The organism is Streptomyces sp. NRRL S-495 (assembly GCF_000966955.1).
Lineage (GTDB): Bacteria > Actinomycetota > Actinomycetes > Streptomycetales > Streptomycetaceae > Kitasatospora > Kitasatospora purpeofusca.
Genome location: NZ_JZWY01000004.1, coordinates 1 through 56,939 on the forward strand (window position 1 = coordinate 1; position 56,939 = coordinate 56,939).

A 56,939-nucleotide genomic window follows, 5' to 3' on the forward strand; every position below is an offset into this window, starting at 1 on the left:
GCCGTGAATGGCCGGGGGCGCCGCCGTTCGTTCGTTCGGTCGGGGTCAGTCGACCGACCAGGTGTCACCGCCCGCGAGCAGCGCGGCCAGGTCGCCCTCGCCCCGGTCGGCGACGGCGGTGTCCAGCTGGTCGGCCATCAGTTCGTCGTACACCGGCCGTCGGACCTGGCGCAGCACCCCGATCGGGGTGTGGTGCAGGGTGTCCGCGTCGGCGATCCGGGAGAGCGCGAACGCCGTCGAGGGGCCGGCCGCGTGGGCGTCGTGGACCAGGACCGACGACTCGTTGTCGGCCGTGACCTCATCGACGGTCAGTTCGCCGTCGGCACCGCGGAAGACGCCCCGGGCCAGGTCCGTCCCGAACCGGATCGGCCGGCCGTGCTCCAGCCGGATCAGCGCCTCGTCCCGGGTGCCGGGCTCCTTGAGCACCTCGAAGGCGCCGTCGTTGAAGATGTTGCAGTTCTGGTAGATCTCGACCAGCGCCGTGCCCTCGTGCTCGGCCGCCGCCCGCAGCACCGACTGGAGGTGCTGGCGGTCGGAGTCGATGGTCCGGGCGACGAAGGTGGCCTCCGCGCCGATGGCCAGCGAGAGCGGGTTGAACGGCGCGTCCAGCGAACCCATCGGGGTGGACTTGGTGATCTTGCCGATCTCGCTCGTCGGCGAGTACTGCCCCTTGGTCAGGCCGTAGATACGGTTGTTGAACAGCAGGATCTTCAGATTCACATTCCGGCGCAGCGCGTGGATCAGATGGTTGCCGCCGATCGACAGCGCGTCGCCGTCGCCGGTCACCACCCAGACGCTGAGGTCCCGCCGGGAGGAGGCCAGCCCGGTGGCGATCGCCGGGGCCCGGCCGTGGATCGAGTGCACTCCATAGGTGTTCATGTAGTACGGGAAACGGGAGGAGCAGCCGATACCGGAGACGAAGACGGTGTTCTCCCGTCTGATCCCCAGCTCCGGCATGAAGGCCTGTACCGCGGCCAGGATCGCGTAGTCACCGCAGCCGGGGCACCAGCGGACCTCCTGGTCGGTCTTGAACTCCTTGGCGCTCTGCGGCGCCTCGGCCTTCGGGACCAGCTTCAAGGAGGGGAAGTTCTCGCTCATCGGTTGTCCTCCTCGTCCAGGTTGCCGATCGCCGCCCACAGCACATCCGCCAACTGCGCCGCCTTGAAGGGCAGTCCGCGCACCTGGTTGTAGGACTGCGCGTCCACCAGGTACTTGGCGCGCAGCAGCAGCGCCAGCTGGCCGAGGTTCATCTCGGGGACGATGACCTTGTCGTAACTCCGCAGCACGGTGCCGAGGTTGGCCGGGAAGGGGTTGAGGTTGCGCAGGTGCGTCTGGGCGACCTCGCCGCCGTCCGCCCGGACCCGGCGGACCGCCGCGGTGATCGGGCCGTAGGTCGAACCCCAGCCGAGCACCAGGACCCGGGCCTCGCCGGAGGGGTCGTCGACCTCCAGGTCCGGTACCTCGATGCCGTCCACCTTGGCCTGCCGGGTGCGGACCATGAAGTCGTGGTTGGCCGGGTCGTAGGAGATGTTGCCGGTGCCGTCCTGCTTCTCGATGCCGCCGATCCGGTGCTCCAGACCGGGCGTGCCGGGCACCGCCCACGGGCGGGCGAGCGTCTGCGGATCGCGCAGGTACGGCCAGAAGGCGCCGTCCTCGCGGTTCGGCCCGGTGGCGAAGTCCGGCTCGATGGCGGGCAGTTCGTCCACCTCCGGGATCCGCCAGGGCTCCGACCCGTTGGCCAGGTAGCCGTCCGAGAGCAGGAAGACCGGGATGCGGTAGGTGACCGCGATCCGGGCCGCCTCCAGCGCCGCGTCGAAGCACTCGGCCGGGGTGGCCGGGGCCACGATCGGCACCGGGGCCTCGCCGTTGCGCCCGAACATCGCCTGCAGCAGGTCGGCCTGCTCGGTCTTGGTCGGCAGACCGGTGGACGGGCCGCCGCGCTGGATGTCCACCACCAGCAGCGGGAGTTCGAGCGAGACGGCGAGCCCGATCGTCTCGCTCTTCAGGGCCACGCCCGGGCCGGAGGTGGTGGTCACGCCGAGCGCGCCGCCGAAGGCCGCGCCCAGGGCCGCGCCGATGCCGGCGATCTCGTCCTCGGCCTGGAAGGTGCGCACGCCGAAGTTCTTGTGCCGGCTCAGCTCGTGCAGGATGTCCGAGGCCGGGGTGATCGGGTAGGAGCCCAGGTAGAGCGGCAGCCCCGAACGGCGGGAGGCGGCGATCAGGCCGTAGGACAGCGCCAGATTGCCGGAGATGTTGCGGTAGCGGCCCGGCGGCAGCTTGGCCGGCGGCACCTCGTAGGAGACCGCGAAGGTCTCGGTGGTCTCGCCGAAGTTCCAGCCCGCCCGGAAGGCGCTGATGTTGGCCTCGGCGATCAGCGGCTTCTTGGCGAACTTGGTGCGCAGGAACGCCTCGGTGCCGTGGGTCGGGCGGTGGTACATCCAGGAGAGCAGGCCCAGCGCGAACATGTTCTTCGCGCGCTCGGCGTCCTTGCGGGCGAGGCCGCTCTCCTTGAGGGCCTCCAGGGTCAGCGTGGTGAGCGGCACCTTGTGCAGGTGGTAGCCCTCCAGCGAACCGTCCCCCAGCGGGTCCGCGCCGTAGCCGACCTTGGCGAGCGCGCGCTTGGTGAACTCGTCGGTGTTGACGATGATCGACGCGCCGCGCGGCAGGTCGGGCAGGTTGGCCTTGAGGGCCGCGGGGTTCATCGCCACCAGGACGTTGGGCGCGTCCCCCGGGGTCAGGATGTCGTGGTCGGCGAAGTGGAGTTGGAAGGACGAGACACCCGGCAGCGTTCCGGCGGGAGCGCGGATCTCGGCCGGGAAGTTGGGCAGGGTGGAGAGGTCGTTGCCGAAGGACGCCGTCTCCGAGGTGAAGCGGTCACCGGTGAGCTGCATGCCGTCGCCGGAGTCACCGGCGAATCTGATGATCACCCGGTCCAGCCTGCGGATCGGCTTGGCGCCACGGTGCTGCGGACCGACCGGCATGGCAGGGCCGGAGCGGCCCCCGCCCGGCCCGGACCCGCCCTCGTCGCCGTCCGAGCCGTCCACTGCTTCTGACTGATCGACCTGACTGGTCACTGCCGCGGACCTCCTCGTGGGCACCAGCCGCGGGCGTGAGCCGTGTGCCCCGTCCGCCTGGTGCACCTCTCGCATCCTATGCGGGTAAGGATTGCCTTGGACGGAACTCCCCGATGCGGCGGAAAATCACCGCCGCACCCATAAACAACGCCGTGGACGACCGGAACCGTACCCGGACGGGGAAGGTTGGTTCGAATACGAATGCAGACTGCGGGCGGCCCGCCGGCGAGCCGGTCAGGAATTCAGATAAGTGAGCACGGCGAGGACCCGGCGGTGGTCACCGCGGCTCTGCTCCAGGCCAAGCTTGAGGAAGATGTTGCTGACGTGCTTCTCCACCGCGCCCTCCGAGACCACCAGCTGCTTGGCCACCGCGGTGTTGGTCCGGCCCTCCGCCATCAGCCCCAGCACCTCGCGCTCGCGCGGGGTCAGCCCGGCCAGCACATCGCCCTTGCGGCTGCGGCTGAGCAGCTGCTGGACGACCTCCGGGTCCAGTGCGGTGCCGCCCTCGGCGACCCGGACCACCGCGTCCACGAACTCGCGCACCTCGGCGACCCGGTCCTTCAGCAGGTAACCGACGCCCCGGGTGGATCCGGCCAGCAGTTCGGAGGCGTAGCGCTCCTCGACGAACTGCGAAAGCACCAGCACACCGAGCTGCGGATAGCGGCCACGGAGTGTGACACAGGCCCGCAGGCCCTCGTCGGTGTGGGTGGGGGGCATCCGCACGTCCGAGACCACCACGTCGGGCAGCGCGTCCTCGGCGGCCAGCTCGTGGATGGTCCTGATCAGCGCGTCACCGTCCGGGACTCCGGCCACGACCTCCAGGCCCCGGTCGGTGAGCAGCCGGGTCAGACCCTCCCGCAGCAGTACGGAGTCCTCGGCGATGACAACGCGAAGCATGGCGGCCTTCCGGATGGGCGGAGCTGCGGACACGGTGCTGACGGGTGTCAGTCTCCCCCATCCGGGTGGCCGCCGGGACGCCGGACCGCGATTCGCACCGCCCGCCCGCAGGCGTCACATGGTGCGGATGGCCACCGAGTCGCAGAGCGCCTGGAGCGCCTCCTTGGCCGGCCCGTCCGGGAGCGGGTCCAGCATCGCGCGGGCCTCCTCGGCGTGGCGCAGGGTCTCCCGGCGGGCGTGCTCCAGCGCCGGGTGGCGGCGCAGCAGCCGCAGGGCCTCGGAGTGCAGCTCGTCGTCGGCGAGGTCCTGGCGGAGCAGCTCGCGCAGCCGGGTGTCGGAGGGGTCGGACGGGTCGGCCGGCATCTGCCGCAGCAGCAGGGTCGGCAGGGTCTCGATGCCCTCGCGCAGGTCGGTGCCGGGGGTCTTGCCGGACTCGTGCCCGTCGCTGGCGATGTCGAGCACGTCGTCGGCCAGCTGGAACGCGATGCCGATCCGCTCGCCGAAGGAGCTGAGGATGTCGATCACCCACGGCTCGGCGCCGGCGGCCAGTGCTCCTATCCGGCAGGAGACGGCGATCAGCGAACCGGTCTTGCCGGCCAGCACGCCCAGGTAGTGGTCGAGCGGGTCGTCGTCCGGGCCGGGGCCGGCGGTCTCCAGGATCTGGCCGGTGACCAGCCGCTCGAACGCGTCGGCCTGCAGCCGGACGGCCTCCGGGCCGAGGTCGGCCAGCACCTGGGAGGCACGGGAGAAGAGGAAGTCGCCGGTCAGGATGGCGACCGAGTTGTCCCAGCGCGAGTTGGCGCTGGGGGCGCCGCGTCTCACCGGGGCCTCGTCCATGACGTCGTCGTGGTAGAGCGTGGCGAGGTGGGTGAGCTCGACCACGACGGCGGCCGGGATCACGCCGGTCGCACCGGCGTCGCCGAACTGGGCGGACAGCAGTACCAGCAGCGGACGGAAGCGCTTCCCGCCCGCGGCCATCAGATGGCTGGCGGTGACGGTGATGAAGGGGACGTCGCTCTTGACGGCCTCGGCGAGCGCGATCTCCACCGCGTCCATCCCGGCCTGGACGTCACGGGTCAGATCGCGGTCCTGCACGCTGAGCCCAAAGGGTCCCACGACGGTCACGAAGACCACTCCTCTGTCCCTGGTCGATCTAGCGGCCCGGTCCCTGAGTGCCGCCGCTGGCCATACAGGCAGGGTATCCGGTCACGAGTGGATCACTGCACGGGCGTGCGGCTCTGTCATGCGCGGGGCGTCCCCGCTGGCCAGCGGGGATACCCGAACGAAGCGTCCGGGCCGCGCGCGGGGCGCGACCCGGACGGTCGTCGGAGCGGTCGGACCGGGCCGCCGCCGGGGCGTTCGGCCGGGCCGTCGGCGGACGGTCAGCCGACGAAGAACACTGCCTTCGAGGCGAGATCGAGGAAGTACTGCGGCAGCAGTCCGAGCCCGATCGTGACCAGCACGCCGATACCGATCGCGGTCGCCGTGAAGGCGCTCGGGACGGCGACGGTCGGGCCGCCCGGCTGCGGGTCGGAGAAGAACATCAGCACGATGACCCTGACGTAGAAGAACGCCGCCACCGCCGAGCTGAGCACACCCACGATCACCAGCGGAGTGGCACCGCCCGCCGCCGCGGCCTGGAAGACCGCGAACTTGCCGGTGAACCCCGAGGTCAGCGGGATGCCAGCGAAGGCCAGCAGGAAGAGCGCGAACACCGCCGCGACCAGCGGGGAGCGCCGGCCGAGGCCGGCCCAGCTGGACAGGTGGGTGGCCTCGCCCTTGGAGTCGCGCACCAGGGTGACCACGGCGAAGGCGCCGAGGGTCACGAAGGAGTACGCCAGCAGGTAGAACAGCACCGAGCCGACGCCCTGCCGGTTGCTGGCGATCACACCGGTCAGGATGAACCCGGCGTGCGCGATCGAGGAGTAGGCGAGCAGCCGCTTCACGTCCTGCTGGGTGACGGCCAGGACCGCGCCGACCACCATGGTGAGGATCGCCACGCCCCAGAGCACCGGCCGCCAGTCCAGCCGCAGCGCCGGGAAGGCCACGTAGAACAGCCGCAGCACCGCGCCGAACGCGGCCACCTTGGTCGCCGCCGCCATGAAGCCGGTGACCGGGGTCGGCGCGCCCTGGTAGACGTCCGGGGTCCAGGAGTGGAACGGCACCGCGCCGACCTTGAAGAGCAGACCGACCGTCAGCATCGCCAGGCCCACCAGCAGCAGGGCGTCGTTCTGGGTCGAGGAGACCAGCGCCGGAGTGAGCAGCGCGTTCCCGGAGATGACCTCGGCGATCTCGCCGAGCCGCACCGTGCCCGCGTAGCCGTACAGCAGCGCGGTGCCGAACAGGAAGAAGGCCGAGGCGAAGGCACCGAGCAGGAAGTACTTGACCGCCGCCTCCTGGGAGAGCAGCCGGCGGCGCCGGGCCAGCGCGCAGAGCAGGTAGAGCGGGAGCGAGAAGACCTCCAGCGCCACGAACATGGTCAGCAGGTCGTTGGCGGCGGGGAACAGCAGCATGCCGCCGACCGCGAACATGGTGAGCGGGAAGACCTCACTGGTGGTGAAGCCGGCCCGGATCGCGCTGCGCTCGTGCTCGCCACCGGGGGTGGCGGCCGCCTGGGCGGCGAAGGCGTCGGCCGGCTCGCCGCCGGCCTTCGGCTCCAGCCGGCGCTCGGCGTAGGTCAGCACCGCGACCGCCGCGACCAGCAGGATCACACCCTGGAGGAACAGCGTCGGGCCGTCCAGGGCGACCGCGCCCATCGCGACCGCCTCGACCTTGGTGGTGCCGTAGCCCTGCGCGGCGAGCACCAGGACGGCGACGAAGGCGCCGGCCAGGCCGACCAGGGCGGTCACCACCTGGGCCCAGTGCCGCAGCCGCCGGGGCAGGAAGGCCTCCAGCAGGATGCCGACCACAGCGGCGCCGAACACCACCAGCATCGGGGACAGCTGGCCGTACTCGATGTGCGGCGCGGGGATGCTCTGGGTGCTGCCGCCGGCGGCGGCGAGCCATCCGGTGCTGCTCACTTGTGCTCACCTCCTGAGCGGGCGGTCCCGTCCTGGGCGGTCCCGTGGTCGGCGGACACCGGGTGCGCCGGTGCCGGGTCGGTCTGGTGCACCTGGGAGAGGGTGGCGTTCACCGACGGGTTGACGAGGTCGGTGAGCGGCTTCGGGTAGACACCGAGCAGCACGGTCAGCGCCACCAGCGGGGCGACCACGGCGAGTTCGCGGACCTTGAGGTCCGGCATGCCGCGCACCTCCTCCTTGACCGGGCCGGTCATGGTGCGCTGGTAGAGCAGCAGGGCGTACAGCGCGGCGAGCACGATGCCGAAGGTGGCGACGATGCCGACCGCGGGGTACCGGCTGAAGGTGCCGACCAGGACCAGGAACTCGCTGACGAACGGCGCCAGACCGGGCAGCGAGAGCGTCGCCAACCCGCCGATCAGGAAGGTCCCGGCGAGCACCGGGGCGACCTTCTGCACGCCGCCGTAGTCGGCGATCAGCCGGGAGCCGCGACGGGAGATCAGGAAGCCGGCCACCAGCATCCACGCGGCGGTGGAGATGCCGTGGTTGACCATGTAGAGGGTGGCACCGCTCTGGCCCTGGCTGGTCATCGCGAAGATGCCCATGATGATGAAGCCGAAGTGCGAGATCGAGGCGTAGGCGACCAGCCGCTTGATGTCCTTCTGGCCGATGGCCAGCAGCGCGCCGTAGACGATCCCGACCAGGGAGAGGACCAGGATCGCCGGGGCGAAGGTCTTCGAGGCGTCCGGGAACAGCCCGAGGCAGAAGCGGAGCATCGCGAAGGTGCCGACCTTGTCCACCACGGCGGTGATCAGCACGGCGGTGCCCGCGGTGGCCTCGCCCATCGCGTTCGGCAGCCAGGTGTGCAGCGGCCAGAGCGGTGCCTTGACCGCGAAGGCGAAGAAGAAGCCGAGGAACAGCGCCTTCTCCGCGGTGCCGCCGAGCTGCAGCCGGCCGTCGGCGACGGCCGCGGTGAGCGTCTGCAGGTCGAAGGTGCCGAGGCCCTGCTCCTGCGCGATCACGTACAGGCCGATCACGGCGGCCAGCATGACCAGACCGCCGAGCAGGTTGTAGAGCAGGAACTTGACCGCCGCGTAGGAGCGCTGGCGGGCCGACTCGGGGCCGCCCGCCCGGTCGCCGAAGCCGCCGATGAGGAAGTACATCGGGATCAGCATGGCTTCGAAGAAGACGTAGAAGAGGAAGACGTCGGTGGCGTAGAAGGAGACGATCACCATCGCCTCCACCGCCAGCACCAGGGCGAAGAACGCCTGGGTGCGCCGCCTGTTCTCGAACGACCCCTCCGGGGGCGCGGCGGCCGGGTCCGCGTCGTGCCAGGAGGCGAGCAGCACGACCGGGACCAGGACGGCGGTGAGCAGGGCGAGGACGGCGCCGATGCCGTCCACCCCGAGCGAGAAGGTGATGCCGAAGGAACGGATCCAGCTGTAGGACTCGGTGAGCTGGTAGCGGGCGCCGTCCGGGTCGAACCGCGCGGCCACCGCGCCGGCCAGGGCCAGGGTGGCGGCGGAGAAGACCATCGCCACGATCTTGGTGGTCCGCCGCCGCGCCTCGGTGGACCCGGCGGGCAGGGCGGCGGTGACCACCGCACCGACCGCCGGGACGGCGCAGGTGGCGGTGAGGAGGACGCTCATGCCTCGGCCTCCCCACGATGTGTGTAATCCGGGTGCATCAGACGGACCTCATCAGGAGAGTCGTGGCGACCAGCACCAGCGTGCCGCCGAACATGGAGAGCGCGTACGTGCGGACGTAGCCGTTCTGGATCCGCCGCAGCCGGCTGGAGACGCCGCCGATGGTGGCCGCCAGGCCGTTGACGAAACCGTCCAGGCCGCGGCTGTCGAAGTAGACCAGCGCCGCGGCCAGCGCCGAACCGGGGCGGACCAGGACGGCGTGGTTGAAGTCGTCCTGGAGGAGGTCCCGGCGGGCGGCCCGGGTGAGCGGGGAGCCGTACGGCGGCACCACCGGGACGGCGGAGCGGCCGTACATGAGGTACGAGAGCGCGACGCCGACCAGCATGCAGGCGGTGGTGAGCAGGGTGACCACCAGCGGGGTGAGCGGGGAGTTGCCCTCCTCGTACCCGGTGACCGGCTCCAGCCAGGTGAGGAACGACTCGTGGAAGGCGAACAGCCCGCCGGCGAAGACCGATCCGAAGGCCAGCACGATCATCGGGACGGTCATGGTCTTCGGCGACTCGTGCGGGTGCGGGTCGTGGCCCTCGGCGTCCGGCTGCCAGCGCTTCTCGCCGAAGAAGGTCAGGATCATCACCCGGGTCATGTAGAACGCGGTGACGGCGGCGCCGATCAGGGTGCACAGGCCGAGGATCCAGCCCTCGGTGCCGCCCTTGGCGAAGGCCGCCTCGATGATCTTGTCCTTGGAGAAGAAGCCGGACAGGCCGGGGAAGCCGATGATGGCCAGGTAGCCGAGGCCGAAGGTGACGAAGGTGACCGGCATGTACTTCCGCAGGCCGCCGTAGTGACGCATGTTCACCTCGTCGTTCATGCCGTGCATGACCGACCCGGCACCGAGGAAGAGCCCGGCCTTGAAGAAGCCGTGGGTCACCAGGTGCATGATGGCGAAGGCGTAGCCGATCGGGCCGAGCCCGGCCGCGAGGATCATGTAGCCGATCTGCGACATGGTCGAGCCGGCCAGCGCCTTCTTGATGTCGTCCTTGGCGCAACCGACGATCGCACCGAAGAGCAGGGTGACCGCGCCGACCACCACCACGGCGGTCTGGGCGTCCGGCGCCAGGTTGAAGATCGCCCCGGAGCGGGTGATCAGGTAGACGCCGGCGGTGACCATGGTGGCCGCGTGGATCAGCGCGGAGACCGGGGTCGGGCCCTCCATCGCGTCCCCGAGCCAGGACTGCAGAGGCACCTGCGCGGACTTGCCGCAGGCGGCGAGCAGCAGCATCAGGCCGATCGCGGTCAGCTTGCCCTCGCTCGCGCTGCCGGCGGCGCCGAACACCGGCTCGAAGGCGAAGGAGCCGAACTCGACGAACATCAGCATGATCGCGATGGACAGGCCCATGTCGCCGACGCGGTTGACGATGAACGCCTTCTTGGCGGCGGTGGCGGCGCTCGGCTTGTGCTGCCAGAAGCCGATCAGCAGGTAGGAGGCGAGACCCACGCCCTCCCAGCCGAAGTACAGCAGCAGGTAGTTGTCGGCCACCACCAGCAGCAGCATGGCCGCCAGGAAGAGGTTCAGATAGGCGAAGAAGCGGCGCCGGCGCTCGTCGTGCGCCATGTAGCCCACCGAGTAGAGGTGGATCAGGGTGCCGACGCCGGTGATCAGCAGGACGAAGGTCATCGAGAGCTGGTCGAGCCGGAAGGAGATGTCGGCCTGGAAGCCGTTCACCGGGATCCAGCTGAACAGGTGCTTGGTCAGGGCACGGTCCTCCGCGTCCCGGCCCAGCATGTCCGAGAACAGCGCGAGGCCGAAGCCGAAGGAGAGCGCGGCGAGCGCGGTGGCCAGCCAGTGGCCGAGGCGGTCGAAGGCCCGGCCGCCGAGCAGCAGCAGGACGGCGCCGGCCAGCGGGGCCGCGACCAGCAGGGGAATGAGAGAGTTCACCGAGGTCCTCCGCCTACAGCTTCATCAGGTTGCTGTCGTCGACCGAAGCGGAATGCCTGGTCCGGAAGATCGAGACGATGATCGCGAGGCCGACCACGACCTCGGCCGCAGCCACCACCATGGTGAAGAACGCGATGATCTGGCCGTCGAGGTTCCCGTGCATCCGGGAGAAGGTGACCAGCGCCAGGTTGGAGGCGTTCAGCATCAGCTCGACACACATGAACAGGACGATCGCGTTCCGCCGGATCAGCACGCCGGAGGCGCCGATGGTGAACAACAGGGCGGAGAGATAGAGGTAGTTGACCGGATTCACTCCGCCCCCTCCTCGTCGTGGTCGGACGCCGGGCGGTTCGCCGGCGCCGGGTGGTTGGCGGCCACCGGCTCCAGGGCCTTGCGCGGACCGGTCACCGGCGGGCGCTCGGACGGCGGGCGGCCCAGCCAGTCGGCGGTGGTGGACTCCAGCTCGGCCATCCGGGCCAGCATCTCCTGGCTGACGTCCCGGATCTGGCCGCGCTCGCGCAGGGTCGCCATTACCGAGTCCTCGGCGATCGAGCCGTCCGGCAGCAGCGCCGGGATGTCCACCGCGTTGTGCCGGGCGTAGATGCCGGGCGCGGGCAGCGGCGGGACCTGGATGTTGTCGGCGACCCGCTGGGCGGCCAGCTCGCGCTGGGTCTTCGGGGCCTTCACGTGCTCGCGGTGGGTCAGCACCATGGCCCCGATCGCGGCCGTGATCAGCAGCGCCCCGGTGACCTCGAAGGCCCACACGTACTTGGTGAAGATCAGTCGGGCCAGGCCCTGGACATTGCCCTCGGCATTGGCCTCGCCGAGACCGGCGAAGGTGTCCAGCTTGGCGTTGGCGATCCCGGCGACCATCAGCACGCCGAAGCCGAGGCCGCAGAGCGCGGCGGCGAACCGCTGGCCCTTCAGCTGCTCCTTCAGCGAGTCCGCGCTGGTCACGCCGACCAGCATCACCACGAACAGGAAGAGCATCATGATCGCGCCGGTGTAGACCACGATCTGCACCACACCCAGGAACACCGCGCCCTGGGCCATGTAACAGACCGCCAGGGCGAGCATGGTGGCGGCCAGGCAGAGTGCGCTGTGCACCGCCTTGCGCATCAGCAGCGTCCCGAGCGCGCCGCCGACGGCGATCACCGCGAGCACCCAGAACTGGACGGCCTCACCGGTGGAGGTCGCGCCCGTCACGGCCGCGAGGTTCAGCGAGGTGGCGGCGCTCACGACTGGGCCTCCTTCTCCCGGTCGGTGGGCTCCTGACGGACCGTGCCCGGCGCCGCCGCGGTGATCTCGCCCCGGTAGTAGGCGCCCTCGTCGGCGCCGGGGAAGATCGAGTGCGGGCTGTCGACCATGCCCTCGGAGAGGCCGACCAGCAGCTGCTCCTTGGTGAAGATGAGGTCCTGGCGGGAGGAGTCCGCGAGCTCGTACTCGTTGGTCATGGTGAGCGCGCGGGTCGGGCAGGCCTCGATGCAGAGCCCGCACAGGATGCAGCGGGCGTAGTTGATCTGGTACACCGCCCCGTACCGCTCACCGGGCGAGTAGCGCTCGTCCTCGCGGTTGTCCGCGCCCTCGACGTAGATCGCGTCGGCCGGGCAGGCCCAGGCGCACAGCTCGCAGCCGATGCACTTCTCCAGGCCGTCCGGGTGCCGGTTCAGCTGGTGGCGGCCGTGGAAGCGCGGGGCGGTGGGCTTCTTCTGCTCCGGGTACTGCTCGGTGAGCCGCTTCTTGAACATGGCCTTGAAGGTCACGCCGAAGCCGGCGGCCGGTCCGAGGATGGACGGCTTGTCGGCCCGCTCGGGTCGGTCGTTCCGGGCGTTCTGGTCGGACGACATCTCGGTTCAGCTCCCTTCGGAATGGTCGGCCCCGTTGAGGGCGTCCTGCAGTTGCTTCGGGGCGCGGCTGCGCCGGCGCGGGACCGGCGGGAGCTGCTGGCCGGGCAGCGGGGGCACCGGGTAGCCGCCGGCCATCGGGTCGAACTCCCCGTGCGGCGCCTCGGGTCCGGGCTCCGGCTTGCGCTTCAGGACGTCCCGCAGCAGGCCGAGCAGCAGCAGCGCGCCGACCGGGGCGCCGACGTACAGCACCACCTCGCCGAAGCCGTAGCCCTCGTTGCGCAGGGCCCGGACGCTGGCCACCATCACCAGCCAGGCCAGCGAGACCGGGATGAGCACCTTCCAGCCGAGCTTCATGAACTGGTCGTAGCGGAACCGGGGCAGGGTGCCGCGCAGCCAGATGAAGAAGAACAGCAGCAGCTGGATCTTGAGGGTGATCCAGAGCAGCGGCCACCAGCCGTGGTTGGCGCCCTCCCAGAACGTGGAGACCGGCCACGGGGCCCGCCACCCGCCCAGGAACAGGGTGGAGGCGACCGCCGAGACGGTGACCATGTTGACGTACTCGGCCAGCATGAACATCGCGAACTTCAGCGAGGAGTACTCGGTGTTGAAGCCGCCGACCAGCTCGCCCTCGGCCTCCGGGAGGTCGAACGGCGCGCGGTTGGTCTCACCGACCATCGCGACGATGTAGACGATGAACGACACCGGCAGCAGTACCGCGAACCAGGTCGGCTGCTGCGAGGAGACGATCTCCGAGGTGGACATCGAGCCGGAGTAGATGAAGACCGCCGCGAAGGACAGGCCCATCGCGATCTCGTAGCTGATCATCTGGGCCGAGGAGCGGATCCCGCCGAGCAGCGGGTAGGTCGAGCCGGAGGACCAGCCCGCCAGCACGATGCCGTAGATGCCGACCGAGGCGGTGGCCAGGATGTAGAGCAGCGCCACCGGGAAGTCGGTCAGCTGCATCGGCGTCCGGGTGCCGAAGATCGAGATCTCGTCGCCGGCCGGGCCGAAGGGGATCACCGCGAAGGCCATGAACGCCGGGATGGCGCAGACGATCGGGGCCAGGATGTAGACCACCTTGTCGGCGCCCGTGACCACCAGGTCTTCCTTGAGCGCCAGCTTCACGCCGTCGGCGAGCGACTGCAGCAGGCCCCACGGGCCGTGCCGGTTGGGCCCGATGCGCAGCTGCATCCAGGCCACCACCTTGCGCTCCCAGACGATCGCCACGAGGACCGTGCCGACCAGGAAGCCGAAGCAGAACACCGCCTTCAGCAGGACCAGCCACCACGGATCCCGGCCGAAGAAGCCGAGCGTCTCGTTCGCGGCGAGCTCGGCCAGAGCGGCCGGGCCGTGTCCGGCGAGCGGGTGCGGGTTCGGGGTCACTTCTCCTCCTCCTCGGGCCCGGCCGTACCGGCCGGCGCGGTGGCCTCGGCGGCGGCGATGGTGACCAGGTGGCCGATGGTGGTGCCGAGCGTCCGGTAGGCGCCGCCCGGAGTGGAGTTGAGCGGGATCCAGACCGTGCGGTCCGGCATCTCCTTGGAGATCTCCAGCGGCAGGGTGAGCGAGCCGGCCGGGCCGGTCAGCCGCAGCGCGGGCGCGGTCGCGGCGCCGATCTCCGCCGCGGTGGTCGGCGAGACCCGGGCGACCGCAGGGTGCCGGGTGCCGGCCAGGTGCGGGTCGCCCTGCTGGAGCGAGCCCCGGTCGAGCAGCAGCCGCCAGCCGGCCAGGACCGCCTGGCCGGTGGCCGGGCGGGGCAGCAGGCCGGGGTGGGCGGCCGGCGCGGCCGGACGGTCGCCCGTCCAGGGCAGGAACCGGTCCAGCTCCTGCCGGGCGGCGCGGACGTCGGGCAGGCCGAGCCGGTGGCCCAGGGCGTCCGCGAGCATGTTCAGCACCCGCAGGTCCGGGTGCAGGTGGCGGCCCATCTGCTGGTCCGGCTTGAGCGCGGCCTCGAACATCCGCACCCGGCCCTCCCAGTCCAGGAAGGTGCCGGCCTTCTCGGCGACCGCGGCCACCGGCAGCACCACGTCGGCGTGGGCCGTGACGGCGGACGGGCGCAGCTCCAGCGACACCACGAACGGGACTGCGGCCAGCGCCTGCTCGGCCCGCGCCGGGTCGGCGAGGTCCTCCGGGTCGAGGCCGCCGACCAGCAGCGCGCCGAGTTCGCCGCCGAAGGCCGCGTCGAAGATCTCCTCGGTGTCCCGACCGGGCCGGCCCGGGATCTCGGGAACGCCCCAGACGGCGGCGGTCTCGGCCCGGGCGGCCGGGGCGGCGACCGGACGGCCGCCGGGCAGCAGGCCGGGCAGCGCGCCGGCCTCGACCGCGCCGCGTTCGCCGGCCCGGCGGGGGATCCAGGCCAGCCGGGCGCCGGTGGCGTGCGACAGCCGCAGTGCGGCGGTGAGCGCGCCGGGGGCGGCGGCCGCCCGCTCGCCGACCAGGATCACCGCACCGGGGGTGCGGAGCAGCTCGGCGGCGCGGCCGGCGTCGTCGTTGAGCGGCTCGTCGGCGGCGAGCGCGGCCAGCCACTCGGCCTCGGTTCCGGGGGCGGCCGGCAGCAGCGAACCGTGCAGCTTGGCCAGGCCCCGGGAGGCGTGCGGGGCGATCGAGAAGACCGTGAGGCCGTGGCTCCGGTTGGCCTTGCGCAGCCGCAGGAAGACGATCGGCGACTCCTCCTCGGGCTCCAGGGCCAGCAGCAGGACCGCCGGGGCGGCCTCCAGCTCCTCGTAGCCGAAGGGGCTGCCGCCGATGTCGACGCCCTGGCCGGCCACGGCGGCGGCCAGGAAGTCCGCCTCCTCGCCGCTGTGCGGGCGGGCCCTGAAGTCCACGTCGTTGGTGCCGAGCACCACCCGGGCGAACTTGGCGTACGCGTAGGCGTCCTCGACCGTGACCCGGCCGCCGGTGAGCACTCCGGCGCGGGTCCCGCGCAGCCCCTCGGCGGCCCGGGCCAGCGCCTCCGGCCAGGAGGCGGCGACGAGTTCGCCGTCCAGCCGGACCAGCGGGGTGGTGATCCGGTCCCGCTGCTGGGCGTAGCGGAAGGCGAACCGGCCCTTGTCGCAGTTCCACTCCTCGTTGACCGCCGGGTCCTCGCCGGCCAGCCGGCGCAGCACCTTGCCGCGGCGGTGGTCGGTGCGCTGGGCGCAGCCGGAGGAGCAGTGCTCGCAGACGCTCGGCGAGGAGGTCAGGTCGAACGGGCGGGAGCGGAAACGGTAGGCCGCCGAGGTGAGGGCGCCGACCGGGCAGATCTGGATGGTGTTGCCGGAGAAGTACGACTCGAAGTCGTCGCCCTCGCCGGTGCCGACCTGCTGGAGGGCTCCGCGCTCGACCAGGTCGATGAACGGGTCCCCGGCGATCTGCTGGGAGAACCGGGTGCAGCGGGCGCAGAGCACGCAGCGCTCGCGGTCCAGCAGCACCTGGCTGCTGATCGGCACCGGCTTCTCGTAGGTGCGCTTCATCCCCTCGAAGCGGGAGTCCGTGTCACCGGTGGACATCGCCTGGTTCTGCAGCGGGCACTCGCCGCCCTTGTCGCAGACCGGGCAGTCCAGCGGGTGGTTGATCAGCAGCAGCTCCATCACGCCGCGCTGGGCCTTCTCCGCGACCGGCGAGCTGAGTTGGGTGCGCACCACCATGCCCTCGGCGACCGGGATGGTGCAGGAGGCGACCGGCTTGCGCTGGCCCTCGATCTCGACGATGCACTGCCGGCAGGCGCCGGCCGGGTCGAGCAGCGGGTGGTCGCAGAAGCGCGGGATCTGGGTGCCGATCTGCTCGGCGGCCCTGATCACCAGGGTCCCCTTGGGGACCTGCACTTCGACGCCGTCGATGGTGAGCGTGACCAGCTCGACCGCGGCCTTGTCGCCCATGGAGGTGGATGGCTCTGTGATCGTCACGCGTGCACCTCCCTTTCGGTGGCGGACTGGTGGCCGGGGCGGGGGCCGTCGGCCCAGACGGTGGAGGCGGCCGGGTCGAACGGGCAGCGGCGCTCGGCGAGGTGCTGCTCGTACTCGGCCCGGAAGTACTGGAGCGAGGAGACGATCGGGCTGGCCGCGCCGTCGCCCAGGGCGCAGAAGGACTTGCCGTTGATGTTGTCGGCGATGTCGAGGAGCTTCTCCAGGTCGCCCTCGACGCCCTGGCCGGCCTCGATCCGCTTGAGCAGCTGGACCAGCCAGTAGGTGCCCTCGCGGCAGGGGGTGCACTTGCCGCAGGACTCGTGGGCGTAGAACTCGGTCCAGCGGGTGACCGCGCGGACCACGCAGGTCGTCTCGTCGAAGATCTGCAGGGCCTTGGTGCCGAGCATCGAGCCGGCCGCGCCGACGCCCTCGTAGTCCAGCGGGACATCGAGGTGCTCGGCGGTGAACATCGGGGTGGAGGAGCCGCCCGGGGTCCAGAACTTGAGCTGGTGGCCGGCCCGGACGCCTCCGCTGATGTCGAGCAGCTGGCGCAGGGTGATGCCGAGCGGGGCCTCGTACTGGCCGGGGTTGGTGACGTGGCCGGAGAGCGAGTAGAGCGTGAAGCCGGGGGACTTCTCGGTGCCCAGGCTCTTGAACCACTCCTTGCCGCGGGCCAGGATCGGCGGCACCGAGGCGATCGACTCGACGTTGTTCACCACGGTCGGGCAGGCGTAGAGGCCGGCGATGGCCGGGAACGGCGGGCGCAGCCTGGGCTGGCCCCGGCGTCCCTCCAGCGAGTCCAGCAGCGCCGTCTCCTCGCCGCAGATGTAGGCGCCGGCGCCGGCGTGCACGGTGATGTCCAGGTGGAGTCCGGAGCCGAGGATGTTCCGGCCGAGCAGCCCGGCCTCGTAGGCCTCGGCGACGGCGGCCTGGAGCCGGCGCAGCACCGGGACGACCTCGCCGCGCAGATAGATGAAGGCGTGGTCGCAGCGGATCGCGTAGGACGCGATGATCATGCCCTCGATCAGCGAGTGCGGGTTGGCGAACAGCAGCGGGATGTCCTTGCAGGTGCCCGGCTCGGACTCGTCCGCGTTGACCACCAGGTAGTGCGGCTTGCCGTCGTTCTGCGGGATGAACTGCCATTTCAGGCCGGTGGGGAAGCCTGCGCCGCCGCGGCCGCGCAGACCGGAGTCCTTGACCAGGGCGATCACGTCGTCCGGGGGCATCGCGAGGGCGGCCTTGAGGCCCTCGTAGCCGGCGTGGCGGCGGTAGGTGGCGAGCGTCCAGGGGCGGTTGTCGTCCCAGAACGCCGACAGCACGGGGGTGAGCAGCTTCTCGGCCGGCTCGGCGGAGGTCATCACGCTTCGGTCCCTTCCTGGCCGGTGCCCTCGGCGGACCCGCCCTCGTGGCGTGCGCCCTCGTGGCGGGGGGAGACGACGCGGGTGCCGCCGGTGCCGGGCAGGGCCTCGCCGCGGGCCAGCCGCAGACCGGCCAGCGAGGCGGCGCCGCCCGCGCCCGACTCGTCGACGGCGCCGGGGCGCTCGTCGGGGAAGCCGGCCAGGATCCGGGCGGACTCCTTGAAGGAGCAGAGCCGGGCGCCACGGGTGGGGACGGCCTCGCGGCCCGCGCGCAGGTCGTCGACCAGCAGCTTGGCGCTCTCCGGCGTCTGGTTGTCGAAGAACTCCCAGTTGACCATCACCACCGGCGCGTAGTCGCAGGCGGCGTTGCACTCGATGTGCTCGATCGAGATCCGGCCGTCCTCGGTGGTCTCGTTGTTCGCGATCCCGAGGTGCTCCTGGAGCTCGGCGAAGATCTGGTCGCCGCCGAGCACCGCGCACAGGGTGTTGGTGCAGACCCCGACGTGGTACTCGCCCGCGGGCCGGCGCCGGTACATGGTGTAGAACGTGGCGACGGCGGTGACCTCGGCGGTGGTGAGGTCCAGTTGCTCGGCGCAGAACCGGATGCCGGTCGCGCTGACGAAGCCCTCCTCGGCCTGCACCAGGTGCAGCAGCGGCAGCAGCGCGGACCGGGCCACCGGGTAGCGGCCGATCAGCTCCGCGGCGTCGGCGGCCAGCCGGGCGTGCACCTCCTCGGGGTACGGCCTGGCCGGCAGCGCCGGCATCCCCAGTTGGACGTCTGTCACCGGTCCACGCCTCCCATCACCGGGTCGATCCCGGCCACCGAGACGATGACGTCGGCCACCTGGCCGCCCTCGCACATCGCCGCCATCGTCTGCAGATTCGTGAACGACGGGTCCCGGAAGTGGACCCGGTACGGGCGGGTCCCGCCGTCACTGACCACGTGCACGCCCAGCTCGCCCTTGGGCGACTCGACCGCCGCGTAGGCCTGGCCGACCGGGACCCGGAAGCCCTCGGTGACCAGCTTGAAGTGGTGGATCAGGGCCTCCATCGAGGTGCCCATGATCTTCCGGATGTGGTCGAGGGAGTTGCCCATGCCGTCCGGGCCGACCGCGAGTTGGGCCGGCCAGGCGATCTTCTTGTCCGCCACCATGACCGGACCGGGGCGCAGCCGGTCCAGGCACTGCTCGACGATCCGCAGGGACTGCTTCATCTCCTCCAGCCGGATCAGGAAGCGGCCGTAGGAGTCGGCGCCGTCCGCGACCGCGACCTCGAAGTCGTAGTTCTCGTAGCCGCAGTACGGGTCGGTCTTGCGCAGGTCGTGCGGCAGGCCGGTGGCGCGCAGGATGGGACCGGTGGCGCCGAGGGCGAGGCAGCCGGGCAGGTCGAGGAAGCCGACGTCGACCAGGCGGGCCTTGAACACCGGGTTGCCGGTGGCGAGTTTGTCGTACTCGTGCATCCGGGAGCGGATGGTCTTCACGGCCTCGCGGATCTGGTCGACCGCGCCGGGCGGGAGGTCCTGGGCGAGGCCTCCCGGGCGGACGTAGGCGTGGTTCATCCGCAGACCGGTGACCAGCTCGAAGACGTCCAGGATCAGCTCGCGGTCGCGGAAGCCGTAGATCATCAGGGTGGTGGAGCCGATCTCCATGCCACCGGTGGCCAGGCAGACCAGGTGGGAGGAGATCCGGTTGAGCTCCATCATCAGCACCCGGATGACGTCGGCCCGCTCCGGGATGTCGTCGGTGATGCCGAGCAGCTTCTCGACCGCCAGGCAGTAGGCGGTCTCGTTGAACAGCGGGGTCAGGTAGTCCATGCGGGTCACGAAGGTGGTGCCCTGGACCCAGCTGCGGAACTCCATGTTCTTCTCGATGCCGGTGTGGAGGTAGCCGATGCCGCAGCGGGCCTCCGTCACCGTCTCGCCGTCGATCTCCAGGATCAGCCGCAACACCCCGTGGGTGGAGGGGTGCTGGGGGCCCATGTTGACGATGATGCGCTCGTCGTCGGCCCGGGCGACGGCGTCGACCACCTCGCCCCAGTCGCCGCCGGTGACCGTGAAGACCCGGCCCTCGGTGGTTTCCCGGGCGCCCGCCTCGGCCGTGCCGCCCTGGTTCGTCTCCTCGTAGTGCTGGGTGTTCATCAGCTGTACGACCTCCGCTGGTCGGGCGCCGGGATCTGGGCGCCCTTGTACTCGACGGGGATGCCGCCGAGCGGGTAGTCCTTGCGCTGCGGGTGTCCCAGCCAGTCGTCCGGCATCATGATCCGGGTGAGGGCCGGGTGCCCCTCGAAGACCAGGCCGAAGAAGTCGTAGGCCTCGCGCTCGTGCCAGTCGTTGGTGGGATAGACGCTCACCACGGACGGGATGCGCGGATCCGCGTCCGGCGCGGTGACCTCCAGCCGGATCAACCGGCCGTGGGTGATCGAGCGCAGGTGGTAGACCGCGTGCAGTTCGCGGCCCTTGTCACCCGGGTAGTGCACGCCGCTCACACCGAGGCAGAGCTCGAACCGCAGCGCCGGGTCGTCGCGCAGGGTGCGCGCGGTGCGGAGGAGGTGCTCGCGGGCGATCCGGAAGGTGAGCTCGGCGCGGTCGACGACGGTCTTCTCGATCACCTCGGCCGGGTCGAGGCCCTGCTCCTCCAGGGCGCCCTCCAACTCGTCGGCGACCTCGTCGAACCAGCCGCCGTACGGGCGCTCGCTGGCGCCCGGCAGGACGACCGGGGCGACCAGGCCGCCGAAGCCGGAGGTGTCGCCGCTGCCCTGGGCACCGAACATGCCCTGCCGGCGGTCGACCACCTCGACCGGGATCTCGCGGCGCGGCTGCTCGCGGCGGGTCTCGGGTACCTGGTCGTTCATCGCAGCAGCCCCCGCATCTCGCTCACCGGGGTGGCCTGCAGCGCGAGCGCCTCGCCCAGCTCCTCGGCACGGCGCTTGTTCACGCCGAGCGGCTCGTGCTGGATCTTGTCGTGCAGCTTCAGGATCGCGTCCATCAGCATCTCCGGACGCGGCGGACAGCCGGGCAGGTAGATGTCCACCGGGACGATGTGGTCGACGCCCTGCACGATCGCGTAGTTGTTGAACATCCCGCCCGAGGAGGCGCAGACGCCCATCGAGATGACCCACTTGGGGTTGGCCATCTGGTCGTAGACCTGGCGCAGCACCGGGGCCATCTTCTGGCTCACCCGGCCCGCCACGATCATCAGATCGGCCTGCCGGGGCGAGCCCCGGAACACCTCCATGCCGAAGCGCGCCAGGTCGTAGCGACCCGCGCCGGTGGTCATCATCTCGATCGCGCAGCAGGCCAGCCCGAAGGTGGCCGGGAAGAGCGATGCCTTACGTACCCAGCCGGCCGCTGTCTCCACGGTCGTGAGCAGAAAGCCGCTCGGCAGCTTCTCCTCGATTCCCATCAGATCCCTCTCAATGCCCTCAAGTCCTGTGGTTCGCCCACCCGTTCGGGCCTGTCCGCTCGTTCGGGCCGGTCCGCTCGCCCGGGCTTGTCCGCCCGTTCACAAGGTCCGACGGACGCCCGGTGCCCGGCCCCTCCCCCGACTCAGTCCCACTCCAGGCCGCCGCGACGCCAGACGTAGGCGTACGCGACGAAGACAGTGGCGATGAACAGGAGCATCTCGACCAGTCCGAAGATCCCCAGGGCGTCGAAACTCACCGCCCACGGATAGAGAAAGACGATCTCGATGTCGAAGACGATGAAGAGCATCGCCGTCAGGTAGTACTTGATCGGGAACCGACCGCCGCCCACGGGCTGCGGGGTCGGCTCGATGCCGCACTCGTACGCCTCCAACTTGGCCCGGTTGTAACGCTTGGGCCCGGTCAGTGAGGCCATCACGACGGAGCCGACCGCGAACGCCGCCGCGATGGCACCGAGTACGAGGATCGGCGCGTAGGCATTCATAGCCCCCGCTCCCTCCGTCCAGTCGTCCTTGACTGCAGATCGGAACCGTCGGGTCACAGTGTGGTGAACCCGGCGTTCCAGTTCCCGGGATCCACCCCATGTGAGGCAGTTCACAAAGCCTGGAACGAGCGCATCCTATGCCCGTCGGCTTGTGATCTGCGACACGCAGTTCAAGACGATCTTTGTGATCTCCGCCACCTTGTGAATCGTGATGAAGGTGAGCATGACGAGAGTTGTCAACGCAAAGAAGTCAAATGGTCACAAGCAGTCGCATTTATCTGCGAAGCGGCTGGTCAGGGCCGTAGTCCTATATCAACTTCGTCTAGCGGAAGGCAAATTTCCGGGCGTCATGTTGACGTGTTATAGCGGCTCACCCTCAGGGGTGGCGGCCCCGCGAACGCCCGCTTGACCCTTCGTTCACAAGCGCGCCGAGCGCAGGCCGGAGCGTCTCCCGGCGGTGGACCGGGGCGCCTCTCGGCGGTGGGTTGGGGGTGCCTCTCGGTGGTGGACCGGGACGCCTCTCGGCGGTGGGTTGGGGTGCCCGTCCCGGCCGTGGGTCGGGTCACCTGCCGGGTGTGGACCGGGGGTACGGCCCGACCGTGGGCCGGGGTCCGTCCCGGCGGTACCCCGACGGGACGGAGTGGATCAGGCTCCGCTCTCCCAGGCCCAGGCGGCGATGCCGACCCGATTGCGCGCGCCGAGCTTTCGCTGGACCGAGGCCAGGTGGTTCTTCACCGTGCCGGCGCTGATGAACAGTTGCTCCGCGATCTCCCCGTTGGTGGCCCCGTCCGCAACGAGCCTCGCGATCTCCTTCTCCCGCGCGGTGAGCTCCTCGACCGGGCCGACCCGCTCGCTCTCCGCGATCCGTCCGCCCAGGGGGCGCCGCTCCCCATGGCCTGCGGCACCGCCGGTGCTGCCGCTTCCGATGCCTCCTCCGATGCCGCTCCCGCTGCTGCCCCCGGAGAGTTGGCGGAGCAGGCGGACGGTGATCTGCGGGCTGATCAAGGCGTCCCCCGCCACCGCGGACCGGACCGCCTCCGCGAGCAGCGCGGGCCCCGAGCGCTTGAGCAGGAAGCCTGCCGCCCCGGCGCGGAGCGCCTCGTGCACGTATTCGTCCAGATCGAAGGTGGTCACCACGACCACCCGGAACTCCCCGCCCAGCCGCCGGGTCAGCTCCAGACCGTCCAACCTGGGCATCCGGATATCGGCGAGGATCACGTCCGGACGCAGCCGCTCGGCCAGGGCGACCGCGACCTCACCGTCCGCGGCCTCGTCGACCACCTCGATGTCGGGCTGTGCGTCGAGGATGATCCGGTACGCGCTGCGGATCGCCTCGTCGTCGTCGGCAAGGAGCACCCGGATGCTCATCGGCCGACCCTCCTTCCGTTCCCCGGCAGGGCGTCTGTCCCGCGTCTGCCGTTCTTGTCCCACCTGTCAGTTCCGCCATTGCGGCCGTGCTGCTCCCGCCCCCGAGGCGGTGCGGGCCTCCCCCGGCCCGGGGCCGCTAGCCGACCTTCAAGGGCATGGTGACCGCCACCTGCCAACCGTTGCCCTCGCGGCCGGCGCTCAACGTGCCGCCCAAGGCCTCCACCCGGGCGGCCAGACCTGCCAATCCGCTGCCGCCCCCGCCCCGCCTCGACCCGGACGACGGCGAAGCCCCACCGCCGTCGTCCCGGACCCGTACCGTCAACCGCCGCGCCTCGCTCCGCACCCGGACGTCGACCACCCGGGCTGCGGGAGCATGCCGACGCACATTCGTCAGGGCCTCGACCACGATCCGGTACGCGGTGGCCGCCACCTCCCGGGGAACCGCCGGCTCCTCGGCCGGAACGTCCAGTCGCACCACCACATCACCCGAGTCCGTGAACCGCTCGGTGAGCTCGGCCAGTTCGGCCAGGCCGGGCTGCGGGGCACGCTCCGGGCCGTCCCCGTCCCCCTCCTCGCTGCGCAGCAGGTGGACCGTCCGGTCGAGCGAGGCCAGGGCCTGCAACCCGGCCTGCTCTATCCGCTCGAAGAGAGCCGCGGCCCGCACCGGGTCGATGGCCGCCAGCACCGTGCCCGCCTGCGCCTGGGCGACCATGCCGCTGACGTCATGGGCGACGAAGTCGTGCAGGTCGTGGGCGAGTTCGAGTCGCTGGGCGCGCCTCGCCGCAGCCACCGAGCGCCGCCGGCCCTCGTCCAGCCCGCGCAGGTAGAGCCCGATCAGGACGGGCGGCAGCGTGAGGACCGAACCGAAGCCGAAGAGCGTCAGCGCGCCCACCGCGCCGGACGCGTCCTGGAACCGGGACGGCCAGAGCGCGACCGCGCCGCCGATCGTCCAGACCGCGACGGCTCCGCGCCGCCCGCCCTCGGCCCGCAGCGTCAGGACCACCAGCGCCAGCAGGGAGGCGAGTTCGAGCATGCCGACCAGGCCCGTCCAGCGCTCCGACTCGGCCCAGCGGCCGGCGGCCCAGGCGCCGGACGTGGCCCCGATCGACACCACGGCGACCGCGAAGCACACTGCCGCGATCCCGAACCGGGAACGCAGGAACCACCCGCAGAGAACCGCCGCCGGGGCGGCCAATGCCAGCATCTGACTCATCATCGCCTCCTTTCTGCGAGCAGCCTACGGATCGTCGGAGATCTCCGCCTGTGCCGATCGGCACATTTCCGCACCCGATTCGAGCAGCCAAAACAGCCCGATCGGCACTGATGGCAGCCCCGGTCCGACGGCCAGTCTTGATCCCGTCGGACCGGCCACGAGGGCCGGCCGGGAAGGAGTCGGTCACCATGTCCACCACCGCACCCACCGCACCCGTCGCAGGCATCGGAGTCGGCCCCGGCACGAGCACCCCGGGCACGACCGCCGCCACACCCCGGGCCACCCGCAAGCGCGCCGTCCGTCCGGACGGCACCCCCCGCTGGGCCGAGCTGGCCGCCAGGGCCACCGTCTGGACCACCGTGCCGTCCGGGCTCTGGCGGCTCGCCCTCGGCGTCGGCATCCCGGTCGGCTTCAGCGGGGAGCTGGCCGAGGTGTTCGAGAACAACACCCCCGGCTGGGGCACCGCGTACCTCGTCATGCTGAGCGGACTGGCCGAGTTCCTGGCCTTTCTCACCGTGGGGCTGGTCCGGCCCTGGGGCGAGGTGGTCCCGTCCTGGATCCCGCTGATCGGCGGCCGCGCCGTCCGACCGCTCGCCGCGATCGTCCCCGCCGCGATCGGCTCGGCCGTGCTGACCTACATCGGGGCGAGCTCACTGTTCGGCGGCTGGGCCGACCAGTTGAGCGATCCCGAGGCTCCTCAGGGGCTCGCCGCCGTGGTCATGACCCTCTGCTACCTGCCCATGCTCGCCTGGGGGCCGCTGGTCGCCGCGGTCACCTTCGCCTACGCCCGCCGCACCCTGGGGCGGCGCCGATGACCAGGCCGACGACGGCCGGGAGCGGGACCGCCCGCACAGGAGGCCCGGCCCACGGTCACGCCGGGACGGACACCCGCTCCACCGGCTCGACCTCCCGGCGCGGCACCGAGGCGGCCCGGCGGCCCCACTCGGTGCCGACCAGGACGAGGGCGCCGCCCAGCAGGGCGAGCGGTCCGAGGTGGTTGCCGGCCAGGGTGATGCCGAACACCGCGGCCCACAGCGGTTCGGTACCCAGCAACAGGCTGACCCGGGAGGGCGAGGTGGTGCGGACGGCCCACATCTGCACGAAGAACGCGAACAGCGTGCAGAGCAGCGTCAGATGGAGCAGCCAGCCCCACTGGGCCGGCCCGTAGGTGGCCGCGACCGTCCAGGGCAGCGGGCCGACGAACGGTGCGACAGCGGCGAACACCAGCGTCGCGGTCGCCAGTTGGACCCAGGTCACGGCCAGCGTGTCGGTCTCCCGGATCGCCCGGACGCGGGCGGTGGCCAGCACATTGACCGTCCGCACAACGGCGGCGCCCAGCACCAGCAGGTCCCCGGCCGAAGGGGCCCGCAACCCACCCCCACCGGTCAGCAGGGCGATGCCCACCACCGCCAGACCGGCTGCCGCGAGGAAGGGTCGCGGCAGCGGCGTCCGGGCGAGCGCACTCTCCGCGAGCGGGGTGAACACGATCGTGAGACTGATGATCAGGCCCGCGTTGGTCGCCGAGGTGTGCACCGCGCCGAAGGTCTCCAGGAGGAAGATCGCACCGAGCACCAGCCCGAGGGCGGCTCCACCCAGCCACTCGGCGCGCCGCAGTCGCCGCAGCGCCCGCCAGGCGAACAGCCCGAGCACGGGCAGGACCAGACCGAACCGCAGGACCAGCATCGCCACCACCGTGTCCGGATCGGCCACCCGCTGCACGGCCAGGAAGCTCGACCCCCACACCACCGCCACCAGCAGTACCGGCAGATCACGCAGAAGGACGGAGGACGATGCGCGCATGGGCGGGACCCTCTCAGGACGAACGGAAGCGGCACACGAGAGTCGCGCACGTCGTCGGACGGATCCCGGGGTTGAGCAGGCGCCCGTCATCCTCGCGCACCGTGCCGTTCCCGATCAACGGTTTTCGACCCGCGCCTGCCACGTCGCTCCTACCGCTCCCTGCCTGTCCAACCCCGCCCACCGAACCCTTCCCACCGACCCCTACCGGATCTCCACCCCGGCATGGATGATGTCGCCATGACAATGAAGTTGTCCCCCACGGACCGGAAGGCCAGCCAAGTGACCCGGAAGCACTGGGCGTTGATCGCCGCAGCCACCGTTCTGCCGATCGTGGTGAGCACCGGCACCGCCGTCGCGGACACCCCGTCGACCGGGGTCGGGACCGGCGCGGCCGGCACCACCTGCACCTACAGCCCGGCGGTTCCCGCCGACAACTTCAAGGGCATCCCGGTCTTCGACGCCCGGAAGGCCGCCAAGCCCTACAGCGCGACCCTGAAGACCTCCCAGGGGTCGATCACCTTCCAGGCCCTCACCGACAAGGCCCCCTGCACGACCTTCTCGTTCCGCTTCCTCGCCGAGCGTGACTACTTCGACCGCAGCCACTGCCACCGGCTGACCACCCAGCGGATCTTCGTCCTGCAGTGCGGCGACCCGACCGGTACCGGCAGCGGCGGCCCCGGCTACTCCTTCCCGGACGAGAACCTGGAGGGCGCGACCTACCCCGCCGGCACGGTCGCGATGGCCAACGCTGGCCCCAACACCAATGGCAGCCAGTTCTTCTTCGTCTGGAAGGACACCAAGCTCTCCCCAGCCTACACGCCCTTCGGCCGGATCACCGCAGGCCTGGACGTCCTGCAGAAGATCGCCGCCGGCGGCGAGGACGACCAGAACAACCCCGGCGACGGCTTCCCCACCCTGCCCGTGAACATCCGCAATGTGAAGATCTCCACCCGCTGAGCCACCTTCGGGGCCTGCCGGGCTCCCGTACGGTGGTCAGCACGACCGCGAGCCGTACGGGAGCCGTGCCGATGGACAGCAGGATCTGGGAAAGCGTCGACCACATGGTCGCCTGGCTCGACGAGGAGAGCCCGCTCCCCCCGCAGGAGGAGCGGCTGGCCCGGATCCTCAAGCTCTCCGAGGAGGTGGGCGAGGTCAGCGCGGCCGTGATCGGTGCGACCGGTCAGAATCCGCGCAAGGGCGTGACCCACACCTGGGAGGACGTCCAGCACGAGCTCTGCGACGTGGTCTTCACCGCGCTGGTCGCCCTCCGCACGCTCACCCCCGACGCCGCCCAGGTCTTCGCCGACCGCCTCGCGTACGTCGAGAACCGCTCCGCGGCCAGCCGCCGCGAGCCGTAGGCCCCCCGGACGACCTGGTCGGCCCGGGCCGCCCGGCCCACCGGGCTGCCCGGCGCCACGCCGGTCAGGCGTTGGGCGCGGCCTTGGCCAGGCCGTTGATGACGCGGTCCATCGCGTCGCCGCCCTGCGGGTCGGTGAGGTTGGCGAGGAGCTTGAGGACGAACTTCATCAGGATCGGGTGGGTCAGCCCTCGCTGGGTCGCGAGCTGCATGACCTTCGGGTTGCCGATGAGCTTCACGAAGGCGCGGCCCAGCGTGTAGTAGCCGCCGTAGACGTCCTTGAGGATGCGCGGGTAGGCCTGGAGCGCGCGCTCCCGGCCGGACTCGGTCACCCGGGCGTGGGCCTGGACGATCACCCCGGCGGCGATCTGACCGGATTCCATCGCGTAGGCGATGCCCTCGCCGTTGAACGGGTTGACCATGCCGCCCGCATCGCCGACCAGCAGCAGGCCGCGGGTGTAGTGCGGCTGCCGGTTGAAGGCCATCGGCAGCGCGGCGCCCCGGATCGGGTCGGTCATGTTCTCGGGGGTGTAGCCCCACTCCTCCGGCATGCTCGCGCACCAGGCCTTGAGGACCTCGCGCCAGTCGAGCTCACCGAAGGCGGGCGAGGAGTTGAGGATGCCGAGACCGACGTTGGAGGTGCCGTCGCCCATGCCGAAGACCCAGCCGTAGCCGGGCAGCAGCTTGCGCTCCCCGGCCCGGGTGTCCCACAGCTCCAGCCAGGACTCCAGGTAGTCGTCGTCGTGGCGCGGCGAGGTGAAGTAGGTGCGGTAGGCGACGCCCATCGGGCGGTCCTCGCGGCGGTGCAGGCCCATGGCGAGCGAGAGCCGGGTGGAGTTGCCGTCGGCCGCCACGACCAGCGGGGCGCGGAAGGTCACCGGCCGCTTCTCGTCGCCGAGCTTGGCGGTGACGCCGACGATCCGGCCGGTCCGCTCGTCCAGCACCGGGCCGCTGACGTTGCAGCGCTCGTAGAGCCGAGCCCCGGCCTTCACCGCCTGACGAGCGAGCAGCTCGTCGAAGTCGGCCCGCTTGCGGACCAGACCGTAGTCCGGGAAGGCCGAGAGCTCGGGCCAGTCCAGCTCCAGCCGGATCCCGCCACCGATGATCCGCAGTCCCTTGTTGTGCAGCCAGCCGTTCTCGGTCGACACATCGATGCCCATGTCCACCAGCTGCTTGGTGGCCCGCGGGGTCAGGCCGTCGCCGCAGACCTTCTCCCGGGGGAAGCTGGTCTTCTCCAGCAGCAGCACGTCCAGACCGGCCTGCGCGAGGTAGTACGCGGTGGTGGACCCGGCCGGGCCCGCGCCGACCACGATGACGTCCGCGGTGCTCTCCACAACGCCTGCGCTCAGGTCAACGACGGTCTCGGACACGGTGGGCACACTCCTGCTGGGGGTCGACCGGCCGGCGGGGGCCGGCGCGGCTGGGCTTGGACGAGTCTATGAGCTGCGGACGGCGCTTCGGCCGGTCCCGGCGGAGGCGCCGACGGGCCCGACCGACCGGCGACCGGACCAACCGAACCGGCCGGACCTACCGGCAGCCGGCGACCGGCGACCGGCGACCGGCGACCGATCAGACCTTGTGGGCCCGGTGCAGGGCGACGATCCCACCGGTCAGGTTGCGCCAGGCCACCTTGGACCAGCCGGCCTCCTGGAGCCGGGCGGCCAGCGCGGGCTGGTCGGGCCACTCCCGGATGGACTCGGCGAGGTAGACGTAGGCGTCCGGGTTGCTGCTCACCGCGGTGGCGACCGGGGGCAGCGCGCGCATCAGGTACTCGGTGTAGACGGTCCGGAACGGCGTCCAGGTCGGCGTGGAGAACTCGCAGATGACCAGCTTGCCGCCGGGCTTGGTGACCCGGTACATCTCGCTCAGCGCGGCCTCGGTGTCGTGGACGTTGCGCAGCGCGAAGGAGATCGTCACCGAGTCGAAGGTGTTGTCGGCGAACGGCAGCCGGGTGGCGTCCCCGGCGGTCAGCGCCAGCTCGGGGTGGCGGCGCTTGCCCTCGGCGAGCATGCCGACCGAGAAGTCGCACGGGACGACCTTGGCCCCGGCCTCCGCGAAGGGGAGCGAGGAGGTGCCGGTGCCGGCCCCGAGGTCGAGCACGACGTCCCCCGGCCCGGCGTCCACCGCCTCGGCCACCGCGCGGCGCCAGGCACGGGCCTGGCCGAGCGAGAGCACGTCGTTGGTGCGGTCGTACTTGGCCGCGACGTCGTCGAACATGGCGGCGACTTCGTGCGGCTGCTTGTCCAGGGAGGCTCGGGTCACGCCCCCATTGTTCACCCTGGCTCCGGCGATCCGGGCAAGGGGGCGCCTTCCGGACAGTCCGGGAACGACACCGGCCCGCCGTTGCCCCGTTCTCGAAGCACTCGGAGGGCGCACAGAAACGCCCTCACGCCCCCCAGGCGCTAGCCACGCCGGGCACTGGCAACGCCAGGACTCGACTGCTCCGGGACCGGATCACCCACGCCCCCTCAGTGCAGCGCGCGTCGTCCGCCCGAGCGGCGCCGACGGCGCGAGCGCTTGCCCTGGGTTATCGCGGGCATCCCGTCGGCCAGCGCACCGGTCGCCAGGGCGACCGTGGTGGCGAACCGGTTCTGCCCGCTCCGCACGGCCACCGCCCGCCGGTGCCGCCGGATCCGCAGCATGCAGACCGCGAACAGCAGCACCGCCACCGGAACACTGAACCGGGCCAGGCCGACGCCGACCGGCTGCGGATAGGTGTCACCGCAGATCCGTACCGCGCCCGGGTCGTCGGCCGCGTGCTCCAGGCAGACCCCGTCGCCGACCTTGGCGCCGTCGGCCAGCGGCAGCGCGGTGGCGGTGTGGTGCTGGCCCCCGGCCTGGTAGCTGACGGTGCTGTAGGAGCCGCCGCCGCCCGGCAGCTGGGTCACCAGGCCCTCGACCCGCACCGGGTGGGCTCCGATCCGGTCGGCCTGCTCGGCCTGACGCCACCCCAGCAGGCACATCCCGACGGCCAGCACGGCGCTGAGCACGGCGGTGATGTACCAGCCACGGCCCAACCGCGGGGACTGCTGCGGGGGGACGGTCGCGGATCGCATGGTTCCTGTCCTGCCGTGCGTTCGGGGCCTGGGACGGGGCCCCGCCGCCCGCGGGAACGGGCGAAGTGTGGTGAGGGTACGGACTGAGCTGAGCCGGATGCTATCCGCTGGCGGGCCTTCAGGTCACGGCGAAGGGGGAATCAGGCCGCCAGGACGGAGCCGAAGTTCGACGGCACACGAAGCAAGTCCCGCGTGTCGTACGGGAGTACGGCTCGGCAGGAGAAAATCGCACGCCTACCGACGAGTAGGTGACACGCGCCGCGAGAAGCGCCCGGCAGCGAACCGGGGCGGGAACGAGGACGTGTACGGAGTGGGCAGCGCTCAGCGCCGCCGGAACACCAACCGCCCCCCGAGCACCGCCGCGCGGCACCCTCCGGCCCGCGGACCGTCCGCGCCGGGGGCGAACACCGCGAAGTCCGCCCGGCCGCCCACCGTCAACCGACCGTGCACGGCCTCGACGAACGGCAGCCCCACCAGCGGATCCAGCGACCACACCGCCCCCGGAAGGCCCGCCGGCCCAGGAGAGCCCGCGCCCGCCGCCCCGGGAGAACCCGCCCCCGGCAGTGCGACCAGCCCCGAACGGGCGACCGCCATCCGTACCGAGGCACGTTCGAACGGCCCGGCCACCGCCGTCACCCCGAACCCGAGCATGCGCTGCAGCCCGCGCCGCGCGCTCGCCCCGCACCGCGCCTCGTCCGCCTCCCCCACCAGGCCGTCCGGCACCGGCGCGTCCCCGAGTTCCTCACGCGGGTCGGGGTGGTACGCCCGTTCCAGCAGCCGGTGCCCGTCCGGGTGCCGCAACCCGGGGGTGAGCAGCGCGTCACCCCAGTCCCGGACCCGGGCCGTCGGCTGCGCCGCCGCCAGCTCCGCGTACGGGCCGACCGCCTCGATCAGCCCGTCACGCACCAGCACCGCCCCGTCGAGGTGGGACGGGGCGGTGGGATCGGCCGGGTCGGGCAGCACGAGAGCGGCCCGGTGCAGGGTCAGCACGGCGGTGCGGGAGCCTCAGCAGCAGTCAGGGGTCAACGGTCGGCGGTCAGCAGCCAGCGTTCAGGAACCAGCAGCCAGCGGTCAGCGGTTGTCGAGGATCTTCAGCTCGGGGTGCGCCGTGCCGCCCTCGATCGCGGTGGAGGCGATGTGCGAGGCGACCCGCGGGTCGACCGGGTCGTTGGCCGGGTCGTCCAGCACGCGCAGGTGCTCGTAGGTGGTCGAGCGCTGCGCGGGGACGCGGTCGGCGGCCCGGATCAGGTGGATCAGCTCGGTGAGGTTGGAGCGGTGCTTGGCGCCGGCCGCCGAGACCACGTTCTCCTCCAGCATGACCGAGCCGAGGTCGTCCGCGCCGTAGTGCAGCGACAGCTGGCCGGCCTCCTTGCCGGTGGTCAGCCAGGAGCCCTGGATGTGGGCGATGTTGTCGAGGAACAGGCGGGCGATGGCGATCATCCGCAGGTACTCGAAGACGGTCGCCTGGGTCGAACCCTGGAGCTTGTTGTTCTGCGGCTGGTAGGTGTACGGGATGAAGGCGCGGAAGCCGCCGGTGCGGTCCTGCACGTCACGGATCATCCGCAGGTGCTCGATCCGCTCGGCGTTGGTCTCGCCGGTGCCCATCAGCATGGTGGAGGTGGACTCGACGCCCAGCTTGTGGGCGGCCTCCATGATCTCCAGCCAGCGCTCGCCCGACTCCTTGAGCGGCGCGATCGCCTTGCGCGGGCGCTCGGGCAGTAGTTCGGCCCCGGCGCCGGCGAAGGAGTCCAGGCCCGCCTTGTGGATCCGGGTGATGGCCTCCTCGATCGAGACGCCCGAGATCCGCGCCATGTGGTCGACCTCGGAGGCGCCCAGCGAGTGGATCACCAGCTGCGGGAAGTCCGCCTTGATCGCCGAGAAGGCGCGCTCGTAGTACTCGACGCCGTAGTCCGGGTGGTGGCCGCCCTGGAACATGATCTGGGTGCCGCCCAGCTCGACGGTCTCCGCGCAGCGGCGCAGGATCTCGTCGAGGTCGCGGGACCAGCCCTTGTCGCTCTTCGGCGGCACGTAGAAGGCGCAGAACTTGCACGCCGTCACGCAGACGTTGGTGTAGTTGATGTTGCGCTCGATGATGTACGTCGCGATGTGCTCGGTACCGGCGTAGCGGCGGCGGCGCACGGCGTCGGCCGCCGAGCCGAGCGCGTGCAGGGGGGCCGAGCGGTAGAGCTCCAGGGCCTCCTCCGGGCTGATGCGGCCACCGCCGGCGGCCCGGTCGAGGACGGCCTGCAGATCGGTGCTGGGCGCATCGAGGGTGGTCGCTGCGAGCTCGGACACCTTGCGGCCTTCTCTCTCTCGGGTACATCCGGTACTTCCGGTACCACCGGTACTTCGCACACTCCGGGCCGTTCGGCTGTGCCGACCGCTCCGAGGTACTACGACGTGCGGCGACTCCGTGCCGCAGCACCGCGTCGCATCCGGATCAGCCTACGCCAGGGCCCTCGGAGCCCTGCGTCAGCCCGCCCGCCGCAGCGTCCCGGACGGGTTCCCGGCGTTGGGGTCTGCGGAGCCGAAGCGGACGGTGCCGTCCTTCTGCAGAGTGAGCGTCTCGGAGTAGGCACCGCCGGTGCACGCCCCGGGCAGCGAGGAGCGGACGAGGCGGGAGCTGAAGACCAGTTTCTCCGGCTCGGCCGAGGTGAGCGTCCAGGCGCCCTCGCAGGTGATCGAGAGCAGGCCGGTCAGCTCGTTGCGGCTGGTGGTGGCCTCCTGCCCGATCGCGGCCCGGCCGATGACCAGGGTGGTGGTGCCGGCGGGAACCCCCTTCTGGGTGACCATGTCCCCGCGCCAGGTACCGAGGAAGACCTCAGGCACGACGTTCGGCCCCGACGGCGCGGCCGTCGCCGACGAACCGGCCGAACCGGTCGGCGAGGCCGACGAGGCCGGCGAGGTCGGCGCGGTCGCCGAGGCCGGCGAGGTCGACGAGGGCGGCGCCTGGGTGGCCCCGGTCGCGCTCCCGCCGGACGCCGTCGCCGTCGGTGCCGTCGGCCCCGGCTCCTCCGGTCCCCACGCCTGATACGCGCCGTACCCGCCTCCCGCGAGCACCAGCAGCACCGCGGCGGCCACCAGCGCCGCCACGCCCCGCCGCCGCTGCGGCGTACCGTCCGCGACCCCCGGCCGAGGCGGCACCGACGACACCCCCGACACCGACGGCACCCCCGACACGGACGACACCCCTGACACCGACCGCGACCCCGTCCCCGAAGCCCCCTCGGTCCCGACCGGCACCCCGCCGCCACCCGTCACAAAGGTCGGCGTCCGCTCCGCCGCCACCCCGCCCCCGGCCGCAGCCCCGGCCCCGGCCCCGCCGACGGACGCGTCCTCCTCCCCCTCCAGGTCCAGCAGTTGCACCGCACTGCGCCCGACCGCGGCCGCCAGGGCCGGCGGGAGCCAGCCCCCGCCCTGCCCCAGCCGACCGACCGCCGAGCCGTCGGGGTCCAGCAGTTCCCGCAGCCGCCGCGGCGTCGGCCGGACCGCCGGGTCCTTGGCCAGGCAGGCGAGCACGATCGAGCGCAGCGGCCCGGGGGCCAGCCCGGTGAGGTCCGGCTCCTCGTGCACCACGCGGTAGAGCAGGACGGCCGCGCTCACCCCCTCGCCGAACGGGTGCACCCCGGTGGCCGCGTACGCGAGCACCGCGCCGAGCGAGAAGACGTCGCCGGGCGGCCCGACCGGGCGGCCGTTCGCCTGTTCCGGCGACATGAAGCCGGGCGATCCGACCACGAACCCGGACTGGGTCAGCCCGGTGGCCGCGTCGAGGGCGCGGGCGATGCCGAAGTCGATCAGCCTCGGGCCGTCCAGGGTGAGCAGCACATTGGACGGCTTGACGTCCCGGTGCACCAGGCCGAGCCCGTGCACGTGCTCCAGTGCCTGGGCCAGGACGGCGCCCAGTGTGCGGACGGCGGGGTCGGTCAGCGGCCCGTACTCCCGGACGGCGCCGCCCAGCGCGGGGCCGGCGACGTAGCCGGTGGCCACCCAGGGGTGGGCTCCCTCGGTGTCGGCGTCCAGGACGGGAGCCGTCCAGGTCCCGCCGACCCGGCGGGCGGCGGCCACCTCCTGCCGGAACCGGGCCCGGAACTCGGCGTCCTCGGCGAGTTCGCCGCGGACCACCTTGACCGCCACCGTGCGGCCGCCCGCCGTCCGGCCGAGGTAGACCCGGCCCATGCCGCCCGCACCGAGCCGTCGCAGCAGCCGGTACGCACCCACCTGCCGCGGGTCGTCCGATCCCAGTGCCTGCATCCCCCGCCGCTCCCGTCACCCGCCCGGCCCGCCGCCGGGGCCCGCTCGCGTGCAGACGCTATCGGGCGGCGGGCGGACGCCGTGCCACAACCCGCGTCCTCCCGGGGCGTCAGGCCGTCCCGGGAGGACGCGGGGACGTGCTCAGACCACCAGCGGGGCCGGCTCCAGCAGCGCCGGCTCCAACGCCTCCAGCGGCTCCACCGGCGCGGGCTCCAGCAGCCGGACGGCCACATCGGGTGCGAACCCGCTGTCGTGCGCGACCCGCCGGGCGAACTCGGCCACCCCGGCCAACTGCCGCTCGCCGAGCGAGAAGTCCAGCGCCTCGCTGAAGTACCGCTCCAGCACGTCCGCGTCGAAGGTCTCCCAGCGGGCCGCGTGTGTCGCCACCTCGCGGGCCTCGACCAGCGAGAGGTCCCGGGACTCCAGGAAGGCGCGGTGGACGGCCGCGGTCAGTTCGGGCCGGCGCTCGGCGAAGTCGCGGCGGGCGGCCCAGACGGCGAAGACGAACGGCAGCCCGGTCCACTCCTTCCACATCGCGCCCAGGTCGTGCACGGTCAGGCCGCGTTCGGCCGCCTGCCCCAGGTAGGCGCGCAGCGCCGGGTCGCCGATCAGCACGGCCGCGTCGGCCTCGGCGAGCATCGCCTCCAGGTCGGGCGGGCAGCTGTAGTACTCCGGCCGCACCCCCTCCCGCTCCTCCAGCAGCAGGCGGGCGAGCCGGACAGAGGTCCGGCTGGTGGAGCCGAGGGCGACCTTCCGGCCGTCCAGCTCGGCGAGCGGCACCTTGCTGACGATCACGCAGGACATCACCGGGCCGTCGCTGCCCACGGCGATGTCGGGGAGCACGAGCAGTTCGTCCGCGTGGCGCAGGTACTCCACACAGGTGATCGGACCGATGTCCAGCGAACCGGCGACCAGCTGGTCGCTGAGCTTCTCCGGCGTGTCCTTGGTGAGATCCAGGTCGAGCAGATTGCCGGTCCTGGCCAGCCCCCAGTAAAGGGGCACGCAGTTCAGGAACTGAATGTGCCCCACTCGGGGCCGGACCGGGGTGCTCTCCCGGGTCTCCCGCGTTTCCTCGTCCGGTACTGCCACCGCGCCGCTCCCTTGCTGTTCGTGCGCCTCCCCGCAGGGTATGCCTGCTGCTCGGGAAGCCCCGCACCAGCCTTCCGTGACGCACCGTGCCGATCACCGCAACCGCCTTACGACACGCGGCGTCCAGCACGCAAGTCACCCCTGGTCGTCACAGCAGCCGCATGCTAGCGTTGCCCTCAGTTGCAGTTTGATTCCCCTTGCAGTACTTGAAGCCTGCGGAGCATGTAACCGCAGGCTTTTTGTAGTTTTTCAGCAATATCGAAAACTCCGGACCCGTCCGGAGGCAGGGCGATCAGCGCAGCGGACCGGGCGCCACACGGTGTGGTCCCCGACACGTCCCTCGCAAGGAGAACGGCATGGCTCAGGGAACCGTCAAGTGGTTCAACGCTGAGAAGGGCTTCGGCTTCATCGCCCAGGATGGCGGCGGCCCCGACGTCTTCGTCCACTACTCCGCCATCAACGCGAGCGGTTTCCGCTCGCTGGAGGAGAACCAGGCGGTCAGCTTCGACGTCACCCAGGGTCCGAAGGGCCCGCAGGCGGAGAACGTCACCCTTGTCTGAATCATCCTCGATGAGGATCTGATCGCTCGGGACCCGTCGGGTCCGCCGACGGCCGCAAGGCCGTCACGGTGAGCACAAGAGCAGCAGTACCCAAGGGGGCCCGCCTTTCGGCGGGCCCCCTGCCTTTTCCGGCGTCCCCGCGCGCCCGCGCCGCCGCACCCCTGCGTTCGGGCAACCCCCGCGGGTCCCCGGGGTGCGCGCACGACGACGGCCCCCTCTCCCGTTCGCCGGGAGAGGGGGCCGCGTCCGTTCGGGGCGGGCGTCAGGCCGTCGCGGGAGCCTGACCGCCGGCCTGGGCCGGAACGGTGACCGGGGCCGAGGCCGGGGCCTCGTCGTAGAGGTCGGCGGCCGGGTTGTTGTAGGCGACCAGGTCGAGCGTCTTCTCCCGGGCCGCGACCACGACCGGCACCAGGGCCTGGCCGGCGACGTTGGTCGCGGTGCGGACCATGTCGAGGATCGGGTCGATGGCCAGCAGCAGACCGACGCCCTCCAGCGGCAGACCCAGGGTGGAGAGGGTCAGCGTCAGCATCACGATCGCACCGGTCAGACCGGCGGTGGCGGCCGAGCCGATCACCGAGACGAAGGCGATCAGCAGGTAGTCCTTGATGCCGAGGTCGATGCCGTACACCTGGGCGACGAAGATCGCGGCCAGCGAGGGGTAGATCGCGGCGCAGCCGTCCATCTTGGTGGTGGCGCCGAACGGGACGGCGAAGGAGGCGTACTCGCCCGGGACGCCGAGCCGCTCGGTGACCCGGCGGGTGACCGGCAGGGTGCCGACCGAGGAGCGGGAGACGAAGGCCAGCTGGATGGCGGGCCAGGCGCCCTTGAAGAAGTTGACCGGGTTGAGGCCGGCGGCGAACTTCAGCAGCAGCGAGTAGACGCCGAACAGCACCAGCGCGCAACCGACGTAGACGTCGACGGTCAGCGTCGCGAACGGCTCCAGCAGGTCCCAGCCGTACTTGGCGACGGACTTGCCGATCAGGCCGAGGGTGCCGAGCGGCGAGAGCCGGATGACCCACCAGAGGGCGGTCTGGATCAGCTCGAGCACCGACTCGCTGAGCTTGAGCACCGGCTCGGCCTTGGCGCCGAGCTTGATGATCGCCGCGCCGGCCACGATCGCCAGGAAGACGATCTGCAGGACCTCGACCTCGGTGAACGCGGTGACGATGTTGGTCGGGAAGATCCCGGTGAGGAAGTCGATCCAGCTGCCGGTGGACTTCGGCGCCTTGAGGCCCTCGGTCTTGAGGTTGGTGCCCTCGCCCGGGTTGGTGAGCAGGCCGAGGCCGAGGCCGATGGCCACCGCGATCAGCGAGGTGATCGCGAACCAGAGCAGGGTGCGAACGGCCAGCCGGGCGGCGTTGGTGACGTTCCGCAGGTTGGCGACGCTGACCAGGATCGCGGTGAAGACCAGCGGCGGGACGGCGAGCTTCAGCAGCTGGACGAAGATCCGGCCGATGGTCTCCAGGGTGGTGGCCAGCCAGGAGATGTCGGCCGCGCGGGCCAGGTAACCGAGGGCGACGCCGAGCACGAGGCCGGCGACGATCTGGGCCCAGAAGGGCGTCTTGCGGATTCTGGCGAGCACGGACGGCGACGAGGTCGCCTCGGGCGCTGTGGACATGACGGTGCGGCTCCGGGGGAGGCGTGACTGACGGTGTGGCGGTGGGGGGCGGGAAAGGCGGCACGGCGCGGGAGCCGGACGGGAAGGGAACCGGCCCCGATCAGGGGCGTGCCGCCTGAATACAGCTCATGGCGCGACAACGGCGCGGGCTGTCCACAGCACCGGACAGACGCCCGCGGGCGGCACCGGGCTGCGAGCCCAGGCCGTGCGCCGAACGTGCGTCTGAGGTGGTCATGGGCGACACGTTAGCAGTAAAGGTTTGAGATGTTCAAAGTAGTTGTTTGAGTTCCGGACGCGAAGGATCCCGGCGCGACACCCGGGTGCCTCGACGGGCTCCGGGCAGTGCTCCGCGCGGGCCCGATTGACCGCTCAGCAGTTATACGTATAACTTGGAGAGCATCCCCGCCTGCCCCCTGCCCAGACCGGAGAATCCCGCCCATGGGCTACCTCGCCCTGCTCCGCGCCCCGCACGTCGGCCGCCTGCTCTTCGGCACCCTGCTCGGCCGCCTCCCGGCCGGCATGACCGCCCTGGTGATCGCCCTCGCGCTGCGCGACGCCGGTGCGCCGTACAGCCGGATCGGGCTGGCCACCGCCGCGTACGCGATCGCGGCGGCCATCGGCGGGCCGGTGCTCGGCCGGATCGTGGACCGCACCGGCCAGCCGCGCGTCCTGCTCGTCTCCGCGGTGATCGCCGGCGGCGGGTATGCCCTGCTGGCGCTGGCACCGGCGTCCGCGGTCTCCGCCACCGTCGGCGCCGCGATCGCCGGACTGGCGATGCCCCCGCTCGAACCCTGCCTGCGCTCGCTCTGGCCGGACGTCGTCGAGGAGGAGCAGCTCGACACCGCGTACGCCTTCGACTCCGCCTCCCAGCAGATCCTCTATGTCGCGGGCCCGCTCGCGGTGGCCGGCATCGCGGGCACCGCCGGCCCGGTCACGGCGCTCTGGGTGGCGGCCGGACTCGGCCTGGCCGGGGCCCTCGTGGTCGCCACCACCGCGCCGGCCCGCGCCTGGCAGGCGCCGCCGCGCGCGCACTCGGCGGGCCTGCTCGGACCGCTCCGCTCCCCCGGCCTGGTCCTGCTGCTGATCGGCCTGGCCGGCGCCGGCTGGGCGGTCGGCGCGCAGAACGTGCTGTTCATCGCCTATGCCGAGGCCCAGCACGGGAAGGGCCTGCCCGGCGGCGCCGGGAGCCTGCTGGCCCTCGCGGCGCTCGGCGGCCTGCTCGGCGCGCTCGCCTACGGCGCGGTGCGGTGGCGCAGCTCGACGGCCACCCGGACCTGGTTGATGGCACTCGGCATGGCCGTCAGCTACCTGCCGCTGGTGCTGGTCCCGGGTCCGGCCGCGATGGCCGCCCTCGCCTTCGTCTCCGGGATCGCGCTGGCTCCGCTGCTGGCGGCGGCCTTCGTGCTGGTCGCCGAGCTGGCCCCGCAGGGCACCGTGACGGAGGCCTTCGCCTGGCTGGTCACGCTCTTCGCGACCGGGAACTCGCTGGGCTACGCGGTCTCCGGCCACCTCGCGGAGGGGTCGCTGCGTTCGGTGGCGCTCTGCGCGGCCGGCGGGATCGGCCTGGGCGGGCTGCTGCTGTTCGGCGCCCGCCGCTGGTTCCGCCCGGTCGGCGGGACCTCGGCCGGGGCGCACCCGCTGCCCGCCGCCGAGCCGGTGCCGGTGGGCTGACGCCCGCCGCATCCCCATGGACGTGGCTGCGCCTGTCGGGCCGGTGGTCTGGCTGACGGGCGCAGCCACTTCGTTGTACCCGCCCCGGTCCGCGCCGGTTCCGCGCGCCCGTCCGCCCCGCACGCGCGCCCCTGCGCCCGGGCGACGGGAACGAAGGAGCCGACGAACGGGAGCCGGCGAACGGGAGCCGGCGAACGGGAGCCGGAGACCGACGGGGTCAGTGCTCCTCGGAGACCGGGGCGGTGGAGGAGCGCAGCACCAGCGAGGTGGCGAGCGGCGGCACGGGTGCGACCGCCTCGCCCCGGAGCAGTCCGGCGAGCGCCGCCACCCCGGCCCGGCCCAGCTCCTCGCCGGGCAGGTCGACCGTGGTGAGCGGCGGGGTGAGCAGCGCGGCCACCGGGACGTTGTCGATCCCGACCACCGAGAGGTCGGCGGGCACCCGCAGGCCCCGCTCGGCCGCGGCCTGGTAGACGCCGGCGGCGACCACGTCGTCGTCGCAGATCACCGCGTGCGGCCGGTCCGGCAGTTCCAGCAGCCGGTGGGCGACCTCGCGTGCGGCGGCCTGGCCCTCGTTCAGGCTGACACCGAGTTCGACCGCGTCCAGGCCCAGCGCCAGGACCGTCTCCTCGAAGGCCGCCTGGCGGACCCGGAAGGTGTACGCGGCGTGGGTGGAGCGGAGCCTGGCGATCCGGCGGTGGCCGAGGGCGGCGAGGTGGGCGACGGCGGCGCGCATCCCGCCGCCCACGTCCAGTTCGACGGTCGGACGGGCCCGGTCGGTGCCGGGGTCGGCGTCCAGGAAGACAACGGGGGTGTCGGCGGGCAGTTCGCCGAGCTGGCTGTCGTCCGGGGAGCAGATCAGCAGGCCGTCGAAGCGGCTGGTGGTGGCGGCCTCGGCGAGGGTGGCACTCCCCCAGCCCGAGCTGACCACGACGGCCAGGCCGTGCTTGCCCGCCTCCTCGTGGACGCCCTCCAGCACCCGGCCGAAGAACGGGCCGAGGATGTTCGGCACGGCCAGCAGGATCATGCCGCTGCGGCCGAGCCGGAGTTGACGGCCGGCGGCCTGCGGTCGGTAGCCGAGGCCCCGGGCGGCCTCACGGACCCGCTCGCGGGTGGCGTCGGAGACCCGGCGGCCCGCCTCGGAGCCGGAGAACACCAGCGAGACGGTGGCCTGCGAGACCCCGGCCAGGCGGGCGACGTCGCGGCCGGTCGGGCGGCGGACCGGGGCCGGCCAGGTCCCGGCGGCCGGTTCGGGGCGCCCCGGCGGCACGGCGTCCCCCGGCTCCGTGCCCTCGGGTACAGCGTCCTCCGGTGCGGCGTCCTCCGGCACGACGCCCCCAGGCTCCGCGCCCTCCGGCGCGGCGTTCTCCGGTGCGGCGTTCTCCGGCACGGTGGCGCGGGTCAGTTCTGCGGGGCCGAGGCGGCGGGACCGGCGGGCGCCTTGGTGGCCGCGGCACGCAGCGCGTCGTCCACCGCGTCCTCCTCGGCGTTCTGTGCGGCGATCCGGGAGGCCGTCCGGGTGCGGATGCCGTCCACCCGGCCGGAGATCTCGACCGACATCTCGTCACGCTGCCGGCTGAGCAGCACATAGCTGAGCGGCGCCGAGACGATGGCGGCCAGCAGGAAGAGGAAGATCACCCCGGCCTCGCCGGAGACCGGGATCACCTGGAAGTGGCCGAGGATCAGCACGACCAGCAGGCAGCCCAGGAAGACGGAGACCCGCATCGAGGTGTAGCGGAGTGTGGCGTGCGACTTCTTGCTCACATTGCTGCTCACCGGGGACACATCCTTCACTGCGCTGGGACCGGCCGGTCTCCCAGTGAAGCATGCCCGACGGGCCCGGCGGGGAACGGGTCCCGCCCCGGACCGCCCCGGCGCGGGCATGATCAGCGCAGGTCGCGCCACATGATGACATCGTCCCGGTCGTCACCGGGGGCGACCCGGATGGCGCTGGGCACCCGGCCGACCTCGACGTAGCCGCTGCGGAGGTAGAAGGACTCCAGGCCGAGCCCGCCCCGCACCTGGAGCTTCAGCCCGTCCAGCCCCCATTCCCGGGCGATCCGCTCGGCCTCGGCCAGCAGCGCCGCACCGTACCCCCGGCCCTGCAGCTCGGGGTGGACCATGACCTTGGAGACCAGCCGCCAGTGGTCCATCGGCCCGAACCGCATCGACTCCAGGAGCAGCAGCCCGGCCAGCCGCCCGGTCCCGGCCTCCCGGGCGATCAGCAGCCGGTCCGGTCCGGCCGGGGCGATCCCGGCGAACTGCGCCGCCCCGGCGGCCCCGACCTCCTCCTCGGTCACCCGGTGGACGAAACCGACGGCCCCGCCGGCATTGCTGGCGGCCGTCCACAGGCCGGTGACCTCGGCGCGCAGCTCGGGGCCGAATCCGGGGTCCAGGGTGAAACTCAGCGTCATGGCCACGGAGCCTAGCCATGCCTTACGACAATCAGCTCAGGGCCGGGACCGCGCGGTCCGTCCTGCGCCCCGGCGTCCGCAGGGCCAGGCAGAGCAGCACCGCGACGGCGCAGAGCCCGCCCGCCACGTACCAGGCGAGGTCGTAGTCGCCGAGCGCGTCCCGGGCGATCCCGGCCAGACCGGCCACCACTGCGGCGCCGATCTGGTGACAGGCCAGCACCCAGCCGAAGACGATCGGCGCGTCCTCCCCGAAGTACTGCCGGCAGAGGGCGACGGTCGGCGGGACGGTGGCCACCCAGTCGAGGCCGTAGAAGATCACGAACGCCAGGATCGGCGGTTCCAGCGAGCCGGCGAACAGCTGCGGCAGCAGGAGCAGCGAGAGCCCGCGCAGCGCGTAGTAGACGACCAACAGCCGTCCGGCGTCGAAGCGGTCGGTGAACCAGCCGCTGGCGACGGTGCCGATCACGTCGAACACGCCGATCAGCGCGAGCAGGCTCGCCGCGGTGGTGACCGGCAGGCCGTGGTCGTGGGCGGCCGGGATGAAGTGGGTGCCGACCAGCCCGGCGGTGGTCGCGCCGCAGATCGCGAAGGACGCGGCCAGCAGCCAGAACGCCCGGGTGCGGGCGGCGTCCCTGAGCACCCGCAGCGAACGGGCCAGGGCCCGCCCCTCGGCCGCCGGGGCGGGCGGGGGCTCGGTCGCACCGTACGGGAGCAGGCCGAGGTCGGCGGGCCGCTCGCGCATCAGCAGCAGCACCGGGACGGCCACCGCGCTGGCCGCCAGCGAGACCACCACGACCGCCGAGCGCCAGCCGTGCTGCTCGACCAGCCAGGCGCCGAGCGGGAGGAAGACCAGGTTGCCCGCCGCCCCGGCGGCCGTCAGCACCCCGGTCACCAGGCCCTGCCGGGCCCGGAACCAGCGGCCGGTGATGGTGGTGGCGAACGCCCCGGCCATCGAGCCGCTGCCGAGGCCGACCAACACGCCCCAGCACAGCACCAGTTGCCAGGGCTCGCGCATCAGCATGGTGAGGCCGGAGCCGACCGAGATGGTCAGCAGCGCGCAGACCACCACCAACCGGACGCCGAACCGGTCCATCAGCGCGGCGGCGAACGGCGCCGTCAGGCCGTAGAGGGTGAGGTTCACCGAGGTGGCGCTGGATATCGTGCCCATCGACCAGCCGAACTCGGTGTGCAGCGCGTCCATCATCAGACTGGGCGTGGAGCGGAATCCGGCCGAGCCGAGCAGCACCAGCAGGGCGACTCCGGCCACCACCCAGGCGTAGTGCACCCGGGGCGCGCGAGCCGGGCCGACCTTACTCGCCGATCCGGCGAGGTCGGCAGATCCAGCGAGGCCGGCAGGTCCGGCGAGGTCGGCGGGGCCGACAGCTCCGGCCGGAGCCGCCGTGCCGGTGGGGGCGTTCGCTTCGTTCACGCGGCCGAGTCTCCCGAAGGGGCCGTGGCGCGACGAGAGGCGGGGCTGCCAGCTTTCGTCGGAATCGGGCCAACCGGGGAGCGGGAACCGGCCGACCGGGGTCCGTGCTCCGACGAACAAAACCGGTGGCCGAAAAGGATCGCCCATGGCGGGCGGATCGGATGACGGCGGGCCGCACGCACCCCGAGCACGGCACGGCCGGCCGCCATCCAACCTCGGTGCACGGGCCCTGAACCCGTGCGACGCCCTCCGCACTCGCCGAGGAACGGTCGCCCGACCGGCCCTGCCTGCGGCCCCCCTGCTGACGTGATCCCCCTGGACAGCAGCACCGCGGCGGCGTTCGGGTGTCCCTCGGCGTCCCCTCGCGACGGAGAGCTGCACCCAAGCGTGATCAGTCGGATACGTCACGTCAATGGGTTGTCGGAAATTCGGAATGGTTGCGTCAGCTTTCGGCCCGGCGATCACCGGCGTCCGACGGCCCGCCGGTGCACCCGCCCGTGCACCCGCCCACGACCCGCGCCCTACTGCGCGAGGGCCGCCCAGTCGACGGTGGCCAGCGGGTCCAGCGGCCGGGCGTCCGGGCTGATCTCGCACCAGACCCGCTTGCCCGAACCGTCCGGGTACCAGCCCCAGCGGTCGCAGAGCAGCTCGACCAGCTCCAGCCCGCGCCCGTTGGTGGCGTCGACGTCCGCGCCCGCGTGCCGGGGCGCGGGGGCGACCTGGCTGGCGTCCGCGACCTCGACCCGGAGCGGACCGACCGTCGCCGCCTCGCGCACCTCACCGCCCCCGGCCGGGGCGGCACTTGAGGACGGGGAGCCACTCGCACAGGCGCCCGACGAGCCGCCCACCGACCCGCTCGCCGAGCTGCCCGGGGAGCCGTCCGGTGGCGCGCCGGGGAAGTCGCCCAGCGGGAAGCAGAGCCGCAGCACGGCCGGACACCCGGTGTGCACCACGGCATTGGTGACCAGCTCGGAGACCACCAGCACCACCGTCTCGGCGATCGGCGCGTCCGGGTCCACCCCGTGGTTGAGCAGCCGGGAGCGGACCCATCGGCGGGCCCGGCCGACCTCGGCGGGGTCCGCCTGCACCGCCAGCTGTACCTGAAGAACCTGCACCGCTCCACCACCCGCACTCGCAGTTCGGCACCGTCTCGACCGGGCCCTGGTCGCCCGGCCGGCCCGGGTACGCACCGGGCCGCCGTCCGCCGGGTCACCGCACGTCACGCCCGGTGCGGTGCGCCCGCACCGGCTCGCCCTTCGCCCATCGACCACGGCGCGAATACGCCTCAGGATGAGTCGGCCGGCGGACCGCAGCAAGCGCTTCGGGCATATTCCAGCGATCGGGGGACGGGGCAGGGCATACTGTCCCGCTCACTCTGGCGAGCCTCGGACCGGCGATCGCCCGGCCGCTCCGACCGGCCCCGGACGCAGAGGCGAACCTACCGCCGTCCGCCCCTCGCGCCGCGCCCGCCACTCGCGAACCACCCGTGCGACATATGTCCAACCAGCTTCGAACAGCACCGCAGCGGGATCGGCGGCAGATCCCACGATCCGACCATCCGAAGCACCGGACTCCGTTCTTCCCCGAATCGCTCCGCCGCCCGAACACCCCGGGATACCGTGGACGCGTCAGCGGTCGGTCCGGCAGGAGGGGTGGTGACCGGTGGCCACCACCGACGACGCCCCGCGCCGGGACGAGCAGTTGCAACGGCGCCTGGCCCGCGGCGAGGAGACCGCCCTCGGCGAGCTGTACGACCAACTCGCCCCTATGGTGCACGGATTGGCGGGCCGGATACTGGCCGACCAGACCGCCGCGGCCCAACTCACCCGGGAGATCTTCGCCCACGTCTGGGAGCACCCCGAGGCCTTCGACCCGTCCCGCGGCTCGCTCCGCTCCTGGCTCGGCGCGCTGACCCACCGTCGCGCGGTGGACCGGCTGCGCGCCCGCCGGGCCGAGGCGGCGGGCTACGCCGGGCCCGCCGAGGAGGACGAGATCCGTACGGTGGCCACCGCCGCCCGGGTCCAGTACGTGGTCTCCGCCCTGCCGCAACCGCTGCGTGAGACGATCGCGGAGTCCTACTACGACGGCCGCACCTACCAGGAGACGGCCCGTCGGCTCGGGATCAGCGAGCAGGCCGCCAAACAGCGGATGCGGCTGGGGCTGGCACTGCTGGCCACCGAACTGGAGCAGGAGCGCGAGCAGCACCGGCCCTCCGCCCCGGCGGTCGGCGATCCGCGTGGCGGGCTCCCGACCTCGGGCGCCGGCAGCACGGACGGGCCGAGGGCCGAGGAGGACGGGCAACGGACGGAGGGCGGAGGGACGTGACGACCACCGACGAGCGGCACGAGGCGCTGCGCTCGCTGCTCGGCGCTTGGGCCCTCGGCGCCGTCCCCTCCGCCGAGGCCGCCGAACTCGAACTCCACCTGGCCGGCTGCCCGCAGTGCGCTGAGGAGGCCGGACGGCTCCGCGAGGCGGCCGGCTGGCTCTCCGTCGAGGAGCCGCTGGACCAGCCCGGCGCGCTGCGCCAGCAGGTGCTCGACTGGTGCCTGACCCGCCGTCCGGCGGACCTGCCGGTGCCCACCTGGGGCATGCCGTACACCGCCGAGACCGCCAAGCTCGACGCCCTGTTGCGCGACCTCGGCCCCGAGGAGTGGCAGGAGGTGGCCGAACTCCCCTGGCACGGCGGCACCGAGTACCTGCGCCCGGCCGAGGTCCTGTGCCATCTCGCCGCCGTGGACGGCTACCTGGCCGTCGCGCTCGGCCTGCCCGACCCGGTACCGGGCGGCCCGGTCCCCGGCGGCGGGCCGACTGCCGCGCGCCGGGTCCCGCCGCAGGAGGCCGTCACCGGCGTGGTGCCCCGGGTGCCGCCGCAGGCGGGGCCGCCCTGGGCCCGGATCACCGAACGCACCGCCCGGCTCACCGCCGAGCAGGCCGGCCAGCCGCCCCAGCGGATCCGCGCCCGGTGGCGCCGGCACTGCCACGAACTGGTCCGCTCGGCCGCACTCGCCCCGCAGGGCAACACCCCGGTGGACTTCGGCTTCGCGACCGTCCCACTGCGGGACGCCTTCGTCGACCGCGCCTTCGAGTGCTACGTGCACGGCGAGGACATCGCCCGGGCGGTCGCCTACCCGTACGACCCGCCGACCCCGCAGCACCTGCGGCAGATGATCGACCTGGCGGTGCGGATGCTGCCGCTGGCCCTGGCCGGGCAGCGGGCGGCGCGCCCCGAACCGGCCGGCGCGGCGCTCGGCGGCGCCGACGGGCGGCCGGACGGCTCCGGGACCGGTGCCGTTGCCGGACGCCGGACCGGCCGTCGGATCCGGCTGGTGATCGACGGTCCGGCGGCCGGCGAGTGGCTGATACCGCTGGACGGCCCGGACGCGGGCCCGCCCGGCGGCGAGCCGGTGGCCGCGATGGTGCTGGACGGGCTGGAGTTCTGCCAGCTGGCCGCCGCACACCGCGACCCGGACCGGGTGCCGGTCGGCGAGCACGGCGACCGGGCCGCGATCCGCGAGGTGCTGCGCGCGACGCCCCTGCTGTCCCGGCCTTAACAGCCTTAGCAGCCTTAACAGCCTTGGCAGCCTTGGCGGCAGAGCCGGCAGGCTCAGGCGAAGACGACCGTCCGGCTGCCGTTCAGCAGCACCCGGTGCTCGCTGTGCCACTTCACCGCGCGCGCCAGCGCCTGGCACTCGACGTCCCGCCCGAGCGCGACCAGCTGGTCCGGGGTGACGTCGTGGGTCACCCGGGCCACCTCCTGCTCGATGATCGGGCCCTCGTCGAGGTCGGCGGTGACGTAGTGCGCGGTGGCACCGATCAGCTTCACGCCCCGGGTGTGCGCCTGGTGGTACGGCTTGGCGCCCTTGAAGCTCGGCAGGAAGGAGTGGTGGATGTTGATCACCTTGCCGGACAGCGCGGTGCAGAGGTTGTCCGACAGCACCTGCATGTAGCGGGCCAGCACGACCAGATCGACGTCCTCCTTGGCGACCAGGTCCAGCAGTTGCTGCTCGGCCTCGGCCTTGTTCTCCCTGGTCACCGGGATGTGGTGGAACGGGATGCCGTAGCCCTCGGTGAGGTCGCGGAAGTCGGTGTGGTTGGAGACCACCGCGGCGATCTCCACCGGCAGCGCGCCGATCCGGGTGCGGAACAGCAGATCGTTCAGGCAGTGGCCGAACTTGCTGACCATCAGGACGATCCGCAGCTTCTGCTCGCTCGGGTGGATCTGCCAGTCCATCCCGAACGAGGCGCCGATGGCGGCGAAGCTGGCCCGCAGCTTGTCGACGGTCACCGGCTCGGCCGCGGAGAAGTGCACCCGCATGAAGAACAGCCCGCTGTCCCCGTCACCGAACTGCTGGCTGTCGATGATGTTGCACCCGGTCATGAAGAGGTAGCTGGAGACCGCGTGGACGATGCCCTGCTTGTCGGGGCAGGACAGCGTGAGGACGTACTGGGCGCTGGCCGGCTGCTGTTCCACGGTGGGGGTATCCCGTCCTGAGCTCGTGCTGGTGTGAATGCTCCAGCGTGTCACACTCCGGGACGCCCCCAGCCGGGCTGCCCGCACTCCGGGACGGGCCGGCCCGCGCCCGGGCACCGGCCCCGGGCCGACCGGTCGCCCACCGGTCGACGGGCCGGTCAGACCTGGGTCAGGATCCGCAGGATGTCCAGCGAGCGCGGCGGCGCGTCCGGGTCCTCGCCGTCGTTGGCCGCCAGCAGGACGTGCGCCTCCCGGGCCGCCCGGACCGCCTCCGGCCAGTCGTGGTGCCCCAGGTAGACGGCGGCCGGCGCGTCCGCACCGACCTCGTGCAGGATCTGCACGACCCGCAGCACCGCGAGGTCCACCAGCGTGGCCTCGGCGGAGTCCCGGAAGATCGTGCCGATGTACTTCTCGGCGGACCAGCGGTCCAGCCAGGTGTCCTCGACCAGCCGGTAGACGGCGTCGGTCACATCGCCGTACCCGTCACGGCCGGCCAGCCAGGCCTCCCGCTGGAACCCGGGGTCGGAGAGCATGTGCAGGGCCGAGCGGAGTCGGGCCCGCCAGCGCCACCAGGGCAGGTCGTTGAGCGGCATGCCGCCCATCGTGCTGGAGCGGTGGCCCGGACGAGAAGGGTTTCGGGCAGACCGATACGAAGATTCTGTGCTGGCGGACATGGAGATGGATCGTACGTTCCCCCACCGTTCGTACTCCACTCCCGATCTACACGCGTTCACGCCCGGAGTTCCTCCTCCGTTGGTCGTTTGTTGGCTTTACGGCCCTCTCGGCTTGCGGCACCAGGGATTGGCTGGAACAGGTGCGCTGCAGAGAGCGCCCCGGGAGGGAAAGACCCATGACCAGCCGAAGGGGCTCGTCCCAGGCCATGAACCCGATCGAAGGACGGCGCAACCGGCGCCCGATCGCTGCCGTCGCGACCGCCGCGGCGCTGCTTCCCACCCTCTTCTCGGCCTCCGCGTGCGGCGGACCGGCCGACGCCGCCACCGGTAGTGGCGACCTCACCGTCATGACCTGGGCACCGTCCGGCACCGGCTCGGCCGACCGTCCCGGTATGACAGCCCTGGCCGAGGCCATCGGCAAGGACCTCAACGTCAAGGGCGGCCTCGGCGGCCGCCGGCTCAATGTGATCACCTGCAACGAGCACAACACCGCCGACGGCGCCCGGGCCTGCGCCCAGCAGGCCGTGGACGCCAAGGCGGTCGCGGTGCTGGGCTCCTACAGCCAGTTCGGCGACGACTTCATGCCCGTCCTGGAGCGCGCCGGCATCCCGCTGATCGGCGGCTACGGCCTGTCCCAGCCGGAGTTCAGCAGCCCGCTGTCCTACCCGGTGGGCGGCGGCATGCCCGCCCTGATCGGCGGCAGCGGCCGCCAGCTGGTGGAGGCCGGCTGCAAGGCCGTCTCGCTGATCCGCCCGGACACCCCGGCCGGCGACAACCTGCTCGGCTACCTCGGCAACGCGCTCAAGCCGGCCGGGATCAAGCTGCTGGACGTCAAGGCGCCGGAGAAGTCCAACGACTACAGCCCGGTGGTCCGCAAGGCGATCGGCACCGACCAGGCCGGCAACTGCGTCACCAGCGCGCTGGGCGCCGAGCCGACCGGCAACCTGCTCGACGCCTTCCGCCGGACCGGTGCGAAGAACACCAGGATCGCCTCGGTGATCGGCAGCGTGCAGCAGTCGGTGGTCGACTCCACCGGCGGCGACAGCGGCCCGCTCTCCGGTGCCTTCGTGACCGGCTGGTACCCGCCGGAGTCGGCCAAGATCTGGGACGGCCTGCGCTCGGTGATCCGCGCCGACTCCGATCGGCACATCGACGCCGCCGACCCGGGGGTGCAGACCACCTGGGTCGCCTACGAGGTGTTCAAGCAGATCTCCGAGCGCCTGACCGCGGCCGGGCAGTCGGTCACCAGCAAGGCCGTGACCACCCTGCTGGACGGCGGCGAGCCGATCGACGTCGGGCTCACCCCGCCGTTGAACTGGGCCACCACCAACATGCTGCCGAGCACCGAGTCGCCGCGGCTGGTGAACACCTGGGTCACCTTCCAGGTGGTCAAGGGCGGCCAGATGATCCTGCAGCGGCCCGGCTTCGTCGATGTGCGCTGGGTGCTCACCGGCGGCAAGCCGCCCGCCTGAGCCGATGCACCCTCCGGGAACGCGTCCCGGGAACGGCGGAGGGCCCGACCACTGCGGTCGGGCCCTCCGCCGTTGTTCCCCGCCGGGCCTCGGCGGGGCGCGGACTCAGAGGTCGCCGTCGGTGCGGGTGGGCAGGGCGGTCTGGCCCGCGACGGTGTTCCAGAGCCCGGACGCCTGCTTCTTGGCGGTGGTCGCGGTGCCGCTCGCGGCGACGGCGTTCTTGTAGTGCTGGTTGTCGTTCTTCTTGGGGTCGCAGCCGCTCTGCGCGTCGCCGGCCCAGGCCGCGTACTCGTCGTCGGCGGTCGCCGAGGCCGCCCACGCCGCGTTCAGCTGCTCGACCAGCTGCGGACCGCCAGCCAGCTTGTCCGTCTTCAGCCCGGAGAGCTTGCTCTGCAGCTCCCGCCGCTGGCCGGCCGCGGCGGTCAGCGCCTGCTGCGACTCCGGGAGCTTCTCGCACTTCTGCACCGAGGCGACCGCGCCGATCACCGCCTGCCGGCTGTCGTTGGCGGTGCCGAGCAGGTCGGAGAGCGCCTGGGCCTGCGCCTTGACCTCCGGATTGACGGAGGCGGTGGTCGGGCCCGGGCCCTGCTGCGCGGTGGTGGCGGTGGTGGTGCCGCCGGTGGTCGCCGGGGCGGCCTGGGGCTTCGATCCGGGCTTGTCGTCGCCGCCGCTCATCAGCACCGCGACCAGGGCGGCCGCGGCGATGCCGCCGACCACCACGCCGCCGATCACCAGCTTGTTGGAGGAGCGGCCGCCGCCGCGCCCGGCCGGGGCCGCGCCGGACCGGTCCGGGTAGTCCGCCGCGGGCCCGTCGGCGTATCCCGGCCGGGCCGGGGGATAGCCGCCGGCACCCTGCGGGTCGGCCCCCGGGTACGGCGGCAGGTACTGGGTGGCCTGGGCGTGGTCGGCCGGGTGGCCGGGATGCGCCGCGCCGCCCCAGCCGGGCGCCGACATCCCCTGCTGCTGGACCGGCATGGCCTGGGTGGGCAGCGCGCTGTCGCCGAAGTACTCCGGCTGCCCGGACGCCTGGCCCGGGTAGGGACCAGGCTGCGGGCCCGGGTACGGCGCGGCCGGCTGCTGGCCGTGCGGCGGCCCGGGCTGCTGGACCGGTTGTTGCCCCGGTTGTTGCCCCGGTTGCTGCCCCGGCTGCGGGGCCGGTTGCTGCCCCGGCTCCGGACGGAACAGGTCGTCCAGATTGAAGTCACCGGAGTTGGGGTACGAGCGGCGCTGGCTCAACGCGATTCCTCACCTGTGCACGACCGCGCGCTGACGGCGGACCACATCTCGTCGGTTCTTGGGAGCATCACAGTTCCTTGGACGTCGCGCCCACGCTACCGGTTCACCGAACCGGCCGACCACGTGGGCGGTCCGCCCCTCACCGTCCCCGCACGCTCCGCAACACCGCGCCACCGCACCGCTCAGGCGGCCTCCGCCTCCGCCCTGGCCTGGAACTCGCGGACCACCCGCTGCTCCCGGTACGGCTCCAGCCGGCGGCGGAACTCGTCCAGGTACTCCACGCCCCGGTTGGAACGCAGACCGCTCAGCAGCCGGACCGCCTGCGCGCCCGTCTCGCAGGCCCGTTCCACGTCCCGCTGCTGGAGCTGAGCCGTCGCCAGCAGCACGAGGTCCACCGCGCGGCGCCGCACCCGGGTCGGCGGGTGCAGGTCGAGCGCCCGGCGGGCGTAGTGCTCGGCCTGGCCCGCCTGTTCGAGGTCCCGGTGGCAGTGGGCCAGTTCGTCGGCGAGGTAGGCGTCGTCGAAGTGGACGATCCAGTCCGGGTCGTCCTCCGGGCGGCGCTTCTCCATCATCTCCAGCGCCTTGGCGGCCACCGCCTCGCACGCCCGGGCGTCGCCGAGCAGGGCGTGGCCGCGCGCCTCGGCCGCGTAGAACATCGCCATCGCGGTCGGGGTGGCGACCGTCCTGGCGCCCTCCTGGGCGGCCCGGGCGAGCTGGGCGATCTCCCTCGGGTTGCCCAGGGTCGCCGCCAGGTGGCTCATCGAGGCCGCCAGCACGTACCCGCCGTAGCCCCGGTCGTCGGCGGCCTGGGCCAGGCGCAGCGCCTGGATGTAGTACCGCTGGGCGAGGCCGGGCTGTCCGGTGTCCACCGCCATGTAGCCCGCCAGCTCGGTCAACCGCGCGACGGCCGCGAAGAGCTGGCGGCCCGTCTCCTCCCGGTAGGAGCCGCCGAGCAGGCCGGAGACCACGCTGTTGAGGTAGTGCACCACGACCGGGCGGACGTGGCCGCTGCCGAAGCGGTGGTCCAGGTCGACCAGCATCGCGGTGGTCGCCTTGATCGCCGCGACATCGGTCGGGCCGACCCGGGTGCCGCCGCTGCGGGCCACCACCGGGTCCGGCGGGGTGATCAGCCAGTCCCGACTGGGCTCGACCAGGGCGGAGGCCGCCACTGTCGCCCCGGTCAGGAAGTCCCGGCGTCCGACGTCGCTGCGCCAGAGCTCGCAGACCTGCTCGAGTGCGGCGCCCAGCGTCGGCGCGAACTGCAGCCCGATGCCGGAGCTGAGGTTCTTGCCGTCCGCCATGCCGATCTCCTCGACCGACACACTGCGCCCCAGTTTGCGTCCGAGTGCCTCGGCGATCACCGCCGGTGCCTGTCCGCGCGGTTGCTGGCCGCGGAGCCAGCGCGCGACGGAGGTCTTGTCGTAGCGCAGGTCAAGACCGTGCTCGGCACCGCAGAGGTTGACTCTCCGTGCCAGACCGGCGTTGGAGCAGCTGGCCTCCTGGATCAGCTGCTGCAGGCGCTCGTTGGGCTGTCGTGCGACAAGTGGTCTCGCGGCCATGGGCTTCGCCTCCCCACACCCTCCGGTCCCGGCCGGCGGGCGACGCTTTCTGCTGATCTCTGTTGCCGAGTTGCCGACTGTCCGACCGTTCAAGGAAACTGACACCAGGTTAGCGATCAGCAACGCCAGCGGGATACCCACGGTGACGATCCCCACCCCCCACCCCACCTCCCCCCGGCGCGCTCCCGCACGGTCCGCCTCACCGGTTCGGGTGAATTGCCACCGCGTGGCGGAACGGCCCGCACCCGACCGTAACCCGCCTCACGCACGGTAGTTGAGCAGCCCGTGGAAGACACCCCCGACTCCCCCGACCAGGGCTCCGACGCAGGACTGCCCCCGCTGCTCGTCGAAGCCGTCAGCTACGCCGAGACCCGTCACTGGGAGGTCGCCCCGGGCGCCTGGCTGATCGACGGCGACGGCCCCGCCCGCTGCTCGTGCGGCGAGCCGCGCTGTGCGCTGCCCGGTGCCCACCCGATCGACTCGGACTGGGCGCGCAAGGCGAGCGCGGGGCCGGGTGCGGTACGGCGCTGGTGGACGGAGCGCCCGGAGGCGTCGATCCTGCTGCCGACCGGCAGGTCCTTCGACGTCCTGGACGTGCCGGAGACGGCGGGCTGCCTGGCGCTGGCCCGGATGGAGCGGATGGGCCTGCAGCTCGGCCCGGTGGCGGTGGTCCCGGCCGCGCAGGGCCGGGCGGGGCGGCGGCTGCACTTCCTGGTGCTGCCCGGGGTGGCGGCCAAGCTGCCGGAGATGCTCCGCAAGCTCGGCTGGCCGCCGGCCCGGCTGGACCTGGTGGCCCGGGGCGAGGGCGACTGGACGGTAGCCCCGCCGTCCCGGGTCGGCCCGACCGGTTTCGCCCAGTGGGCCCGCTCACCCTCCGCACTCAACCGCTGGCTGCCGGACGCCGCCGAGCTGATCAATCCGCTGGCCTACGCCTGCGGGCGCGAGGCGCCGTCGGCCGCGGCGCAGCCGGCCCAGCCCGCGGCGGTGCGCTGACCGCACCCCGGTCGGCCGAACGGCCGACCCGCTGAACGGCCGAACGGCCGCGCCGACGAACGGCCGACCCTTCCGAGGACTGCCGCCCTACGCCGATCGGGTGAGGGGTGTGCGCCGCGCGAGACCCCGCGCGCGAGTGACGGGCCTTGTCTCCCACCGGAGGCCGGGCCCGTCATACGCATGTGCGGATAAGGGTTCGGTGTACCCGCTGGTCAACGGCGAAAGCCCCTCGTACGAGTGACAACGCTCAAGGATTGCCATGATCGGCCGAGTGGCAGGAATTCCCATGTGAGGGGCCGCCGGAAGGGGTGCTCGGTCGGGGAAGCCGGGCGAGGCGGACGGGAGGGACGGAGGGGAACCGGAGGGGACAGGAGGGGACGGGAGGGAAGGGCGGGGCCGCGTCACCGGCCGGGTTCGGGGAGGCCGGTGGCGCGGGAACGGGAGGGAACGGGGAGGACGGAAGGGCCCGGTGCACGGGGAGCACCGGGCCCTTCCGGCCGTTCTCTCGCGGAGCGCGAGCCGTCCTCGGGCCCGGGCGTCCTCAGGCCTGAGCGACGAAGACGTGCGCGGCGATGTCCTTGCCCAGCTCGGCCGCACTGTCGCCGGAGCCCACCATGACCCCGCCGACCCCGGCGGTCACCCGCACCGTGGAGCCGGGACGGACCCCGGCCCGGCGCAGCGTGCGCATCAGCTCGCCGTCGGTCTGGATCGGCTCGCCGATCCGGCGGACCACCACGTCGGCACCGTCCTCGCCCGGCAGCACGGTGTCCAGCGGGACGAGCCCGGCGTCGAAGCCCTCGCCCTCGGCCTTGGCGTCGCCCAGCTCGTCCAGCCCCGGGATCGGGTTGCCGTACGGGGACTGGGTCGGGTGGCCGAGCATCGCGAGCACCTTGCGCTCGACGGTCTCGCTCATCACGTGCTCCCAGCGGCAGGCCTCCTCGTGCACCTGCTCCCACTCCAGCCCGATCACGTCGACCAGCAGGCACTCGGCGATGCGGTGCTTGCGCATCACCCGCACCGCGAGCCGGCGGCCCTCCTCGGTCAGCTCCAGGTGGCGGTCGCCCGCGACCCGGAGCAGCCCGTCGCGCTCCATCCGGCCGACCGTCTGGCTGACCGTGGGACCGCTCTGCTCCAGGCGCTCGGCGATCCGGGCGCGCATCGGGGTGATGCCCTCCTCCTCCAGCTCCAGGATGGTGCGAAGGTACATCTCAGTGGTGTCGATCAGCCCAGACATCGCCGCTGGCTCCGTTCCTCGGGATCCTCACCGCCAATTCTGACGTACCGCGACGACAACCGGGCCCGCCCCAAGCCCCGGGGGCGGCATTTCGTGCCTGTTGACAGCGGCACCGGTGAGGCAGCACGGTGCTCGCCGTAGCTTTCTCCACCAGCGGTCCGGACCATCACGGCCGCCCCACCCGGCCGGGGCCCCCACCGGCAGAGAGCGAAGGCAGCAGATGAGCGAGCTGGTCGGCCGGTACTTCGAGGCCGCGATCGCCCACCTCCAGCGGGTGCGGACCGAGGAGGCGGAGAACATCGAGGCGGCCGCCGCCCTGCTGGCCGAGGCGGTCGCCGGGAACCGCCGGGTCTTCGCCTTCGGCGCCGGCCACTCCTCGCTGGCGGCCCAGGACGTGGTCTACCGGGCCGGCGGGCTGGTGCCGATCAACCTGCTGGAGGTCCCCGGCATGGCCGGGGTCACGGTGATGCCGGCGCCGCTGTCGAGCGCCCTGGAGCGGGTCTCCGGACTGGCCACCACCACCCTGGACCTCACCCCCGCCACCAGCGGTGACCTGCTGTTCCTGATCTCGCTCTCGGGCCGCCAGACCATGCCCGTGGAGCTGGCCCAGCACGCCCGGGGCCGGGGCCTGAAGGTGATCGGACTGACCTCGCTGGCCTACCCCGGCGCGGTCCCCTCGGGGCACCCCTCCGGCACCTACCTCAAGGACCACTGCGACGTCGTCCTGGACAACAAGATCGCGGTCGGCGACGGCGAGCTGACCCACCCCGGCGCCGAGACCACCTTCGGCCCGGTCTCGACGATCGTCACCAGCGCGCTGATGCAGGCCGTGGTCGCCTCGGCGGTGGAGCGGCTGGCCGACGCGGCCCTCGCCGGCGAGGGCGCCGCCCCGCCGCTGTTCCGCTCGGGCAACGTGCCCGGCGGCACCGAGTGGAACGCCAAGCAGATGACCGACAACGCCGACCGGATCTTCTACACGTTCTGAGACCTTCCGGGGCCTTCTGCCGTCGTCCGGGACTTCTCCGTTCCGCCCCGCCCGTTCGGCGTACGAGGAAGCGGCGGCCGGTACCGGGCCCGCTACGCCGCCCGGCCGACCGTCCCGCCGTCCGCCCTGGACACTCGCGCCGACACGGCGTCCCCGCCTGCTCGCCCTGCCCCGTCCGGCCCGTCTGGCCTGTCCGTCCGGGTGCACCGGCCTGCCCGCCCAGGCGTACCGGGCCGTCCGCCGGGGCAGAACCGCCGGGGCGGGTGGTGGAGCTGCGAGCGGGGGGACGGGATGACGTCGGGCACGGGCGGGGCGGACCGGGTGGTGCGGGAGCGCGAGCTGCTGCCCGAGCTGTTCTGGAAGGCCGACTCGGCCTCCCAGCAGGGGCAGCACAGGGCCGTCCGGCTCTCCGCCGCCGAACTGCTGCTGCTGGTCGCGGCCGCCACAGCCGGCTCCGCCGACGGCCGGCCGTGGGCCTGGCTCGCCGCCGTCGCCTACCTCGGCGCGATCGGCCTCTCCGCCGTCACCAGCCGGCAGAACCCGCAGGGCCTCTGGTACGAGGGCCGGGCCGCCGCCGAGTCGGTGAAGACCCTGGCGTGGAAGTTCGCCGTCCGGGCCGACGCCGTCCAGCCGCCGCCCCGACCGCTGTCGGACGCCGAGGGCCTCTACGGCCTCCAGCTCGGCCGGGTGCTGCACGCCTTCCGGGACAGCCGCGCGGTCGGCCCCGGCCTGGCCGGCCGGCCCGCCGAGGGCCAGATCACCCCCGCGATGCGCACCCTGCGCGAACAGCCGCTGGCCCTGCGCCGGGACGTCTACCTGCGCGAACGGATCCAGGTGCAGCAGGACTGGTACCGCTCCAAGTCCCGCTTCTGCGCCCGGGCCGGCTTCTGGACCGGAGTGGCGGGCGTGGTGCTGCCGCTGCTCGGCCTGGT

Annotated in this window: 50 protein-coding genes (1 of these 50 running past the window's edge); 11 read left to right on the forward strand and 39 right to left on the reverse strand. The window is 72.4% G+C overall.

Translation table 11 applies throughout. From position 1 onward, the window contains the following. Positions 1 to 45: 45 nt before the first annotated feature. The 20 genes from VR45_RS00100 to VR45_RS00195 form a co-directional block, all read right to left on the reverse strand. Positions 46 to 1,098, reverse strand: coding sequence for a 2-oxoacid:ferredoxin oxidoreductase subunit beta (locus tag VR45_RS00100; protein WP_045937595.1), 1,053 nt, complete (start codon positions 1,096 to 1,098; stop codon positions 46 to 48). Further along, positions 1,095 to 2,981, reverse strand: coding sequence for a 2-oxoacid:acceptor oxidoreductase subunit alpha (locus VR45_RS00105; RefSeq protein ID WP_045937647.1), 1,887 nt, complete (start codon positions 2,979 to 2,981; stop codon positions 1,095 to 1,097). Before VR45_RS00105 ends, VR45_RS00100 begins: the two co-directional genes overlap by 4 nt. A 327-nt stretch (positions 2,982 to 3,308) precedes the next feature. Further along, a complete protein-coding gene (locus VR45_RS00110) occupies positions 3,309 to 3,971 on the reverse strand; it encodes a response regulator transcription factor (RefSeq protein WP_045937596.1) in 663 nt (220 codons plus the stop codon). A 114-nt stretch (positions 3,972 to 4,085) separates the two neighbouring features. Then, positions 4,086 to 5,096 carry a polyprenyl synthetase family protein gene (locus VR45_RS00115; RefSeq protein ID WP_045937648.1) on the reverse strand — a complete coding sequence of 337 codons (1,011 nt, stop codon included), beginning with the start codon at positions 5,094 to 5,096 and terminating at the stop codon, positions 4,086 to 4,088. A 257-nt stretch (positions 5,097 to 5,353) separates the two neighbouring features. After that, positions 5,354 to 6,991 carry an NADH-quinone oxidoreductase subunit NuoN gene (gene nuoN / locus VR45_RS00120; RefSeq protein WP_045937597.1) on the reverse strand — a complete coding sequence of 546 codons (1,638 nt, stop codon included), beginning with the start codon at positions 6,989 to 6,991 and terminating at the stop codon, positions 5,354 to 5,356. Next, on the reverse strand, positions 6,988 to 8,637 hold the full coding sequence (locus VR45_RS00125) for an NADH-quinone oxidoreductase subunit M (RefSeq protein WP_045937598.1): 1,650 nt from the start codon (positions 8,635 to 8,637) through the stop codon (positions 6,988 to 6,990). The genes nuoN and VR45_RS00125 overlap by 4 nt, the downstream gene beginning before the upstream one ends. A 37-nt stretch (positions 8,638 to 8,674) precedes the next feature. Beyond that, a complete protein-coding gene (nuoL, locus tag VR45_RS00130) occupies positions 8,675 to 10,570 on the reverse strand; it encodes an NADH-quinone oxidoreductase subunit L (RefSeq protein WP_045937599.1) in 1,896 nt (631 codons plus the stop codon). Between the two features lie 13 nt (positions 10,571 to 10,583). Continuing rightward, on the reverse strand, positions 10,584 to 10,883 hold the full coding sequence (nuoK, locus tag VR45_RS00135; RefSeq protein ID WP_030300898.1) for an NADH-quinone oxidoreductase subunit NuoK: 300 nt from the start codon (positions 10,881 to 10,883) through the stop codon (positions 10,584 to 10,586). Further along, on the reverse strand, positions 10,880 to 11,791 hold the full coding sequence (locus VR45_RS00140) for an NADH-quinone oxidoreductase subunit J (protein WP_078896105.1): 912 nt from the start codon (positions 11,789 to 11,791) through the stop codon (positions 10,880 to 10,882). The genes nuoK and VR45_RS00140 overlap by 4 nt, the downstream gene beginning before the upstream one ends. Positions 11,792 to 11,805: 14 nt before the next feature. Next, positions 11,806 to 12,417, reverse strand: a complete 612-nt coding sequence (gene nuoI / locus VR45_RS00145) for an NADH-quinone oxidoreductase subunit NuoI (RefSeq protein WP_063772381.1) — start codon at positions 12,415 to 12,417, stop codon at positions 11,806 to 11,808. Positions 12,418 to 12,423: 6 nt separating this feature from the next. Further along, a complete protein-coding gene (gene nuoH / locus VR45_RS00150) occupies positions 12,424 to 13,755 on the reverse strand; it encodes an NADH-quinone oxidoreductase subunit NuoH (RefSeq protein WP_045937651.1) in 1,332 nt (443 codons plus the stop codon). A gap of 41 nt (positions 13,756 to 13,796) precedes the next feature. After that, positions 13,797 to 16,271, reverse strand: a complete 2,475-nt coding sequence (locus VR45_RS00155) for an NADH-quinone oxidoreductase subunit G (RefSeq protein WP_107084064.1) — start codon at positions 16,269 to 16,271, stop codon at positions 13,797 to 13,799. Between the two features lie 23 nt (positions 16,272 to 16,294). After that, complete coding sequence (gene nuoF / locus VR45_RS00160; RefSeq protein ID WP_045937601.1) at positions 16,295 to 17,656, reverse strand: NADH-quinone oxidoreductase subunit NuoF; 1,362 nt, start codon at positions 17,654 to 17,656, stop codon at positions 16,295 to 16,297. Continuing rightward, entirely contained in the window at positions 17,656 to 18,420 is a 765-nt protein-coding gene (nuoE, locus tag VR45_RS00165; protein WP_045937602.1) for an NADH-quinone oxidoreductase subunit NuoE, read from the reverse strand. Before nuoE ends, nuoF begins: the two co-directional genes overlap by 1 nt. A 17-nt stretch (positions 18,421 to 18,437) precedes the next feature. Beyond that, positions 18,438 to 19,793: an NADH-quinone oxidoreductase subunit D gene (locus VR45_RS00170; RefSeq protein ID WP_045937603.1), complete on the reverse strand. Its 1,356-nt coding sequence runs from the start codon at positions 19,791 to 19,793 to the stop codon at positions 18,438 to 18,440. After that, on the reverse strand, positions 19,793 to 20,506 hold the full coding sequence (locus VR45_RS00175; protein ID WP_045937604.1) for an NADH-quinone oxidoreductase subunit C: 714 nt from the start codon (positions 20,504 to 20,506) through the stop codon (positions 19,793 to 19,795). Before VR45_RS00175 ends, VR45_RS00170 begins: the two co-directional genes overlap by 1 nt. Next, the gene (locus VR45_RS00180; protein ID WP_030300882.1) at positions 20,503 to 21,057 is read right to left on the reverse strand and encodes an NADH-quinone oxidoreductase subunit B; all 555 of its coding nucleotides are present in this window, start codon (positions 21,055 to 21,057) and stop codon (positions 20,503 to 20,505) included. The genes VR45_RS00175 and VR45_RS00180 overlap by 4 nt, the downstream gene beginning before the upstream one ends. 143 nt (positions 21,058 to 21,200) lie before the next feature. Then, positions 21,201 to 21,560, reverse strand: coding sequence for an NADH-quinone oxidoreductase subunit A (locus tag VR45_RS00185; protein WP_014137597.1), 360 nt, complete (start codon positions 21,558 to 21,560; stop codon positions 21,201 to 21,203). Between the two features lie 645 nt (positions 21,561 to 22,205). Continuing rightward, positions 22,206 to 22,928, reverse strand: coding sequence for a response regulator transcription factor (locus tag VR45_RS00190; protein WP_045937605.1), 723 nt, complete (start codon positions 22,926 to 22,928; stop codon positions 22,206 to 22,208). A gap of 136 nt (positions 22,929 to 23,064) precedes the next feature. Continuing rightward, positions 23,065 to 24,141, reverse strand: a complete 1,077-nt coding sequence (locus VR45_RS00195; RefSeq protein ID WP_052708701.1) for an ATP-binding protein — start codon at positions 24,139 to 24,141, stop codon at positions 23,065 to 23,067. 188 nt (positions 24,142 to 24,329) lie between these two features. Between VR45_RS00195 and VR45_RS00200 the strand changes: the two genes are divergently transcribed. Next, positions 24,330 to 24,956: a hypothetical protein gene (locus tag VR45_RS00200; protein ID WP_286163000.1), complete on the forward strand. Its 627-nt coding sequence runs from the start codon at positions 24,330 to 24,332 to the stop codon at positions 24,954 to 24,956. A 55-nt stretch (positions 24,957 to 25,011) separates the two neighbouring features. Here VR45_RS00200 and VR45_RS00205 read toward each other — a convergent pair whose 3' ends face one another. Beyond that, the gene (locus VR45_RS00205; RefSeq protein ID WP_045937606.1) at positions 25,012 to 25,941 is read right to left on the reverse strand and encodes a DMT family transporter; all 930 of its coding nucleotides are present in this window, start codon (positions 25,939 to 25,941) and stop codon (positions 25,012 to 25,014) included. A 237-nt stretch (positions 25,942 to 26,178) separates the two neighbouring features. Here VR45_RS00205 and VR45_RS00210 point away from each other — a divergent pair, with 237 nt between their 5' ends. Both VR45_RS00210 and VR45_RS00215 read left to right on the forward strand, forming a co-directional pair. Beyond that, positions 26,179 to 26,898 (forward strand): peptidylprolyl isomerase, encoded by a 720-nt coding sequence (locus tag VR45_RS00210; RefSeq protein WP_234325786.1) that lies wholly within the window; start codon positions 26,179 to 26,181, stop codon positions 26,896 to 26,898. 71 nt (positions 26,899 to 26,969) lie between these two features. Then, positions 26,970 to 27,299: a MazG-like family protein gene (locus tag VR45_RS00215; RefSeq protein ID WP_045937607.1), complete on the forward strand. Its 330-nt coding sequence runs from the start codon at positions 26,970 to 26,972 to the stop codon at positions 27,297 to 27,299. A gap of 64 nt (positions 27,300 to 27,363) precedes the next feature. Here the strand turns inward: VR45_RS00215 and VR45_RS00220 are convergent, their stop codons facing one another. The 7 genes from VR45_RS00220 to VR45_RS00250 form a co-directional block, all read right to left on the reverse strand. Further along, positions 27,364 to 28,647, reverse strand: coding sequence for a geranylgeranyl reductase family protein (locus VR45_RS00220; protein ID WP_045937655.1), 1,284 nt, complete (start codon positions 28,645 to 28,647; stop codon positions 27,364 to 27,366). Between the two features lie 220 nt (positions 28,648 to 28,867). After that, positions 28,868 to 29,560, reverse strand: a complete 693-nt coding sequence (locus VR45_RS00225; RefSeq protein ID WP_030393535.1) for a demethylmenaquinone methyltransferase — start codon at positions 29,558 to 29,560, stop codon at positions 28,868 to 28,870. A gap of 206 nt (positions 29,561 to 29,766) precedes the next feature. After that, the gene (locus VR45_RS00230) at positions 29,767 to 30,354 is read right to left on the reverse strand and encodes a hypothetical protein (protein WP_045937608.1); all 588 of its coding nucleotides are present in this window, start codon (positions 30,352 to 30,354) and stop codon (positions 29,767 to 29,769) included. 321 nt (positions 30,355 to 30,675) lie between these two features. After that, positions 30,676 to 31,344, reverse strand: a complete 669-nt coding sequence (locus VR45_RS00235) for a hypothetical protein (RefSeq protein ID WP_045937609.1) — start codon at positions 31,342 to 31,344, stop codon at positions 30,676 to 30,678. A gap of 81 nt (positions 31,345 to 31,425) precedes the next feature. Continuing rightward, the gene (mqnC, locus tag VR45_RS00240; RefSeq protein WP_045937610.1) at positions 31,426 to 32,649 is read right to left on the reverse strand and encodes a cyclic dehypoxanthinyl futalosine synthase; all 1,224 of its coding nucleotides are present in this window, start codon (positions 32,647 to 32,649) and stop codon (positions 31,426 to 31,428) included. A 177-nt stretch (positions 32,650 to 32,826) separates the two neighbouring features. Then, positions 32,827 to 34,605, reverse strand: a complete 1,779-nt coding sequence (locus VR45_RS00245) for a serine/threonine-protein kinase (RefSeq protein ID WP_045937611.1) — start codon at positions 34,603 to 34,605, stop codon at positions 32,827 to 32,829. A 141-nt stretch (positions 34,606 to 34,746) separates the two neighbouring features. Continuing rightward, entirely contained in the window at positions 34,747 to 35,694 is a 948-nt protein-coding gene (locus tag VR45_RS00250) for a menaquinone biosynthesis protein (protein WP_045937612.1), read from the reverse strand. Between the two features lie 356 nt (positions 35,695 to 36,050). Between VR45_RS00250 and VR45_RS00255 the strand changes: the two genes are divergently transcribed. Continuing rightward, positions 36,051 to 36,254 (forward strand): cold-shock protein, encoded by a 204-nt coding sequence (locus VR45_RS00255; RefSeq protein ID WP_030393541.1) that lies wholly within the window; start codon positions 36,051 to 36,053, stop codon positions 36,252 to 36,254. 262 nt (positions 36,255 to 36,516) lie between these two features. Here VR45_RS00255 and VR45_RS00260 read toward each other — a convergent pair whose 3' ends face one another. Next, positions 36,517 to 37,872, reverse strand: coding sequence for a dicarboxylate/amino acid:cation symporter (locus VR45_RS00260; protein WP_045937613.1), 1,356 nt, complete (start codon positions 37,870 to 37,872; stop codon positions 36,517 to 36,519). A 438-nt stretch (positions 37,873 to 38,310) separates the two neighbouring features. Between VR45_RS00260 and VR45_RS00265 the strand changes: the two genes are divergently transcribed. Beyond that, positions 38,311 to 39,543 (forward strand): MFS transporter, encoded by a 1,233-nt coding sequence (locus tag VR45_RS00265; RefSeq protein ID WP_045937614.1) that lies wholly within the window; start codon positions 38,311 to 38,313, stop codon positions 39,541 to 39,543. Positions 39,544 to 39,760: 217 nt separating this feature from the next. Here VR45_RS00265 and VR45_RS00270 read toward each other — a convergent pair whose 3' ends face one another. From VR45_RS00270 to VR45_RS00290, 5 genes are all read right to left on the reverse strand, one after another. Further along, positions 39,761 to 40,930, reverse strand: a complete 1,170-nt coding sequence (locus tag VR45_RS00270; protein ID WP_052708703.1) for a substrate-binding domain-containing protein — start codon at positions 40,928 to 40,930, stop codon at positions 39,761 to 39,763. Between the two features lie 11 nt (positions 40,931 to 40,941). Next, positions 40,942 to 41,316 (reverse strand): DUF4229 domain-containing protein, encoded by a 375-nt coding sequence (locus VR45_RS45230; protein WP_052708708.1) that lies wholly within the window; start codon positions 41,314 to 41,316, stop codon positions 40,942 to 40,944. Between the two features lie 110 nt (positions 41,317 to 41,426). Then, complete coding sequence (locus tag VR45_RS00280) at positions 41,427 to 41,954, reverse strand: GNAT family N-acetyltransferase (protein WP_045937615.1); 528 nt, start codon at positions 41,952 to 41,954, stop codon at positions 41,427 to 41,429. 31 nt (positions 41,955 to 41,985) lie between these two features. Next, entirely contained in the window at positions 41,986 to 43,239 is a 1,254-nt protein-coding gene (locus tag VR45_RS00285) for an MFS transporter (protein WP_045937616.1), read from the reverse strand. 665 nt (positions 43,240 to 43,904) lie between these two features. After that, on the reverse strand, positions 43,905 to 44,498 hold the full coding sequence (locus tag VR45_RS00290) for an ATP-binding protein (protein ID WP_045937617.1): 594 nt from the start codon (positions 44,496 to 44,498) through the stop codon (positions 43,905 to 43,907). A 547-nt stretch (positions 44,499 to 45,045) separates the two neighbouring features. Between VR45_RS00290 and VR45_RS00295 the strand changes: the two genes are divergently transcribed. After that, positions 45,046 to 45,708: a sigma-70 family RNA polymerase sigma factor gene (locus tag VR45_RS00295; RefSeq protein ID WP_063772382.1), complete on the forward strand. Its 663-nt coding sequence runs from the start codon at positions 45,046 to 45,048 to the stop codon at positions 45,706 to 45,708. Next, the gene (locus VR45_RS00300) at positions 45,705 to 46,934 is read left to right on the forward strand and encodes a zf-HC2 domain-containing protein (protein ID WP_045937618.1); all 1,230 of its coding nucleotides are present in this window, start codon (positions 45,705 to 45,707) and stop codon (positions 46,932 to 46,934) included. Before VR45_RS00295 ends, VR45_RS00300 begins: the two co-directional genes overlap by 4 nt. A gap of 53 nt (positions 46,935 to 46,987) precedes the next feature. On the opposite strand, the gene purU is transcribed toward VR45_RS00300, so the two are convergent. Then, positions 46,988 to 47,854 (reverse strand): formyltetrahydrofolate deformylase, encoded by an 867-nt coding sequence (purU, locus tag VR45_RS00305; protein WP_045937619.1) that lies wholly within the window; start codon positions 47,852 to 47,854, stop codon positions 46,988 to 46,990. 158 nt (positions 47,855 to 48,012) lie between these two features. Then, a complete protein-coding gene (locus VR45_RS00310) occupies positions 48,013 to 48,528 on the reverse strand; it encodes a hypothetical protein (RefSeq protein WP_078896098.1) in 516 nt (171 codons plus the stop codon). A gap of 176 nt (positions 48,529 to 48,704) precedes the next feature. Between VR45_RS00310 and VR45_RS00315 the strand changes: the two genes are divergently transcribed. Continuing rightward, complete coding sequence (locus VR45_RS00315) at positions 48,705 to 50,000, forward strand: ABC transporter substrate-binding protein (protein ID WP_078896099.1); 1,296 nt, start codon at positions 48,705 to 48,707, stop codon at positions 49,998 to 50,000. Positions 50,001 to 50,105: 105 nt separating this feature from the next. Here VR45_RS00315 and VR45_RS45235 read toward each other — a convergent pair whose 3' ends face one another. Both VR45_RS45235 and VR45_RS00325 read right to left on the reverse strand, forming a co-directional pair. Then, positions 50,106 to 51,236, reverse strand: coding sequence for a hypothetical protein (locus VR45_RS45235; protein WP_052708709.1), 1,131 nt, complete (start codon positions 51,234 to 51,236; stop codon positions 50,106 to 50,108). 182 nt (positions 51,237 to 51,418) lie between these two features. Beyond that, on the reverse strand, positions 51,419 to 52,795 hold the full coding sequence (locus tag VR45_RS00325) for a hypothetical protein (protein WP_030393555.1): 1,377 nt from the start codon (positions 52,793 to 52,795) through the stop codon (positions 51,419 to 51,421). A 285-nt stretch (positions 52,796 to 53,080) separates the two neighbouring features. On the opposite strand from VR45_RS00325, the gene VR45_RS00330 reads away from it, so the two are divergent. Next, the gene (locus VR45_RS00330) at positions 53,081 to 53,788 is read left to right on the forward strand and encodes a bifunctional DNA primase/polymerase (RefSeq protein WP_045937622.1); all 708 of its coding nucleotides are present in this window, start codon (positions 53,081 to 53,083) and stop codon (positions 53,786 to 53,788) included. A 541-nt stretch (positions 53,789 to 54,329) separates the two neighbouring features. Here VR45_RS00330 and VR45_RS00335 read toward each other — a convergent pair. After that, positions 54,330 to 55,022: a metal-dependent transcriptional regulator gene (locus VR45_RS00335; protein ID WP_045937623.1), complete on the reverse strand. Its 693-nt coding sequence runs from the start codon at positions 55,020 to 55,022 to the stop codon at positions 54,330 to 54,332. 220 nt (positions 55,023 to 55,242) lie between these two features. Here VR45_RS00335 and VR45_RS00340 point away from each other — a divergent pair, with 220 nt between their 5' ends. Together VR45_RS00340 and VR45_RS00345 are read left to right on the forward strand one after the other, a co-directional pair. Further along, positions 55,243 to 56,007: an SIS domain-containing protein gene (locus VR45_RS00340; RefSeq protein WP_045937624.1), complete on the forward strand. Its 765-nt coding sequence runs from the start codon at positions 55,243 to 55,245 to the stop codon at positions 56,005 to 56,007. Positions 56,008 to 56,298: 291 nt separating this feature from the next. Further along, positions 56,299 to 56,939: the 5' portion of a DUF4231 domain-containing protein gene (locus VR45_RS00345; protein WP_045937625.1), read on the forward strand. It continues 307 nt past the right edge of the window; the window shows 641 of its 948 coding nt (coding positions 1-641); its start codon is at positions 56,299 to 56,301; its stop codon lies beyond the right edge, outside the window.

What these genes read in the sequence shown, in the direction of transcription:
- VR45_RS00210 (WP_234325786.1), top strand. Translation starts at nt 26,179, where the DNA reads ATGACAATGAAGTTGTCCCCCACGGACCGGAAGGCCAGCCAAGTGACC.
- VR45_RS00315 (WP_078896099.1), top strand. Translation starts at nt 48,705, where the DNA reads ATGACCAGCCGAAGGGGCTCGTCCCAGGCCATGAACCCGATCGAAGGA.
- VR45_RS00260 (WP_045937613.1), bottom strand. Translation starts at nt 37,872, where the DNA reads ATGTCCACAGCGCCCGAGGCGACCTCGTCGCCGTCCGTGCTCGCCAGA.
- nuoI (WP_063772381.1), bottom strand. Translation starts at nt 12,417, where the DNA reads ATGTCGTCCGACCAGAACGCCCGGAACGACCGACCCGAGCGGGCCGAC.
- VR45_RS00180 (WP_030300882.1), bottom strand. Translation starts at nt 21,057, where the DNA reads ATGGGAATCGAGGAGAAGCTGCCGAGCGGCTTTCTGCTCACGACCGTG.
- VR45_RS00335 (WP_045937623.1), bottom strand. Translation starts at nt 55,022, where the DNA reads ATGTCTGGGCTGATCGACACCACTGAGATGTACCTTCGCACCATCCTG.
- nuoF (WP_045937601.1), bottom strand. Translation starts at nt 17,656, where the DNA reads ATGACCTCCGCCGAGCCGGCCGAGAAGCTGCTCACCCCCGTGCTGTCG.
- VR45_RS00200 (WP_286163000.1), top strand. Translation starts at nt 24,330, where the DNA reads ATGTCCACCACCGCACCCACCGCACCCGTCGCAGGCATCGGAGTCGGC.
- VR45_RS00190 (WP_045937605.1), bottom strand. Translation starts at nt 22,928, where the DNA reads ATGAGCATCCGGGTGCTCCTTGCCGACGACGACGAGGCGATCCGCAGC.
- VR45_RS00185 (WP_014137597.1), bottom strand. Translation starts at nt 21,560, where the DNA reads ATGAATGCCTACGCGCCGATCCTCGTACTCGGTGCCATCGCGGCGGCG.
- VR45_RS00170 (WP_045937603.1), bottom strand. Translation starts at nt 19,793, where the DNA reads ATGAACACCCAGCACTACGAGGAGACGAACCAGGGCGGCACGGCCGAG.
- VR45_RS00280 (WP_045937615.1), bottom strand. Translation starts at nt 41,954, where the DNA reads ATGACGCTGAGTTTCACCCTGGACCCCGGATTCGGCCCCGAGCTGCGC.
- VR45_RS00205 (WP_045937606.1), bottom strand. Translation starts at nt 25,941, where the DNA reads ATGCGCGCATCGTCCTCCGTCCTTCTGCGTGATCTGCCGGTACTGCTG.
- VR45_RS00325 (WP_030393555.1), bottom strand. Translation starts at nt 52,795, where the DNA reads ATGGCCGCGAGACCACTTGTCGCACGACAGCCCAACGAGCGCCTGCAG.
- VR45_RS00125 (WP_045937598.1), bottom strand. Translation starts at nt 8,637, where the DNA reads ATGAGCGTCCTCCTCACCGCCACCTGCGCCGTCCCGGCGGTCGGTGCG.
- VR45_RS00110 (WP_045937596.1), bottom strand. Translation starts at nt 3,971, where the DNA reads ATGCTTCGCGTTGTCATCGCCGAGGACTCCGTACTGCTGCGGGAGGGT.
- nuoE (WP_045937602.1), bottom strand. Translation starts at nt 18,420, where the DNA reads ATGCCGGCGCTGCCGGCCAGGCCGTACCCCGAGGAGGTGCACGCCCGG.
- VR45_RS00195 (WP_052708701.1), bottom strand. Translation starts at nt 24,141, where the DNA reads ATGAGTCAGATGCTGGCATTGGCCGCCCCGGCGGCGGTTCTCTGCGGG.
- VR45_RS00230 (WP_045937608.1), bottom strand. Translation starts at nt 30,354, where the DNA reads ATGCGATCCGCGACCGTCCCCCCGCAGCAGTCCCCGCGGTTGGGCCGT.
- VR45_RS00105 (WP_045937647.1), bottom strand. Translation starts at nt 2,981, where the DNA reads ATGCCGGTCGGTCCGCAGCACCGTGGCGCCAAGCCGATCCGCAGGCTG.
- VR45_RS00100 (WP_045937595.1), bottom strand. Translation starts at nt 1,098, where the DNA reads ATGAGCGAGAACTTCCCCTCCTTGAAGCTGGTCCCGAAGGCCGAGGCG.
- VR45_RS00155 (WP_107084064.1), bottom strand. Translation starts at nt 16,271, where the DNA reads ATGGGCGACAAGGCCGCGGTCGAGCTGGTCACGCTCACCATCGACGGC.
- VR45_RS00215 (WP_045937607.1), top strand. Translation starts at nt 26,970, where the DNA reads ATGGACAGCAGGATCTGGGAAAGCGTCGACCACATGGTCGCCTGGCTC.
- VR45_RS00245 (WP_045937611.1), bottom strand. Translation starts at nt 34,605, where the DNA reads ATGCAGGCACTGGGATCGGACGACCCGCGGCAGGTGGGTGCGTACCGG.
- VR45_RS00265 (WP_045937614.1), top strand. Translation starts at nt 38,311, where the DNA reads ATGGGCTACCTCGCCCTGCTCCGCGCCCCGCACGTCGGCCGCCTGCTC.
- VR45_RS00340 (WP_045937624.1), top strand. Translation starts at nt 55,243, where the DNA reads ATGAGCGAGCTGGTCGGCCGGTACTTCGAGGCCGCGATCGCCCACCTC.
- VR45_RS00310 (WP_078896098.1), bottom strand. Translation starts at nt 48,528, where the DNA reads ATGTCCGCCAGCACAGAATCTTCGTATCGGTCTGCCCGAAACCCTTCT.
- VR45_RS00175 (WP_045937604.1), bottom strand. Translation starts at nt 20,506, where the DNA reads ATGAACGACCAGGTACCCGAGACCCGCCGCGAGCAGCCGCGCCGCGAG.
- VR45_RS00255 (WP_030393541.1), top strand. Translation starts at nt 36,051, where the DNA reads ATGGCTCAGGGAACCGTCAAGTGGTTCAACGCTGAGAAGGGCTTCGGC.